49 protein-coding genes and 2 pseudogenes (2 of these 51 running past the window's edge) are annotated in these 56,743 nt (G+C 64.9%); 29 read left to right on the forward strand and 22 right to left on the reverse strand.

The features are described from left to right. Positions 1 to 71: the end of a DnaA regulatory inactivator Hda gene (gene hda, locus QE444_RS09795; RefSeq protein WP_064306685.1), read on the forward strand. The gene continues 634 nt to the left of window position 1, outside the view; only the last 71 of its 705 coding nucleotides appear in the window; the start codon falls outside the window, past its left edge; it ends in the stop codon at positions 69 to 71. A gap of 12 nt (positions 72 to 83) precedes the next feature. Here hda and wrbA read toward each other — a convergent pair whose 3' ends face one another. After that, complete coding sequence (wrbA, locus tag QE444_RS09800; protein ID WP_273809074.1) at positions 84 to 686, reverse strand: NAD(P)H:quinone oxidoreductase; 603 nt, start codon at positions 684 to 686, stop codon at positions 84 to 86. Next, positions 683 to 1,036: an arsenate reductase (glutaredoxin) gene (gene arsC, locus QE444_RS09805; protein WP_273861232.1), complete on the reverse strand. Its 354-nt coding sequence runs from the start codon at positions 1,034 to 1,036 to the stop codon at positions 683 to 685. The genes wrbA and arsC overlap by 4 nt, the downstream gene beginning before the upstream one ends. A 91-nt stretch (positions 1,037 to 1,127) precedes the next feature. On the opposite strand from arsC, the gene QE444_RS09810 reads away from it, so the two are divergent. Together QE444_RS09810 and QE444_RS09815 are read left to right on the forward strand one after the other, a co-directional pair. Next, positions 1,128 to 2,378, forward strand: coding sequence for a YihY family inner membrane protein (locus QE444_RS09810; RefSeq protein WP_309738185.1), 1,251 nt, complete (start codon positions 1,128 to 1,130; stop codon positions 2,376 to 2,378). After that, positions 2,378 to 2,663 (forward strand): annotated as a pseudogene (locus QE444_RS09815) (acylphosphatase). Before QE444_RS09810 ends, QE444_RS09815 begins: the two are co-directional and overlap by 1 nt. A 16-nt stretch (positions 2,664 to 2,679) precedes the next feature. Here QE444_RS09815 and QE444_RS09820 read toward each other — a convergent pair. Together QE444_RS09820 and QE444_RS09825 are read right to left on the reverse strand one after the other, a co-directional pair. Continuing rightward, the gene (locus QE444_RS09820; RefSeq protein WP_309738186.1) at positions 2,680 to 4,386 is read right to left on the reverse strand and encodes a proline--tRNA ligase; all 1,707 of its coding nucleotides are present in this window, start codon (positions 4,384 to 4,386) and stop codon (positions 2,680 to 2,682) included. Positions 4,387 to 4,540: 154 nt separating this feature from the next. Next, positions 4,541 to 5,854 carry an OprD family porin gene (locus tag QE444_RS09825; RefSeq protein ID WP_133859715.1) on the reverse strand — a complete coding sequence of 438 codons (1,314 nt, stop codon included), beginning with the start codon at positions 5,852 to 5,854 and terminating at the stop codon, positions 4,541 to 4,543. Between the two features lie 368 nt (positions 5,855 to 6,222). On the opposite strand from QE444_RS09825, the gene QE444_RS09830 reads away from it, so the two are divergent. The 3 genes from QE444_RS09830 to QE444_RS09840 all read left to right on the forward strand — a co-directional run bounded on the left by QE444_RS09830 (position 6,223) and on the right by QE444_RS09840 (position 11,885). After that, entirely contained in the window at positions 6,223 to 6,639 is a 417-nt protein-coding gene (locus tag QE444_RS09830; RefSeq protein ID WP_309738189.1) for an HIT family protein, read from the forward strand. Then, positions 6,636 to 6,845 (forward strand): SlyX family protein, encoded by a 210-nt coding sequence (locus tag QE444_RS09835; protein ID WP_064306679.1) that lies wholly within the window; start codon positions 6,636 to 6,638, stop codon positions 6,843 to 6,845. The genes QE444_RS09830 and QE444_RS09835 overlap by 4 nt, the downstream gene beginning before the upstream one ends. 192 nt (positions 6,846 to 7,037) lie before the next feature. Then, entirely contained in the window at positions 7,038 to 11,885 is a 4,848-nt protein-coding gene (locus tag QE444_RS09840) for an NAD-glutamate dehydrogenase (RefSeq protein WP_309738192.1), read from the forward strand. 106 nt (positions 11,886 to 11,991) lie between these two features. Here QE444_RS09840 and QE444_RS09845 read toward each other — a convergent pair whose 3' ends face one another. Then, the gene (locus QE444_RS09845; protein ID WP_309738194.1) at positions 11,992 to 13,017 is read right to left on the reverse strand and encodes an alpha/beta hydrolase; all 1,026 of its coding nucleotides are present in this window, start codon (positions 13,015 to 13,017) and stop codon (positions 11,992 to 11,994) included. Positions 13,018 to 13,232: 215 nt separating this feature from the next. Between QE444_RS09845 and QE444_RS09850 the strand changes: the two genes are divergently transcribed. From QE444_RS09850 to QE444_RS09865, 4 genes are all read left to right on the forward strand, one after another. Further along, positions 13,233 to 15,482 (forward strand): ATP-binding protein, encoded by a 2,250-nt coding sequence (locus tag QE444_RS09850; RefSeq protein WP_187978775.1) that lies wholly within the window; start codon positions 13,233 to 13,235, stop codon positions 15,480 to 15,482. An 8-nt stretch (positions 15,483 to 15,490) separates the two neighbouring features. After that, entirely contained in the window at positions 15,491 to 15,952 is a 462-nt protein-coding gene (locus QE444_RS09855) for a response regulator (protein WP_133859710.1), read from the forward strand. Positions 15,953 to 16,051: 99 nt separating this feature from the next. Continuing rightward, positions 16,052 to 18,463, forward strand: coding sequence for a response regulator (locus QE444_RS09860; protein WP_187978776.1), 2,412 nt, complete (start codon positions 16,052 to 16,054; stop codon positions 18,461 to 18,463). Between the two features lie 27 nt (positions 18,464 to 18,490). Then, the gene (locus tag QE444_RS09865) at positions 18,491 to 19,060 is read left to right on the forward strand and encodes a biliverdin-producing heme oxygenase (protein ID WP_263258947.1); all 570 of its coding nucleotides are present in this window, start codon (positions 18,491 to 18,493) and stop codon (positions 19,058 to 19,060) included. A 9-nt stretch (positions 19,061 to 19,069) separates the two neighbouring features. On the opposite strand, the gene QE444_RS09870 is transcribed toward QE444_RS09865, so the two are convergent. After that, positions 19,070 to 19,945, reverse strand: coding sequence for a hypothetical protein (locus QE444_RS09870; RefSeq protein WP_263258948.1), 876 nt, complete (start codon positions 19,943 to 19,945; stop codon positions 19,070 to 19,072). A gap of 185 nt (positions 19,946 to 20,130) precedes the next feature. Between QE444_RS09870 and QE444_RS09875 the strand changes: the two genes are divergently transcribed. Beyond that, complete coding sequence (locus QE444_RS09875; RefSeq protein WP_309738199.1) at positions 20,131 to 21,150, forward strand: quinone-dependent dihydroorotate dehydrogenase; 1,020 nt, start codon at positions 20,131 to 20,133, stop codon at positions 21,148 to 21,150. A 117-nt stretch (positions 21,151 to 21,267) separates the two neighbouring features. Here QE444_RS09875 and rmf read toward each other — a convergent pair whose 3' ends face one another. Beyond that, positions 21,268 to 21,483 carry a ribosome modulation factor gene (gene rmf / locus QE444_RS09880; protein ID WP_059232223.1) on the reverse strand — a complete coding sequence of 72 codons (216 nt, stop codon included), beginning with the start codon at positions 21,481 to 21,483 and terminating at the stop codon, positions 21,268 to 21,270. Between the two features lie 317 nt (positions 21,484 to 21,800). Here rmf and rlmKL point away from each other — a divergent pair, with 317 nt between their 5' ends. Further along, positions 21,801 to 23,972 (forward strand): bifunctional 23S rRNA (guanine(2069)-N(7))-methyltransferase RlmK/23S rRNA (guanine(2445)-N(2))-methyltransferase RlmL, encoded by a 2,172-nt coding sequence (rlmKL, locus tag QE444_RS09885; protein WP_263258951.1) that lies wholly within the window; start codon positions 21,801 to 21,803, stop codon positions 23,970 to 23,972. A gap of 167 nt (positions 23,973 to 24,139) precedes the next feature. Beyond that, positions 24,140 to 25,174, forward strand: a complete 1,035-nt coding sequence (locus tag QE444_RS09890) for an acyltransferase (protein ID WP_280306832.1) — start codon at positions 24,140 to 24,142, stop codon at positions 25,172 to 25,174. On the opposite strand, the gene QE444_RS09895 is transcribed toward QE444_RS09890, so the two are convergent. Beyond that, a complete protein-coding gene (locus QE444_RS09895; protein WP_133859704.1) occupies positions 25,168 to 26,226 on the reverse strand; it encodes an oxidoreductase in 1,059 nt (352 codons plus the stop codon). The two genes, QE444_RS09890 and QE444_RS09895, sit on opposite strands and share 7 nt — an antisense overlap. A gap of 81 nt (positions 26,227 to 26,307) precedes the next feature. Next, a complete protein-coding gene (locus QE444_RS09900) occupies positions 26,308 to 26,745 on the reverse strand; it encodes an HPF/RaiA family ribosome-associated protein (protein WP_133859703.1) in 438 nt (145 codons plus the stop codon). Positions 26,746 to 26,968: 223 nt separating this feature from the next. Here QE444_RS09900 and QE444_RS09905 point away from each other — a divergent pair, with 223 nt between their 5' ends. Beyond that, positions 26,969 to 28,033, forward strand: coding sequence for a diguanylate cyclase (locus QE444_RS09905; RefSeq protein ID WP_187978782.1), 1,065 nt, complete (start codon positions 26,969 to 26,971; stop codon positions 28,031 to 28,033). Then, a complete protein-coding gene (gene ybaK, locus QE444_RS09910; protein WP_187978783.1) occupies positions 28,030 to 28,500 on the forward strand; it encodes a Cys-tRNA(Pro) deacylase in 471 nt (156 codons plus the stop codon). The genes QE444_RS09905 and ybaK overlap by 4 nt, the downstream gene beginning before the upstream one ends. 159 nt (positions 28,501 to 28,659) lie before the next feature. Here the strand turns inward: ybaK and xylB are convergent, their stop codons facing one another. From xylB to QE444_RS09955, 9 genes are all read right to left on the reverse strand, one after another. After that, positions 28,660 to 30,156 carry a xylulokinase gene (xylB, locus tag QE444_RS09915; RefSeq protein ID WP_309738205.1) on the reverse strand — a complete coding sequence of 499 codons (1,497 nt, stop codon included), beginning with the start codon at positions 30,154 to 30,156 and terminating at the stop codon, positions 28,660 to 28,662. Positions 30,157 to 30,228: 72 nt separating this feature from the next. Further along, positions 30,229 to 31,704 (reverse strand): mannitol dehydrogenase family protein, encoded by a 1,476-nt coding sequence (locus tag QE444_RS09920; protein WP_285387428.1) that lies wholly within the window; start codon positions 31,702 to 31,704, stop codon positions 30,229 to 30,231. A gap of 67 nt (positions 31,705 to 31,771) precedes the next feature. Then, entirely contained in the window at positions 31,772 to 32,869 is a 1,098-nt protein-coding gene (locus tag QE444_RS09925; protein WP_187978786.1) for an ABC transporter ATP-binding protein, read from the reverse strand. Between the two features lie 19 nt (positions 32,870 to 32,888). After that, entirely contained in the window at positions 32,889 to 33,722 is an 834-nt protein-coding gene (locus QE444_RS09930; RefSeq protein ID WP_133859697.1) for a carbohydrate ABC transporter permease, read from the reverse strand. 10 nt (positions 33,723 to 33,732) lie between these two features. Beyond that, a complete protein-coding gene (locus QE444_RS09935; protein WP_133859696.1) occupies positions 33,733 to 34,665 on the reverse strand; it encodes a carbohydrate ABC transporter permease in 933 nt (310 codons plus the stop codon). A gap of 122 nt (positions 34,666 to 34,787) precedes the next feature. Next, positions 34,788 to 36,113 (reverse strand): sugar ABC transporter substrate-binding protein, encoded by a 1,326-nt coding sequence (locus tag QE444_RS09940; RefSeq protein ID WP_187978787.1) that lies wholly within the window; start codon positions 36,111 to 36,113, stop codon positions 34,788 to 34,790. Positions 36,114 to 36,328: 215 nt separating this feature from the next. Beyond that, positions 36,329 to 36,643, reverse strand: a complete 315-nt coding sequence (locus QE444_RS09945; protein WP_309738209.1) for a hypothetical protein — start codon at positions 36,641 to 36,643, stop codon at positions 36,329 to 36,331. Between the two features lie 143 nt (positions 36,644 to 36,786). Further along, complete coding sequence (locus QE444_RS09950) at positions 36,787 to 37,032, reverse strand: hypothetical protein (RefSeq protein ID WP_309738211.1); 246 nt, start codon at positions 37,030 to 37,032, stop codon at positions 36,787 to 36,789. Positions 37,033 to 37,184: 152 nt separating this feature from the next. Further along, positions 37,185 to 37,625: a hypothetical protein gene (locus QE444_RS09955; RefSeq protein ID WP_133859693.1), complete on the reverse strand. Its 441-nt coding sequence runs from the start codon at positions 37,623 to 37,625 to the stop codon at positions 37,185 to 37,187. A gap of 301 nt (positions 37,626 to 37,926) precedes the next feature. Between QE444_RS09955 and QE444_RS09960 the strand changes: the two genes are divergently transcribed. Beyond that, positions 37,927 to 38,736: an inositol monophosphatase gene (locus QE444_RS09960; protein WP_309738213.1), complete on the forward strand. Its 810-nt coding sequence runs from the start codon at positions 37,927 to 37,929 to the stop codon at positions 38,734 to 38,736. Positions 38,737 to 38,784: 48 nt separating this feature from the next. Beyond that, entirely contained in the window at positions 38,785 to 39,165 is a 381-nt protein-coding gene (locus tag QE444_RS09965; protein ID WP_309738216.1) for a DUF1090 domain-containing protein, read from the forward strand. A gap of 6 nt (positions 39,166 to 39,171) precedes the next feature. Here QE444_RS09965 and QE444_RS09970 read toward each other — a convergent pair whose 3' ends face one another. Then, a complete protein-coding gene (locus QE444_RS09970) occupies positions 39,172 to 39,738 on the reverse strand; it encodes a histidine phosphatase family protein (protein WP_309738218.1) in 567 nt (188 codons plus the stop codon). 267 nt (positions 39,739 to 40,005) lie between these two features. Between QE444_RS09970 and QE444_RS09975 the strand changes: the two genes are divergently transcribed. The 6 genes from QE444_RS09975 (at position 40,006) to QE444_RS10000 (ending at position 47,632) form a co-directional block, all read left to right on the forward strand. Continuing rightward, positions 40,006 to 40,455, forward strand: coding sequence for a FecR family protein (locus QE444_RS09975; RefSeq protein ID WP_280306837.1), 450 nt, complete (start codon positions 40,006 to 40,008; stop codon positions 40,453 to 40,455). Positions 40,456 to 40,460: 5 nt separating this feature from the next. Further along, positions 40,461 to 41,084, forward strand: a complete 624-nt coding sequence (locus QE444_RS09980) for an OmpA family protein (RefSeq protein WP_309738219.1) — start codon at positions 40,461 to 40,463, stop codon at positions 41,082 to 41,084. Between the two features lie 10 nt (positions 41,085 to 41,094). Then, entirely contained in the window at positions 41,095 to 43,092 is a 1,998-nt protein-coding gene (locus QE444_RS09985; protein WP_309738221.1) for a CHASE2 domain-containing protein, read from the forward strand. Between the two features lie 395 nt (positions 43,093 to 43,487). Then, positions 43,488 to 45,890 (forward strand): TonB-dependent siderophore receptor, encoded by a 2,403-nt coding sequence (locus tag QE444_RS09990; RefSeq protein WP_309738223.1) that lies wholly within the window; start codon positions 43,488 to 43,490, stop codon positions 45,888 to 45,890. A gap of 84 nt (positions 45,891 to 45,974) precedes the next feature. After that, on the forward strand, positions 45,975 to 46,475 hold the full coding sequence (locus tag QE444_RS09995; RefSeq protein WP_309738225.1) for a GNAT family N-acetyltransferase: 501 nt from the start codon (positions 45,975 to 45,977) through the stop codon (positions 46,473 to 46,475). A 101-nt stretch (positions 46,476 to 46,576) separates the two neighbouring features. Continuing rightward, positions 46,577 to 47,632, forward strand: coding sequence for a hypothetical protein (locus tag QE444_RS10000; protein WP_309738227.1), 1,056 nt, complete (start codon positions 46,577 to 46,579; stop codon positions 47,630 to 47,632). A 1-nt stretch (position 47,633) separates the two neighbouring features. Here the strand turns inward: QE444_RS10000 and QE444_RS10005 are convergent, their stop codons facing one another. Together QE444_RS10005 and QE444_RS10010 are read right to left on the reverse strand one after the other, a co-directional pair. After that, positions 47,634 to 48,263: a LysE family translocator gene (locus QE444_RS10005; protein ID WP_133859683.1), complete on the reverse strand. Its 630-nt coding sequence runs from the start codon at positions 48,261 to 48,263 to the stop codon at positions 47,634 to 47,636. Between the two features lie 48 nt (positions 48,264 to 48,311). Continuing rightward, a complete protein-coding gene (locus QE444_RS10010; protein ID WP_133859682.1) occupies positions 48,312 to 49,130 on the reverse strand; it encodes a pyruvate, water dikinase regulatory protein in 819 nt (272 codons plus the stop codon). A gap of 126 nt (positions 49,131 to 49,256) precedes the next feature. Between QE444_RS10010 and ppsA the strand changes: the two are divergent. From ppsA to QE444_RS10040, 6 genes and pseudogenes are all read left to right on the forward strand, one after another. Continuing rightward, positions 49,257 to 51,627: pseudogene (ppsA, locus tag QE444_RS10015) on the forward strand (phosphoenolpyruvate synthase). A 151-nt stretch (positions 51,628 to 51,778) separates the two neighbouring features. Next, positions 51,779 to 52,780, forward strand: a complete 1,002-nt coding sequence (locus tag QE444_RS10020) for a zinc transporter ZntB (RefSeq protein WP_133859680.1) — start codon at positions 51,779 to 51,781, stop codon at positions 52,778 to 52,780. A gap of 48 nt (positions 52,781 to 52,828) precedes the next feature. After that, positions 52,829 to 53,092, forward strand: coding sequence for a CrfX protein (locus tag QE444_RS10025; protein ID WP_133859679.1), 264 nt, complete (start codon positions 52,829 to 52,831; stop codon positions 53,090 to 53,092). Then, positions 53,093 to 53,917, forward strand: a complete 825-nt coding sequence (locus QE444_RS10030) for a mechanosensitive ion channel family protein (protein WP_158895487.1) — start codon at positions 53,093 to 53,095, stop codon at positions 53,915 to 53,917. 55 nt (positions 53,918 to 53,972) lie between these two features. Then, positions 53,973 to 54,557, forward strand: coding sequence for an RNA polymerase sigma factor SigX (gene sigX, locus QE444_RS10035; protein ID WP_309738233.1), 585 nt, complete (start codon positions 53,973 to 53,975; stop codon positions 54,555 to 54,557). Positions 54,558 to 54,657: 100 nt separating this feature from the next. Next, positions 54,658 to 55,713, forward strand: coding sequence for an OmpA family protein (locus QE444_RS10040; RefSeq protein ID WP_187978798.1), 1,056 nt, complete (start codon positions 54,658 to 54,660; stop codon positions 55,711 to 55,713). 135 nt (positions 55,714 to 55,848) lie between these two features. Here QE444_RS10040 and gltA read toward each other — a convergent pair whose 3' ends face one another. Continuing rightward, positions 55,849 to 56,743: the 3' portion of a citrate synthase gene (gltA, locus tag QE444_RS10045; protein ID WP_017638893.1), read on the reverse strand. Its footprint extends 386 nt past the window's final position; the window shows 895 of its 1,281 coding nt (coding positions 387–1,281); its start codon lies beyond the right edge, outside the window — the gene reads right to left on this strand; the stop codon is at positions 55,849 to 55,851.

Genomic DNA, 56,743 nt, shown 5'->3' on the forward strand with positions numbered 1-56,743 from the left:
TGGATCAGGCGTCACTGCAGGCGCGACGCAAGCTCACCATTCCCTTCGTCAAGGAAATCATGGGCTGGTAGCCGCGCCGGCTCCTACTTCTTCTGCAAGCGACCCGCCAGGGTCGCCAGGCGCTTGCCCAGGGCCCGGCACAGCGCCGTCTCCTGTTCGTCCAGTGCGCGCTTGCCATCCGCCCCGGCGAAATGACTCGGCCCATAGGGCGTACCGCCGCCCTTGGTCTCCAGCAGGGCGCTCTCGCTGTAGGGCAGGCCGGTGATAAGCATGCCGTGGTGCAGCAGCGGCAGGGCCATGGACAGCAGCGTGCTCTCCTGGCCGCCATGCAGGCTGGCGGTGGAGGTGAAGACGCCGGCGGGCTTGTCCACCAGGGCACCGGTCAGCCAGAGGCTGTTGGTGCCGTCGAGAAAATACTTCATGGCGGCGGCCATGTTGCCGTAGCGCGTCGGGCTGCCCAGGGCGAGTGCCGCGCAGTCGCGCAGATCATCGAGGGTGGCATAGACCGCACCCTGCTCGGGCACTGCCGGGGCAACAGCAGCGCACTCGGCGGACACCGCCGGCACGGTACGCAGGCGCGCGGCCATGCCGGCCATCTCGACCCCGCGTGCAACCTGGCGAGCCATCTCGGCGGTGGCGCCATGGCGGCTGTAGTAGAGCACCAGGACGTAGGCTTCGGGGGTCATTGCAGGATCTCCAGGACACGCTCGGGGGGACGACCGACGACGGCGCGTTCGCCGCACACGGCGATGGGTCTTTCGATCAGCTTGGGATGGGCGGCCATGGCCGCGATCAGGGCGTCTTCGTCCAGCGCCGGATCGGCCAGGTTCAATTCGCGATAGGCCTCCTCGCCGGTACGCAGTAACTGGCGCGCCTCCAGGCCCAGCTTGCCGAGCAGCTCGCGCAAGGCGCTGGCATCCGGCGGCGCCTCCAGGTAGGGCACCGCCGACACGGCTAGCTCGCGGCTTTGCAGCAGCTCAAGCGCTGCCCGCGATTTCGAGCAGCGAGGGTTGTGATAGAGGACGATTTCACTCATGGGCTGATCCATAGAAGGTAAGATGCCCATTGTAGCGGGTTGGCGAGGACTGCCGCGCCAGCCCTTGACCGTGCCTTTCGAGGAACCGCCAATGCCGGCCCGCTTGCGTGAACTGCTGTCCTTCGTTCGCTACCTCGCCGACCGCTTCATCGAGGATCGCGCGCCCAACAACGCCGCGGCCCTGACCTACACCACGCTGTTCGCCGTGGTTCCGGTGATGACCGTGACCTTCGCCATGCTCTCGGCGATACCCGCCTTCCAGGGCACCGAAGTGCAGATCCAGGCCTTCATCTTCCGCAATTTCGTGCCCTCCACCGGGGCGACCCTGGAGGAATACCTGCGCAACTTCATCGAGCAGGCCCGTCACCTGACCTGGCTGGGCGTGGCCCTCTTGGCGGTGACGTCCTTCTTCATGCTGGTGACGGTGGAAAAGACCTTCAACGACATCTGGCGGGTGCGCATTCCACGGCGTGGGGTCTCCAGCTTCCTGCTCTACTGGGCGGTGCTCAGCCTGGGGCCCCTGCTACTGGGCGCCGGTTTTGCCATGAGCACCTACCTGGCCTCGGTGGCTCTGGTGTTCGGCTCCTACGGCATGTCCGGCGCCCAGGCGCTGCTCAAGGTCACGCCGCTGCTGTTCAGCATCGCCGCCTTCACCCTGATGTACGCGGCCGTGCCCAATACCCGGGTCCCGCTGCGCCACGCGCTGATCGGCGGGGCCCTGACCGGGGTGCTGTTCGAGGCGGCCAAGAGTCTGTTCGGTCTCTATGTCTTCTACTTTCCCGGCTACCAGCTGATCTATGGCGCCTTCGCCACGGTACCGCTGTTCCTCGTCTGGATCTATGTCTGCTGGCTGATCGTGCTGCTGGGCGCGGAGGTGGTCTGCAGCCTGTCCACCACCCATCACTGGCGCCGCGCGCCCCTGCCGGCCTTCTTCATCCTGCTCGCCGTGCTGCGGGCCTTTCTGGAGCGCCAGCAGAGCGGCTCCAGCCTGCATCTGGGGCGGCTGCACCAGGCCGGCTGGAAGCTGCCGGAGCATGAGTGGCACGCGGTGCTGGCCTTCCTGCAACAGGAACGCCTGGTGTGCCAGAACGACAGCGGCCACTGGGTGCTCTGCCGCGACCTGCATGGCTATGCGCTACTGGACCTGCTGGATCGCGCGCCTTGGGCGCCTCCCGCACCGGATTGCTGGCCGCCCGCCGAACGTTTTCCAGGTGACTGGTATCCGCAGCTGCGGGAAGCTTTCGCGCGGCTGCAGGCACAGCGTCATGAACTGCTGGCCGGGAGCGTGGCCCACTGGCTCAAGGTCGCGCCGGCGCTGGAAAAAAGGAGCGCCCCGCGATGATGGATAGAGCGGCGCGTCACGGCCTGATCAGTGGCCGCGTACAGGGCGTCTACTACCGCGAAAGCACGCGGCAGGAAGCGCAGCGCCTGGGCATCACCGGCTGGGTGCGAAATCTGGCGGATGGCCGGGTGGAGTGCCACCTGGAGGGTTCGGTCGAGGCACTTGCCCAGCTGGAACGCTGGCTCTGGCAGGGGGCCGGCAGCGGCCCGGGTGACCGGGGTGGTGCTGGAGGAGGTGGCCTGTGAAGGCTTCACCGACTTCCAGGTCAGGCGCACGGACGCCTGACCTGAAGCGGTAGTCCTCAGCGGGCCTTGAGGAAGTCGACGATCTCAGCCAGGGCGATGTTCTGGCTGTCGCTGTCGGTACGGCCCTTGTATTCGACCAGACCTTCATTGAGGCCGCGCTCACCGACCACCAGGCGGTGGGGGATGCCGATCAGCTCCATGTCGGCGAACTTCACGCCAGGGCTGGTCTTCTTGTCACGGTCGTCCAGCAGCACATCGAAGCCGGCGGCCTTCAGTTCGGCATAGAGGCGATCGGTCGCGTCCTTCACCGCGGCGTTCTCGTACTTCATCGGCACCAGGGCGACGTTGAACGGTGCCAGGGCAGCCGGCCAGCGGATGCCACGCTCGTCGTGGTTCTGCTCGATGGCGGCGGCGACCACGCGGGACACGCCGATGCCGTAGCAACCCATGGTGAGCAGGGTAGGCTTGCCTTCCTCGCCCAGGACCGACAGCTTCATGGCCTCGCTGTACTTGGTGCCCAGCTGGAAGATATGGCCCACTTCGATGCCGCGCTTGATCACCAGGGTACCCTGGCCATCCGGGCTCGGATCGCCCGCCACCACATTGCGCAGGTCGGCGACCTGGGGCAGCGGCAGATCGCGCTCCCAGTTGACGCCGAAGTAGTGCTTGTCTTCCTGGTTGGCGCCGATGCCGAAGTCGCTCATCAGGGCGACCGAGCGATCAACGATGCAGGGAATCGACAGATTCATCGGGCCCAGGGAGCCAGGGCTGGCACCGATGGCCGCGCGGATCTCGGGCTCGGTGGCGAACACCAGGGGGCTGGCGACTTCCGGCAGGTTGGCCGCCTTGATCTCGTTCAGTTCGTGATCGCCACGCACCACCAGGGCGACCAGCTTGCCTTCCTCGGCCCCGCGTACCACCAGGGTCTTCACGGTCTTCTCGATGGCCAGACCGAATTTCTCCACCAGATCGGCGATGGTCTTGGTGTCGGGGGTATCGACCAGACGCAACTCTTCGCTGGCGGCACCGCGCGCGGTTTCCCGCGGCAGGGCCTCGGCCTTCTCGATGTTGGCGGCGTAGTCGGAGCTGTCGCTGAAGGCGATGTCGTCTTCACCGGAGCCGGCCAGCACATGGAATTCGTGGGAACCGCTGCCACCGATGGAGCCGTTGTCGGCCTGCACCGGCCGGAAATTCAGACCCAGGCGGCTGAAGACGTTGCAGTACGCCTGGTACATGTCGTCGTAGGTTTGCTGCAGCGACGCCTGGTTCAGGTGGAAGGAGTAGGCATCCTTCATCACGAATTCGCGGCCGCGCATCAGGCCGAAGCGCGGGCGGATCTCGTCACGGAACTTGGTCTGGATCTGGTACAGGTTGATCGGCAGCTGCTTGTAGCTGTTCAACTCGTTGCGCATCAGATCGGTGATGACTTCCTCGTGGGTCGGGCCCACGCAGAAATCGCGCTGATGGCGATCCTTCAGGCGCAGCAGCTCGGGGCCGTACTGCTCCCAGCGACCGGATTCCTGCCACAGCTCGGCGGGCTGGATCGCCGGCATCAGCACCTCCAGGGCACCGGTGGCGTTCATTTCCTCGCGCACCACGGCTTCCACCTTGCGCAGCACGCGCAGGCCCAGCGGCAGCCAGGTATAGAGGCCGGAGGCCAGCTTGCGGATCATGCCGGCACGCAGCAGCAGCTGGTGGCTGATCACCACGGCATCGGAAGGGGTTTCTTTGAGGGTGGACAGCAGGAACTGGCTGGTACGCATGGCTAGGCGGTCTGTCGGCATCGAGACGGGACCGGCATTGTACGGCGGGGTGGGGCAGGGCGTACAGGGACGCGGGTGGCACCGACTAAGGGTCGGAAAAGAACAGCCCGGCGAATGCCGGGCTGCTGGATCGTGCGAGTGACGCTGGCCTCTATCAGAGGATGTTCAGCGGGTACTCGGTGATCAGGCGGAACTCGTTGACGGTGCCGCCGGTGCTGGCGTCGCCACGGTGCCAGGCTTGACGGACGCGGAAGGACAGGTCCTTGGCCGGGCCGCTCTGCAGGACGTACTTGGCTTCGACGTTGGTCTCGCGCTCTTTGTCGCCGTCCTGGTACAGGCCAGCGTAGGCGGTGCCGCCCTTGGGCGCGTCGATGTCGTGACCGTAGATGTAACGGGCCATGAAGCTCAGGCCGGGTACGCCCAGGGTAGCCATGTTCAGGTCGTAGCGCGCCTGCCAGGACTTCTCGCCGGAGGCGTTGAAGTCGGAGTACTGGATGGAGTTGGCCAGGAAGATGCTGTCGCCACCGTTGCCGGTGTTGGCACCCTTGCCACCGACGCCGACGTAGTCGAACGGCGAGTCGCTGCTCACGCCCTGGTAAGCCAGGGTGAAGGTGTGGGCATCGATGCTGTAGGCGGCGGCCAGCGAGTAGGCATTGTTGGTGAAATCACCCAACTTGGCGCTGCCAGCGTCCTTGGTGTAGTAGTAGTTGAAGTCGAACGTCAGTGCCTGGTTGGCCGCCAGCGGCTGCACGAAGTTGACGTTGGCGTAGTACTGGTTCCACAGATCTTCCATGCGGCCGTAGTACAGCGACGCATTCAGCTGATCGTTGATCTTGTACTTGCCGCCCAGGTAGTCGGCGGAGCCGGCAGTGATGCCAGACGCGTAGGTCGCGCCCAAGTTGCCGTCATGGTAGGTGTTGGTGCGGTCACGCGCAGCGGTGATGTGGCCAGCTTCCAGGAACAGGTTCTCGATTTCTTCGCTGGTCAGCATGAAGCCGGTAGCGGTCTGCGGGAACAGGCGGCTGCCACCCACGGCGAAGACCGGGGAGGTGGGCTGCACGTTGCCGTACTTCAGGACGGTGTTGGAGACGCGCAGTTTCACTGCGGCGCCAGCGGTGGAGTACTCGTCCTTGTTGCGACCGTCGCTGTCGATCTGCAGGTTGCCGGAACCGACGTGGCCGCGACCGCCGTCCAGTTTCAGGCCCAGGTAGCCGAAGGCATCCACACCGACACCCACGGTGCCCTGGGTGAAGCCCGATGCGTAGTTCATCAGGAAGCCATGGCTCCAATCTTTACGATCGTTGGCGCCGTTCTTGAGATCCCGGTTGAAGTAGTAGTTGCGGTTCAACAGGGTCAGCTTGCTGTCTTCGACAAAGCCCTTGGATTCGGACTGCTGGTCGGCGAAAGCCAGTTGAGTGGTCCCTGCGGCTACGGCCAGGGCGAGAATGCTCCACTTCATCGCTTGCATCAGAAATGCTCCTTTGGGTTGAAAGTCAGCCATCGTGTCAGCCGTGGCTGTTTGTTCTAATGGCGGCACATATAGCACCTCTCTCAGAGGGGCGATAGGCTTCATCAAAATTTTGCGTGTGATGAGCGGATTAACCGTGACTCTTAAGAAAGCTCTTTAAGAGTTCCCGTCCGATCGTCGTACCCGGATCGTGATAGCAAAAAGCGTGCACAAATCCCCAAACGCCGAGCCCGCCTGTCTATCGTCAGGCCTCTCCCCGGGTGACGGGCAGTTTCGGGCGGGTTGATTGCACCTTTGTGACACCAAAGGTTTCACGTTCCCCAAGCCGTGCACACTTTTAGTGCTGACTGGTGTTAGCAGGAGATGAGATGTTCCAAATAGATCCACGACTGGCCGGCGATTCCCTGGAAGTGACGTCCTTGACGCTGTGCCAGGTATTGCTGCTGAACGATCGCCGCTATGACTGGCTAGTGCTGGTGCCCCGTCACGAAGGTGTTACCGAGGTCCTCGACCTGTCACCGCGGGACCAGGCACAACTGTGGCGAGAGGTGACACTTGTTGCCCAGGTGTTGCGTAACGCTCACCCTGACCGCAAATTGAACATCGGCGCCCTGGGTAACGTTGTCCGGCAATTGCACCTGCATGTCCTGCTGCGGCAGGAAGGTGATCCGGCCTGGCCCGGCCCGGTGTGGGGGCACTCGCCACGCGAGCCCTATACCGCGGAAGCCGGTCGTGCCGCTACGGAACGCTGGCGAGCGCTGCTCGAACAGGAGGCACAGGCATGACCCTCGAAGAACGTATCGCCGATCTGGAGATGCGCCAGGCGTTCCAGGACGACACCATCCAGACGCTGAACGACATCATCGTCGAGCAGCAGCGGACGCTGGATCGCTGCGCGGCGCAGATCCGGATGCTGGCCGAACGCCAGGCGGAGTTGCAGAGCGCAGGCGGTGGCGGCATGCCGGACGAAGCCCCGCCGCCACACTATTGAGATTCGTTCCGCAGCTGAATCTTGTTGTCGCCCTGACGTACGTGCGCAGGCGGCTTTGCCGGCTACTCTAGCGGCACTGCATCCTTGCACTTTTTTGGTGCAGTCCGGCCTCGTCCCTTGTGGAACTCGCTCCGGGAGAGGCCTGTCCTCTGCGGAGCGAAGCCCACAGCACCTTCAGGACGGAGTACGGTTATGGCGTTTTTCACCGCTGCCAGCCAAGCGGATTTCCAACAACAACTCAAGAATGCCCTCGCGGCCCATGTCGAAGGGGACACCCTCGAACAACTGGATCGCTTCACCGCCCAGTTCTTCGGCATCGTCCCGCTGGAAGAACTCACCCAGCGTAGGCTGTCCGATCTGGTCGGCTGCGTGCTGTCGGCCTGGCGCCTGCTGGACGTCTTCGATCCGGCCGAGCCGCGGGTGCAGGTCTTCAATCCGGATTACGAGCGGCACGGTTGGCAATCGAGCCACACCGTGGTCGAGGTGCTGCACGCCGATTCCCCCTTCCTGGTGGATTCGGTGCGGATGGAACTCAACCGCCAGGGCTATAGCGTCCATACCTTGCAGAACAGTGTCCTCAGCGTGCGCCGGGATGCCCAGGGTCGCCTGCTCGAGTTGCTGCCCAAGGGCCAGCAGGGCGAAGGGGTCACCCGCGAAGCCCTGATGTTCCTTGAGATCGACCGCTGTGCGGCCGCCACCGAGTTGCGCACCCTGGAGGCGGCGCTGCAGGAGATCCTCGGCGAGGTCCGGCTGACCGTTGGTGACTTCGCGGCCATGAAGGCCAAGGTCGCCGATCTGCTGACCTGGCTGGATCGGCGTCCGGCCGGTGTGGAGGAGGGGGAACTGGCCGAGGTGAAGGCCTTCCTCGACTGGCTGCGCAACGACAGATTCACCTTCCTCGGCTACGAGGAATTCACCGTCGATGGCGATGGCGAGACGGCGATTCAGCGCTATGTGCCTGATTCCCTGCTGGGGCTGTCGCGCCGCCTGCGTGGCCGGCCCGAGACCGCCGAGATCACGCTGTCCGGTGATCCGCTGCGCTATCTGCGCGAGCCGGTGCTGCTGTCCTTCGCCAAGGCGGCCGACCCGAGCCGGGTGCATCGCCCGGCCTATCCCGATTTCGTTTCCCTGCGCGAGGTGGATGCCAGCGGCCGGGTGGTGCGCGAGCACCGCTTCATGGGCCTCTATACCTCCAGCGTCTACAACGACAGCGTGCGGGAGATTCCCTATATCCGCCGCAAGGTCGACGAGGTGCGTCGTCGCGCCGATTTCGACAGCAGCGCCCACCTCGGCAAGGAACTGGCCCAGGTCCTCGAAGGCCTGCCGCGGGACGATCTGTTCCAGACCCCGGTGGACGATCTGTTCAGCACGGCCATGGCCATCGTGCAGATCCAGGAACGCAGCAAGGTCCGCGTCTTCCTGCGCCGCGATCCCTATGGTCAGTTCTTTTACTGCCTGGCCTATGTGCCGCGCGACATCTACTCCACCGAAGTGCGCCAGCGCATGCAGCAGATCCTCATGGATCGCCTGCATGGCACTGACTGTGAATTCTGGACCTTCTTCTCCGAATCCGTGCTGGCGCGGGTGCAGTTCATCCTGAGGGTCGATCCGCTGCAGCCGCAGGACGTCGATCCGGCGCGCCTGGAGCAGGAGATGGTGCAGGCCTGTCGCAGCTGGAAGGACGACTTCGCCAGCCTGATGGTGGACAGCTTCGGCGAAGCCCAGGGCACTTCCATCCTGGCCGACTATCCGCTGGGCTTCCCGGCCGGCTATCGCGAGCGCTTCGCGCCGCACCTGGCCGTGGTGGACATGCGTCACCTGCTGGACCTGAAGGACGATCGCCGTCTGGCCATGGGCTTCTACCAGCCGCTGACCCAGACCGGCGACAACGTCCTGCACTGCAAGCTCTACCACGCCGATACGCCCCTGGCGCTGTCGGACGTCTTGCCGATCCTGGAAAATCTCGGTCTGCGCGTGCTCGGCGAATTCCCTTACGAGCTGCGCCATCGCAATGGCCGCCGCTACTGGATCCACGATTTCGCCTTCACCACCGTGGCCGGCCTGGAGCTGGACCTGCAGCAACTCAACGACACCTTCCAGGACGCCTTCGTCCAGGTGGTGGACGGCCAGGCGGAAAACGACAGCTTCAACCGCCTGGTACTGACCGCCGGGCTGCCCTGGCGGGACGTCGCGGTGCTGCGTGCCTATGCGCGCTATCTCAAGCAGATCCGCATCGGCTTCGACATCGGCTACATCGCCGCCACCCTCAATGCCCACGTCGACATCGCCCGGGAGCTGGTGCGGCTGTTCCGCATGAAGTTCTACCTGGCACGGCGCATGACCAGCGAGGACCTGGACGACAAGCAGCAGCGTCTGGAGCAGGCCATCCTCAGCGCCCTCGACGATGTGGCGGTGCTCAACGAAGACCGCATCCTGCGGCGCTATCTGGACCTGATCAAGGCGACCCTGAGAACCAACGTGTTCCAGACCGACGCCGCCGGCAAGCCCAAGGCCTACTTCAGCTTCAAGCTCGATCCCAAGGCCATTCCCGAGCTGCCGCGCCCGGTGCCGCGCTACGAGATCTTCGTCTACAGCCCGCGCGTGGAAGGGGTGCACCTGAGATTCGGCAACGTCGCCCGCGGCGGCCTGCGCTGGTCGGATCGCGAGGAAGACTACCGTACCGAGGTGCTGGGCCTGGTCAAGGCGCAGCAGGTCAAGAACTCGGTGATCGTCCCCGTGGGTGCCAAGGGCGGCTTCGTGCCGCGGCGTCTGCCGACCGGTGGCTCCCGTGACGATATCCAGGCCGAAGCCATCGCCTGCTACCGCATCTTCATCAGTGGCCTGCTGGACATCACCGACAACCTCAAGGATGGCGAGGTGGTCCCGCCGGCTGCGGTGGTGCGCTACGACGGCGACGATCCCTACCTGGTGGTGGCGGCCGACAAGGGCACCGCGACCTTCTCCGACATCGCCAACGGTATCGCCCAGGACTACGGTTTCTGGCTCGACGACGCCTTCGCCTCCGGTGGCTCGGCGGGCTATGACCACAAGAAGATGGGCATCACCTCACGGGGCGCCTGGGTCAGCGTGCAGCGCCACTTCCGTGAGCGCGGCATCGATGTGCAGACCGATCCGGTCACCGTGGTGGGCATCGGCGACATGGCCGGCGACGTCTTCGGCAACGGTCTGCTGCGTTCGCGGAGCCTGGAGCTGGTAGCGGCCTTCAACCACCTGCACATCTTCATCGATCCCAATCCGGATGCCGAACGTAGCTATGTCGAGCGCGAGCGGCTATTCAACCTGCCACGTTCGAGCTGGACCGACTATGACACCAGCCTGATCTCCCAAGGCGGCGGCATCTTCCCGCGCAGTGCCAAGCGCATCGCCATCAGCCCCGAGATGAAGGCGCGCTTCGATCTGCAGGCGGATCACCTGACGCCCAACGAGCTGATCAATGCTCTGCTCAAGGCGCCGGTCGATCTGATCTGGAATGGCGGCATCGGCACCTACGTGAAGGCCAGCTTCGAAACCCATGCCGATATCGGCGACAAGGCCAACGACGGTCTGCGCGTGGACGGCTGCGAGCTGCGCGCCAAGGTGATCGGCGAGGGTGGCAACCTGGGCATGAGCCAGCTGGCACGGGTGGAATTCGGCCTGCACGGCGGCGCCTGCAACACCGACTTCATCGACAACGCCGGTGGCGTGGACTGCTCCGACCACGAGGTCAACATCAAGATCCTGCTGGGCGACGTGGTCTCCGCCGGCGACATGACCGTCAAGCAGCGCAACACGCTGATGGGCGAGATGACCGACGAGGTCGGCGAGCTGGTGGTCGCCAACAACTACATGCAGACCGGTGCCCTGTCCCTGGCGGAATATCGGGCGCGGACCCACCTGGCCGAATACCAGCGGCTGATCGTGGATCTCGAAGGGCGCGGCAAGCTGGATCGTACGCTGGAATTCCTGCCCAGCGACGAGGTGCTCGCCGAACGCGCCGCCAAGGGGCAGGGGTTGACCCGTTCCGAGCTGTCGGTGCTGATCTCCTACAGCAAGATCGACCTCAAGGAACAGTTGCTGGCGTCCACGATGCCGGACGACGAATACCTCGCCCGGGACATGCAGGGCGCCTTCCCGCAGCGCCTGACCGAGCAATTCCCCGAGGCGATGGCGCGCCATCGCCTCAAGCGCGAGATCGTCGCCAACCAGATCGCCAACGACCTGATCAACCACATGGGCATCACCTTCGTGCAGCGCCTGTGCGAGTCCACCGGCATGAGCGCGGCCGATGTCGCCCGCGCCTATGTGGTGATGCGCGATGTGCTGCACCTGCCGCACTGGTGGCGTCAGGTGGAGGCCCTGGATCATCAGGTGCCGGCGGAATTGCAGTTGCGTCTGATGAGCGAGCTGATGCGCCTGGGGCGGCGGGCGACCCGCTGGTTCCTGCGCAGCCATCGCAGTGGCCTGGACGCGGGCGCCGTGGCGGCCTTCTTCGGGCCACGCATCGCCGCGCTGGGCGTACGGCTGGACGAGCTGCTGCAGGGCGAACCGCGCCAGGACTGGGAAGAGCGCTTCCGCGCCTACACCGAGGCGGGCGTGCCTGAACTGCTGGCACGGGTCGTCGCCGGGACCAACCACATCTATACCCTGTTGCCGGTGATCCAGGCCGCGGAGGTCACCGCCCAGGATCCGCTGGAGGTGGCGGCCACCTGGTTCGCGGCGGGTGATGTGCTGGATCTGGCCTGGTATCAGCAGCAGCTCAACCAGTTGCCGGTCGCCAATGCCTGGCAGGCCCTGGCCCGCGAAGCCTTCCGCGACGAGGTGGATGTGCAGCAGCGCACCATCACCGTGGCCATGCTCAATCTGAGCGAGGCGCCGAGCGATCCGGAAGCCCGGCTGTCGCTGTGGCTGGAGCGTCACCGGGCGGCGGTGGAACGCTGGCGCGGTCTGCTGGTGGATCTGCGCAATGCCAGCGGTCAGGACTATGCGATGTACAGCGTCGCCAGTCGTGAACTGGCGGATCTCGCCAGCAGCAGTGTCTGAGGTGACGGGCATTCGCGAGTGGTCATCGCGGATGCCCTGACCCGATCAGGCGATAGCAAAGGCGGCGTGCCCCTGGGGACGCCGCCTTTTTTGTGCCTGGATCAGCTCAGGGTTTCGGCTGGGTCGAGGGTGCCTTGAGGGCGCTCAGCCCTTGCAGGAGCGCCTGGTGAAAGCGTTCCGGCGCCTGCATCTGCGGCGCATGGCCCAGGTCCGGGAATTCCACCAGGGTCGCCTGGGGAATGCGCTGCGCCGCCGCCTTGCCCAGTTCGGGATAGTGGCCCAGCTGCGCCTTGAGGGCGGCCGGCGCCGCATCCTTGCCGATGGCGGTGGTATCGCGCTGGCCGATCAGCAGCAGGGTGGGCATGCGCAGTCGGTCGAATTCGTAGACCACCGGCTGGCTGTAGATCATGTCGTAGATCAGGGCGGAGTTCCACGCCGCCCGCTCCTTGCCCGGTCCCTCGTTGAGACCCGCGAGCATGTCCACCCAGCGATCGTAGGCGGGAGACCATTGGCCGGCGTAATAGGTGCTGCGCTCGTAGTCGCGGATGGCGGCGGCCGAGGTCTTGAGCTCCCGGGCATACCACTGGTCGACGCTGCGATAGGGCACGCCCAGTGCCTTCCAGTCTTCCAGGCCGATGGGATTGACCAATACCAGCTGCTCGGTGGCCTCGGGATAGAGGAGGGCGTAGCGGGTCGCCAGCATGCCGCCGGTCGAATGACCGATCAGGGTCGCCCGAGCGATGCCCAGGCGGTCGAGGAGGGCGCGGGTGTTGGCGGCCAGTTGCTGGAAGCTGTATTGATAGTGCGCCGGTTTGCTCGACTTGCAGAAGCCGATCTGGTCCGGCGCCACGATCCGATAGCCGGCAGCGCTCAGCACCTGAATGCTTTGCGCCCAGGTACCGGCGCAGAAGTTCTTGCCGTGCAGCAGGACCAGGGTCCGCCCGTTCGGTTTTCCGCTCGGCGCGACGTCGAGATAGGCCATTTCCAGAGGCTGTCGCTGGGAGTCGAAGCTGAAGGTCCTGACCGGGTAGTCGTAGGCGAAGCCTTCGAGACGTTCGCCATAGACGGGCGCCGCCTGGCTGAGCGGACTCAGCAGCAGGGCGGCCAGGGGGAGGGCGAGGCGCAGGGACATGGGCAGGATCCTGGGGCTAAACCAGTTCCGACCGGACGCCGGTGGAGAAGATCCCGGATCGCGCCTCGAACGCTGTCGGCCTTGCTGCGGGTGTCCGGGCTGCGGGCCGTTTCGCTTCGCCTCCCGCCCCGGGTCTGATAGTCTGAATGACCTTTGTTTCCAATTCGGCGCACCGCTTTCCCTGCGCTTCTTCCCGATCACACGAGGTTCCCGGTTTGGCGCTCGAGTCACCTTCCAAGACGCAGCCCGACGCTCTGGCCGATTGTGCCAATGAGCCGATCCACATTCCCGGCAGTATCCAGGAACATGGCTTCCTGTTCGCCGTGGAAGAGCCGGATCTGCGCATTGTCCAGGCCAGCGCCAACGTGCGCGAGTACCTTGGCGTCGCCGTGGAGGATGTACTGGGTCGCACGCTTGGCGAATTGCTGCCGGGGTGCGATCTGCCGGCCATGCTCGGGGCCCTGACCCAGGAAGAGCAGAATCCCATCTATCAGGGCGACGTCACCCTGGGGCCGCAGCGGCAGACCTTCGCGCTGTTCATGCATCGCTTCGGTGGGGTGCTGATCGTCGAATTCGAGGCGCCGGTGGACAGCCGGCTCGGCCTCAATACCCTCTATCCCATGGTGCGGGTGTTCATCGAACAACTGCACCAGGCCGAAACCGTGGATGCCATCGCCACGCTCGCAGTGCGCGAAGCCAAGCGCATCTCCGGCTTCGACCACACCATGATCTATCGCTTCGACGAAGAAGGTCACGGACAGGTGCTGGCCGAGGAGTGCGATCCCGGCGTACCCAGCTATCTGGGGCTGAGATTTCCCGCCTCGGACATCCCGGCCCAGGCCCGCCGCCTGTACCTGGCCAACCGCATCCGGGTGATCGGCAACGCCTACTACCAGCCGTCGCCGCTGCAGCCGCAGACCAATCCGCTGACCGGCCAGCCGCTCGACCTCAGCTTCGCGCAACTGCGCAGCGTGTCGCCGGTGCACCTGCAGTACATGAGAAACATGGGCACCCTGGCCTCCATGTCGGTTTCCATCGTGGTCGGCGGCCGTCTCTGGGGTCTGGTGCTCTGTCACGATCGCCAGCCGCAGCGGGTATCCTTCCAGACGCGGACCGCCTGCGAACTGTTCGGTCGGGTGCTGTCGCTGCAGATCGATGCCGCCGAGACCCACGCGGAATCCGATCGTCGACTGGCGCTGCGTCAAGCCATGGTGCAGATGCTCTCGACCATGGCCGACCGCGACAGCGTCTGCCAGGGACTGCTGGAGCTGCCCCAGGTCTATCTGGATTTCGCCCGGGCACAGGGCGCCGCCATCATTTCCTCCGACGGCACCGAGCTGATCGGCCAGGCGCCGCCGCGCGACGTGGTGGATAGCCTGGTCGAGTGGTTGTCGGTCAACGTCAAGGATCACTACGTCACCGACAACCTGGCCAAGGACATCGCCGCGCTGCCACAGCTGGCCCAGTATGCGGCCGGGGTGCTTGCCGTACCCATTTCCGAATTGCATTCCCACTATCTGATCTGGTTTCGCAGCGAGCTGGTGCAGGTGGTCAACTGGGCCGGGCGGCCAGCCAAGCAGGAAGGCAGCGATGGACGCCTGTCGCCCCGACAGAGTTTCGTGCTCTGGCAGGAGACGGTCCGCGGCCTGTCGCTACCCTGGTCGCCGCTCGAGCTGGAAAGCGCCATCGAATTGCGCAATGCGGTGCGCGGGATCGTCCTGCGCAAGGCCGAGGAGATGGCCGAGCTGGCCGAGGAGCTGCAACGCAGCAACAAGGAACTGGCGGCCTTCTCCTACAGCGTGTCCCACGACCTGCGTGCGCCGCTGCGCCACATCGCCGGCTACGCCGAGCTGCTGGGCGACATCGAAGGCGGCAAGCTGTCGGACCGGGGGCGGCGCTTCCTGGAAAACATCGGGTCGTCGGCGCGCTTCGCCGGCAGCCTGGTCGATAACCTGCTGAGCTTTTCGCAGATGGGGCGGGCGGCGATCCGCTATTCCGACGTCAATCTGACCGCCCTGGTGGAAGCCATTCGCGAAGAGATGGCCCCGGACTATGCCGAGCGGCAGGTGGAGTGGCACATCGGCCCCCTGCCTGTCGTCATCGCCGATGCCGCCTTCGTCCATCTCGCCTTGCGCAACCTGCTGGCCAATGCCATCAAATACAGTCGCTACGAAGAACCGGCGGTCATCGAGATCGGCACCTTGCCGAGCGATTCCGAGGACATCATCTTTGTTCGGGACAACGGTGTCGGTTTCAACATGGACTATGTAGGCAAGCTGTTCGGCGTCTTCCAGCGCCTGCACCATGCCGATGAATTCGAAGGGGTCGGCATCGGTCTGGCCAGTGTCAGACGCATCATCGAGCGTCATGACGGTCGGGTCTGGGCCGAGGGTGCCATCGGCGAGGGCGCTACCTTCTTTTTCGCCCTTCCCAAACAACGTCCGTCCCCGGTACACAAAAGGTAGTTCTGTTCATGCTCAAACCCATTGTGCTGGTCGAAGACAATCCGCACGATCTGGAGCTCACCCTGGTGGCTCTGGAGCGCAGCCAGCTGGCCAACGATGTCGTGGTCCTGCGTGACGGTGCCGAAGCGGTCAATTATCTGCTCAGGCGCGAACCCCATGCCGATCGCGAGCCGGGCAATCCCGCCGTGATGCTGCTGGATCTCAAGCTGCCCAAGGTCGATGGCCTGGAAGTGCTCGAACTGATTCGTCGGACGCCTGAGCTGTGCAGCATTCCCGTGGTCATGCTGACTTCATCACGGGAAGAGCCGGATCTGGAAAAGGCCTACGAGCTGGGCGTGAACGCCTACGTGGTCAAGCCGGTCGAGTTTCGTGATTTCGTCGCCGCGATCAGCGACCTCGGCGTATTCTGGGCCGTGCTCAATGAGCCGCCGCCCGGATCGCGTCGTGTCACCAGGCGCATTGGCCGCTAGCGAGTGAAGATCAGTGCATCCGCATCCAGTCATCCGCGACCGGCCGATATGCGCGATCCGGCTTCCCTGAGTGAACAGATTCAAGGCCGACGTCCGTTTATGCCGCTCTCGAAACAGATCAAGATCCTGCTGGTAGAGGACAGCAAGCTCGATGCCGAGCTGATCCTGATCGAGCTGGAAAGGCACGGCTTCGAGCTGCAATCCAAGATCGTCTATGAACGTACCGGTCTGACTCTGGCGCTGAGCCAGCAGACCTACGACATCATTCTCTCCGACATCATCCTGCCGGGCTTCTCCGGTGCCGAGGCCCTGCGCGTGGCGCGGGCGCTGACGCCGGAAACCCCCTTCATCTTCGTCTCGGGCATCTTCGGTGAAGTGCACGCGGTGGAGATGATGCGCCTGGGCGCCAACGACTATGTGCTCAAGCAGAGCATGGAGCTCTTGGCCAAGGCGGTCGAGCGGGCACTGCTGGTGGTGCACGAGCGCCGCGAGCGGCGCCGCGCCGAAGAGGCCCTGCACAGCCTGGAAGTCCGGTCCCGCCTGGCCATGGACGCCTCCCGGCTGGGCATGTGGGAGTATCTGCCGGCCAGCCGTACGCTGGTCTGGGACGAGCGCTGCAAGGCCATGTTCGGCCTGCCGGCCGATGCGGTGGTCGATCTTGAGGTGTTCGCCCGCCTGTGCGGCAGCGATGGCCTCGAACGCTTTCTCGATACGGTCCGCCAGGCGGGCGCCGACGAGCGCGACGACGACTACCGCAGCGAATACCGCATCCGCCTCGACGATGGCGCCCAACGCTGGGTCGAGACCCGCGGCCAGCCCTTCTTCGATGCCGGCGTCTGCACCCGCTTCCTTGGCGTGATGCTCGACATCACCCAGCAGCGCGACGCCGCGGAGAAACTCGAACGACTCAACGTCAGTCTCGGCGAGCGCGTCGAGGAGCGTACCCGCGAGCGCGATCGGACCTGGGATCTCACCCGCGATCTGCTGCTGGTGTGCAAACCCGACGGTACCCTGGTAGCGCTCAACCCGGCCTGGGAAGAAAATCTGGGCTGGTCGCGGGTGGAGCTGCTCGATTCCTCGCTGCTGGCGCTGGTGCATCCCGACGAGCGCTTCATCACCGACAACGAACTCAAGCAGCTGGCCACCGGTGCGACCAGTCAGCGCTTCGTCAATCGTATCCGCCACCGCGACGGCAGCTATCGCTGGATTTCCTGGACGGCGGTGCCGGATGCCGGCATGACCTATTGCTCCGGACGGGACATCTCCTCGGAGGTCCTGGCGATGGAAGAACTGGCCGCGGCGAATCGCCAGTTGCGCGAGCAGATCGACGAGCGCGAGCGGGTGGAAGACACCCTGCAGCAGATGCAGCGCCTGGAGGCCGTGGGTCAGCTCACCGCCGGCGTGGCCCATGACTTCAACAACCTGCTCACCGTGGTGCTCAGCAGTGCCAGCTTCCTCGAGCGGGATCTAGCGCGCCTCGAAGCGAGTGACAAGACCCAGGGGCGGGTGCAGAACATCCGCGAAGCGGGCGAGCGGGGCGCCAAGCTCACCGCCCAGCTGCTGGCCTTCTCCCGCCGTCAGCGTCTGGCGCCCAAGCCGGTCAAGCTCAACGAAACCGTCGAAGGCATGCTCGAACTGCTGCGCAGCACCATGGGTGGCAGCGTCTGGATCGAGACCCACCTGCGCGCCGATTGCTGGCATGCCTTGGTCGACCCGACCCAGATCGAACTCATCATCCTCAATCTGGCGATCAATGCCCGGGATGCCATGGCGGTCGGCGGCACCCTGCGGCTGAGCACCTCCAACCAGACCATCAGCGAGCCACCCCAGCGTCCGGAAGAACCTGAGCCGGGTGAGTACGTGCTGCTGGCGGTGCAGGATTCCGGTACCGGCATGAGCGAAGAGGTGCTGGCCAAGGCCTTCGAACCCTTCTTCACCACCAAGGAGGTGGGCAAGGGCTCCGGTCTGGGCCTGGCCCAGGTGTTCGGCTTCGCCAAGCAGTCCGGTGGTGGCGTGCGCATCGAGACGCAGATGGGCAGCGGCACCACGGTGCTGGTCTATCTGCCGCGTACCGAGGCGGAAGATGCCGTGGATCCGGTCGGGTTACCGACCCCGGGTCGGGACGAACAGGCCGCCGAGCGACGCATCCTGCTGGTCGACGATGATCATGCGGTGCGCAACGTGACCGCCGCGCTGCTGGCGGATCTCGGCTATCAGGTGGTGGAGGCCAGCAACGGCTTCGCCGCCCTGAGCGCCCTGGAGCGTGATCCGCAGATCGATCTGCTGCTGGCCGATTTCGCCATGCCCGGCATGAACGGTGCCGAACTGGCTCGCCAGGTGCGCAAGCGGTTGCCGCAGTTGCCGGTGGTCTTCATCACCGGCTACGCCGAACTGGGCGAACTCGATCCCGAACAGTCATTCATCGTCCCCAAGCCCTTTCGCGAGGCGGATCTGGCCGCACGGCTGCAGGCCGCCCTGCGCGGCGAGAAGCCCCAGCCTTCGCCGCTCTGAACACCGCGGTCACTACGAGGTATTTGCGTGTCCACCATTCGTGAAATGTTGCGTGCCGAGGGCGGTGCCCTGCACCAGCAGGTCGATGCCACCTTTGGCCGCTATGCATTGCAGACGCGACCCCATTACACCGCCTTTCTCCAGGCCCATGCCCAGGCCCTGATCGGCCTCGAAGAGTTGCTTGAGCGCTCCGGCATCCAGCGGCTGTTGCCCGACTGGGCAGAGCGTCGCCGCCGCGGGGTGCTGGCGGAGGATCTGCAGCGTCTGGCCGCCGACAGGCCCGAACCCGTCGTCCTCGAGCGCCTGCTCGACGAAGGGGAATGCTGGGGGGTGGCCTATGTGCTGGAGGGTTCCCGATTGGGTTCGCGACTGCTGGATCGTCATGCCGGCGAGAGTCCGGATGAAGCGGTGCGCGACGCCCGGGCCTATCTGGGGCATGTGCCGCCTGCGGGTGCCTGGCCGGGATTCCTGCAGCGACTGGACGAGGCGGGCAGCGACGCGCAGTTGCATCCGGCGATGCTGGCCGGTCAGCGCCTGGCCTTCGAGGTGTTCCTGGCGGCGGGGCAGCGTCACGCGCCTGCGGTCGCTGCCGGCTGAGACGCTTGCCTAGAACGCCTGCAGATAGCCGATCACCTCGGCGGCACCCAGGCGTTCGAGAATCTCGGCGAGGACGCGGGTGGTCGCCACTTCATTGGGTAGCAACAACCACTCCAGATCCTCGCCAGGTGCGGGCAGCGGCAGGCGGGCATAGTCGAGCTTCAACCCCAGCAGCACCTGGACGAAGTCCGGGTGATTCCAGACCGCATTGGGCAGGGCATAGACCGCGAAGGCCTCCTGCAGGCGGTCGATGGCCGCCTGATCCAGGCTCAGGTACTGGATCTGCGCCGGCACTTCCACGGCGATACCGCGGATGCGGGCGTAGGCGATGATGCTGGCAAGGGCGAGGGTGGTGGCCGCCTCGTTTTCCAGGAACAGCCGCGTACCTCGCCAATTGGCCTGGCGCAGGCGCAAGGGCTGCTCCGCAGAGAGATTCGGCAGGGTGCGATAGAGCGCCGCCTGGAAATCCCGATAGCCGATGATCCGCACCTGCTCGCGCGCTGCGGGCAGGGCAGCCAGTTCTTCCAGTTGCACCGCGGAGTCAGAGGCGCTGTCGCCCAGCCGCTGGCAGAGGCCTTCGATGGCGCGCAGGTCCAGGGCGGCGACCTGCTGGGTATCGGCGATCACCAGCTGGCTGAGCAGGGCATGGGCGCGACTCTTGATTTCCTGGGTCGGACCGGACAGGGCGGCGCGTGGCAGGCCAAGGAGCAGGTGCAGTGGGTGGCCTTCATCCCACCAAAGACTGGCGCTGGGCGCGGGCAGGGGGAGAAAGGCATCGGCGAGGCGTTCCAGGCAACGCTGGATGCGGCGACTGGCCAGCGAGGGATGCAGATGCAAGGCCAGTGAAGACCAGGGGCTGCCCAGGAGGTTGGCACTGTTGCTCATGAGGTCTCCGGGGCGGATAGGAACTGCACGACCGATTCTAGCGTGGGACAGACAGCGTTATCGTCAAATGATTCCTGAAAGGTAGGATCTTTTGTGCGAGTGACCGTTCGAGTCCGGGGCGAGCGACGTATGGCGGGTAGCAAGCCTGTATAATGCGCGCTTTCCGAATTGCCTGTGAGTCCGCCATGTACGACGCGCTCCGTCCTCTGCTTTTCAAAATGTCTCCCGAAGGATCGCATGATCTGGCGTTGGACCTGATCGGCGCCGCGGGTCGGCTGGGCCTGACGGGCCTCGGTCGGCGGCCGGGCCGGCTGCCGGTGCAGGTCATGGGTCTGGAGTTTCCCAATCCGGTGGGTCTGGCCGCCGGACTCGACAAGAACGGCGCCGCCATCGACGGCTTTGCCGGTCTGGGCTTCGGCTTCATCGAGATCGGTACCGTGACGCCACGGCCGCAGCCGGGCAATCCCAAGCCGCGGCTGTTCCGCCTGGAGCAAGCCGACGCCATCATCAACCGCATGGGTTTCAATAATGCGGGCGTGGATGCCCTGATCGAACGGGTCAAGGCTGCCCGCTTCCAGGGCGTACTGGGGATCAACATTGGCAAGAACGCCAGTACCCCGGTGGAACGGGCGGTGGACGACTACTTGATCGGTCTGGAGCGGGTCTATGCCCATGCCAGCTACATCACGGTGAACGTGAGCTCGCCCAACACGCCCGGCCTGCGCAGCCTGCAATTCGGCGATGCGCTCAAGAGACTGCTGGAAGCCCTGCGCCAGCGTCAGGAAGACCTGGCGGTCCGGCACGGTCGGCGAGTGCCCATCGCCATCAAGATCGCTCCGGACCTGACCGATGAAGAGATCGTGCTGACCGCCCAGGCGATTCGCGATGCCGGGATGGACGCCATCATCGCCACCAACACCACCCTGGGCCGGAAAGGGGTGGAGAACCTGCCCAATGCCGCCGAGGCCGGTGGCCTGTCGGGTGCTCCGGTGCGGGAGAAGAGTACCCACGTGGTACGGGTGCTGGCCGCTGAGCTGGGTGGTCGGCTGCCGATCATCGCGGCGGGTGGGATCCTGTCCGGGGAAGATGCGGCGGAAAAGATCGCGGCGGGCGCCAGTCTGGTGCAGCTCTACAGCGGCTTCATCTATCGCGGACCGGCGTTGATCCGGGAAGCCGTGGATGCGATCGCCGCGGCGCGCCCCTGAGGGGAGGGGGCTCGCTTGGAGCCCCCGTGGGACCGGGTCCCTGATCCCGGAAGAGGATCTGACTGGAAAGAAACCAGAACGCTGTGGAAGCCCAGGGCTTCCGCTAGTGAAATCGAATTAGCCTGCGGCTTGAAGTTGATTCATGCGTTGAAGACCGGCGGTGCCTACGTAGCCGTCCCATTGGTCGCTACGGCCCTCACGCCAGCCATTGAGCCAGGCCTGCCGGACGGCGTCCTGGGTGAAGGGGCAGAGGTCCCGCGATTTGCCCACAATGCCGTGCTGATAACCACGCTGGAAAGCTCGTTCCATTGGATCACGCTTGAGTCTTCTCATAGGGTAGTGCCCTCGTAGGTTGACTTGCAGATTGTCCATGGCCCGTTGCAGGCCTGGATGCCAGAGCCGGCGTCCTGACATCCGCCCCGCACCTTCGCGCTGCGGGTGGTCAATTACTAACCAAAGGGGCTCTGGCTGGGAACGACCTTTTAGCTATAAGCCGTAATCAAATCGAAATGAAATGGCGATAAACCGCCGCTGGAATGCCGTCACTGCGGCTTGTTGAGACGCAGTCAAACCTTCTCGCGAGGAGCTGTCCTTGGCGGTCAATCCGACCAAAGGCAGAAAGCTCCTTGCGCTAACCTATGGATTCAACGATGTCCGCGATGCAACAACTCATCCTCACCTGTCCCAAGGGGCTCGAGACCCTGCTGCTGGAAGAGGCTCAGGGCCTCGGTCTGCAGGAAGCCCGCAGCCAGACCGCGGCGGTGCGCGGCGAGGCGAGTCTCGCGGACGCCTACCGCCTGTGCCTCTGGTCGCGCCTGGCCAACCGGGTGCTGCTGGTGCTGGCCCGTTTCCCGGTGGAAGATCCCCAGGGCCTGTACCTGGGCGTGCACGGTGTGGAATGGGAAGAACACCTGGCCCCCGACGGTACCCTGGCGGTGGGCTTCAGTGGCCAGGGCGCCGGCATCGACAACACCCATTTCGGTGCCCTCAAGGTCAAGGACGCCATCGTCGATCGCCTGCGCGAGCGCACCGGGCAGCGGCCCACGGTCGACAAGATCGCCCCGGACCTGCGTGTTCACCTGCACCTGGAGCGTGGCCAGGCCATCCTCTCGCTGGATCTTTCCGGTCAGAGTCTGCACCAGCGTGGTTATCGCCTGCAGCAGGGCGCCGCGCCGCTCAAGGAAAACCTCGCGGCCGCGGTGCTGATCCGCGCCGGCTGGCCGGCCCTGGCCGCGGCCGGTGGCGCGCTGGCCGACCCCATGTGCGGGGTAGGTACTTTTCTGGTCGAGGCCGGCCTGATGGCGGCGGACATCGCGCCCAACCTGCGCCGTGAGCGCTGGGGCTTCTCCGCCTGGCTGGGCCACGTGCCCGCGCTCTGGCAGCAGCTGCACCAGGAAGCTGAAGCCCGCGCCGCTGCGGGTCTGGCCAAGGCGCCGACCTGGATCCGCGGCTACGAAGCCGATCCGCGACTGATCCAGCCGGCGCGCAACAACATCGAGCGGGCCGGGCTGTCCGAGTGGATCAAGGTCTACCAGGGTGAGGTCGCCAGCTTCGAGCCGCGGCCGGACAAGGGCCAGACCGGCCTGGTGATCTGTAACCCGCCCTATGGCGAGCGCCTGGGCGATGAAGCCAGCCTGCTGTACCTCTACCAGAATCTCGGCGAGCGGCTGCGCCAGGCCTGCCTGGGCTGGCGCGCAGGGGTATTCACCGGCGCGCCCGAGCTGGGCAAGCGCATGGGCATCCGCAGCCACAAGCAATACGCCTTCTGGAACGGCGCCTTGCCCTGCAAGCTGCTGATGTTCGAGGTCGAGACCCGTCAGTTCGTCACTGGCAGCCGCAACGGCGAGCGTTCGACCACCGACCAGGCGGCCGAGCCGGCCAAGCTCAGCGAAGGCGGACAGATGTTCGCCAATCGCCTGCAAAAGAATCTCAAGCAGCTCGGCAAGTGGGCGCGTAATCAGGGCGTGCAGTGCTATCGCCTCTATGACGCCGACATGCCCGAGTATGCGGTGGCGGTGGATCTCTATGGCGATCGGGTGCACGTGCAGGAATACGCGCCGCCACGCTCCATCGATCCGGACAAGGCTCAGGCCCGTCTGCTTGATGCCCTGGCAGCCATTCCCCAGGCGCTGGACATCGATCCGTCAATGGTGGTGGTCAAGCGGCGCGAGCGACAGAGTGGTACCAAGCAGTACGAACGCCAGGCCGCCCAGGGTGAGTTCCTGCAGGTGGAAGAAGCGGGTGCCAAGCTGCTGGTCAATCTCACCGATTACCTGGATACCGGTCTGTTCCTCGATCACCGTCCGCTGCGCCTGCGGCTGCGCCAGGAAGCCCAAGGCAAGAGATTCCTCAACTTGTTCTGCTACACCGGTGCCGCCACGGTGCAGGCCGCAGTAGGCGGGGCGCGCAGCACCACCAGCGTTGACCTGTCGCGAACCTACCTGGACTGGGCCCGGCGCAACCTGGCCCTCAACGGCTTCTCCGAGCGGCATCGCCTGGAGCAGGGTGATGTGCTGCACTGGCTGGAAAACGATCGTGGCGAATATGATCTGATCTTCGTCGATCCGCCGACCTTCTCCAACTCCAAGCGTCTCGAAGGGGTGTTCGACGTCCAGCGCGATCACGTCGCCCTGATCGACTCCGCCATGGCCCACCTGAGTCGCAATGGCGTGCTGTACTTCTCCAACAACTTCCGCAAGTTCGAGTTGGACGCAGGCCTCGCCGAGCGTTATCGCGTCGAAGAGATCAGCGCCAGCACCCTGGATCCGGACTTCGCGCGCAATCCCAAGATCCATCGCGCCTGGCGGCTCAGCCTGCAATGAGGTTCGCCGCCTGAACTGCCGCTGAACGGGTCGGGCATCGAGCCGTTCAGCCTGTGATCCGGCGCAACCCAGCCTTTACCCGGGAACACCCGACCCCGCCATGCCGTCCACAATGACGGCGCGGCGCTGGGTCGTGCCTGGCGGGACGAGGAGGGAAAGGTTCTACAATGCTGGTTTCACTGCAGGCTCTCAGGGCCCTGGCCGCCTGGCTGGTGGTCTTTCATCACTTCATGCAGGTGTTCTTCGACTTCCACGCCGACAGCCTCGGCGGCCATCTGCTCTCCACCCGGGGACAGGTCGGGGTCGATATCTTCTTCGTGCTCAGCGGCTTCGTGATCTACCTGTCCACCGCCGGCCGATCGCTCAGGCGCAGCACCTTCCTCTGGCACCGCATCGCCCGTATCGTCCCGGCCTATTGGCTGTACACCGCGGTGACGGCGCTGATCCTCTATCTGGCCAGCGACGTGATGCCCATCTATGGCGTCGCCGCCCGTGAATTGCTGCTCTCGCTGTTCTTCATTCCCAGCGAGAACCCCGCGGGCTTCGGCCATTATCCGATCCTGCCGGTGGGCTGGACGCTCAACTTCGAGATGCTGTTCTACCTGCTGTTCGCCCTGTCCTTCGGCGTGGCCGAGCGCTGGCGCATCGGCGTGGTCAGCCTGCTGGTGATCCTGGTCAGCCTGGTGCTGGCCCGTGAGTCCTTTGTCAGCAGCTTCTATCGCAATCCGATCATCTTCGAATTCCTGCTGGGCGTGAGCCTGGCCGCGCTCTATCGCCGCGGCGCCCTGCGCGGACCCCGGCCGCTGGCGCTGGCGGCGGCCCTGGCGGCCCTGACCTGCCTGGTGGCCTTTCCGGCCGACCATCCCTGGCGCCTGCTGACCTGGGGCGTGCCCAGTGCGGTCCTGGTGGGCGCCTGCGTGATCCTCGAGCCCTGGTTCGCCGGCTCGCGACTGTGCAAGGCGCTGGGGGACTGGTCCTATTCGGTCTATCTGGTGCACGTCATCGTGCTCTGGCTGGGCGACTACTGGCTGCACCAGCAGTGGGGTTTCAGCCCCTACCAGACCCTGGCGGTCTGTCTGCCGGTGATCCTGCTGCTGGCCTGGGGGAGTTACGAATGGATCGAGCGACGCCTCTCCCGCACCCTGCGCCAGCTGGGCGAACGCCTGGCGGGACGGCGTCCGCAGTGGGTGACCGGTCAGTAGGACGCGCGTTCGGCGGCGGTGAGTTCGGGCAGCAGGGCCCGACCTTCCGCCGAGGAGCGCTGGGCGGCTTCCAGCAGGGCCATCAGCGCGCAGGCCTGGGCCGGAGGGACGGGATTGGCGGCGCGCCCGGCGAGGGCCTCGACCAGGGCGAGGTAGTAGCGACGGTGATCGCCCGCCGGCGTCGGCAACGCCTGGCGTTCGCCATCGCCGGTGATGAGCCAGCCGGAATCCGGATCCTGGCCCCAGTCTGGACCACCGGGGCGCACGCCGGCCTTGAGCGCGTCTTCCTGGCAATCCGCTCCCTGCTTGATCCAGCTGCCCGCAGTACCCTGGGCGAGAAAGCGCGGCACACCGCCTGCGGCCAGCATCCCGGCTCTCAGGGTCACTTGACGGGTGCCGTAGTCCAGTTGCACCTGGAACCAGTCGTCGGTGAGGGCGCCGGCGCGCTGCCGCACCAGCTGCGCCTGCAGGCGCTCGGGCAGGCCGAACAGGCAGAGCGCCTGATCCAGCAGGTGGGGGCCGAGGTCGAACCAGAGGCCACTGCCGGGGAGTGCCGCTTCTCGCCAGCGCGTGCGTACCTCGGGACGAAAGCGCTCGATGCGCGATTCCAGGCTGGTCAGCTCACCCAGGGCGCCACTGGCGAGTACCGCCTGCAGCCCTAGAAAATCACTGTCCCAGCGGCGATTCTGGAACACCGACAGCAACCGGCCGGCCTGTTCGGCTTCCGCGGCCAGTTGCCTGGCTTCGGCGAGGGTAACGGTAAAGGGCTTGTCGACCACCACGTGCTTGCCGGCGGCCAGGGCGGCGCTGGCGAGGGGCGCATGGGTCTGGTTGGGTGAGGCGATCACCACCAGGTCGATGGCCGGATCCTGCACCGCGGCCAGGTAGTCCGCAGTGACGCGCACCTTGGGCAGGTCGGCCTGTACGCGCGCGGCATCCCGTGAGGCCACCAGCTCCAGGCTGAGACCGGGAATCGACCCCAGCAGGGGACCATGGAAGGTCTGACCGACGAAGCCGTAACCGATCAGGGCGACGCGAAAGGGGGAGGGCATGAGGCATCCTTGTGCCGGGGTGAAAAAGAGCGAGGCCGCTCAGGGAGCGGCCTCGGTTGAACGCGGAAACCAGAGGTTGCCCTATTTCAACTCGTGATCGTGAGCCAGTTGCTCTCTTTCGAGGAATTCGTCCTGCCGCAGGGAGTCCTTGAACTCCTCGGAGTCCTCCAGGGCCAGGGGGTCATTGAGTTCGCCGCTGGAAAGACGCTTTTTCTCCAGTTTGCCGGACAGGTGGGTAATGGCTCGCAGCAGCTTGTCCGCTGCACCTTCCACTGCCAGGTCGAGGGAATCGGCCTTGTGAGTTACCGAGAGCGGCTGGTGCCCCTTGATACGGGCCTCCATTTGGCACCGCTTGTCCTGAGCACCCGATTTGCCGGCGTTTTCGTCGTTGAGGTGTACCTCGACACGGGTCAGGAGTTCGTCGAAGCGATCCAGGCGGTCTTCCACCACGGACGCCACCCAATTCTGCAAACCGGCACTGCTTTCGATGTTGTGATCACTGTTGACTTGGACTTGCATGCGGCTTCCTCTTTTTGACGGGCCTGACCATTGGATGAGGCCGGTCAGGCCGAGGTTCAAGGCTGTTCGTCCGTTGTGCGTGTCACCCGATGTTTCCTTCTGGCAGTGTTGAGGCGCGTCGCAACTTTCGAAAAACGACGCTCAAGTCGCGGGTCGCTGGCGTTTTGCCCTTATCCACTGATAATGCGCGACCTCTCATCGTCCGTCGCAGTGGGGATCGTCAATGCCAGATGTGCTCACCCGTGGCCGCAGTTTTGCCCGGCGGCTCTGGCTACCCCGTGCGATAGGTCTGTTGCTCAGCCTCAGTTGCATCGTCTCGGTGCAGCTTACCCAGCCGGTGTCCATCGGCCTGTGGCTGTTGCTGCTGGCCAATGCGCTGTGCTGGTCGCCGCTCGCCTACTGGCGCGCCGTCCGCGCGCGCGATCCCTATCGCGCCGAGCTGGGCAATCTGCTGCTGGATTGCGGCTCGGCCGGCTTCTGGGCGGCGAGCATGGGCTTCAATCTCCTGCCCAGCGTGACCCTGCTCGCCATGACCGGTATGAACATGCTCGGCGCCGGGGGCCTGGCGTTCTGGCGCCGGGGTCTGCTCGCGCAGCTGGCGGGCATCCTGGTCGGCCTGGTGGTGCTGCGCCATCCGGTCGCCCTCGAGACCTCCACCGCGCAGATCTATGCCTGCCTGCCGATGATCGTCGCCTATCCCTGGGCCCTGGGCCTGGTGAGCTTTCGCCTGGCGCGGCAGCTGTCGCGGCGCCAGCAGGAGCTGGAGCTGATCAGCAAGCAGGATGGCATGACCGGCCTGCATAACCGCACCCACTGGGATCAGCTGCTGCAGCGCGAATTCGCCCGCTGCAAGCGCAGTGGCGCCACGGCCAGCCTGGTGATGATCGACCTGGACAACTTCAAGCTGGTCAACGATCGCTTCGGTCATCAGGCCGGGGACGAGATGCTGCGGCAATTTTCCGGCCTGCTGGCCCGGACCATCCGCACCAGCGACCTGGCCGGTCGTTTTGGTGGCGATGAATTCGGTATCCTCTTGCCCGACACCTCGCCCGAACGGGCCCTGGACCTGATTCGACGGCTGCAGGAGCGGTTGCACGAGATGCAGGCGGGCGGCCCCGGCGATCGTCAGAACGTCCGCGTCGGCATGAGCTGCGGCGTCGCCGGATTCGACCGGGCCTACGATGACGTTGCCCACTGGCTGCAGGCCGCCGACTTCGCCCTCTACCGGGCCAAGGCGCAGGGCCGCGGGCGGGCCGAGGTGGCCGATCCCCAAGGAGTGCTGGCATGACCCCGGCGATAGAGTTGCTCAAGAAAGCCCAGGTGCCCCACGAGGTGCTGAGCTACCACCATGATCCCAAGGCCGCCTCCTACGGCCTGGAAGCCGTCGAAAAGCTTGGCCTGGCGCCGGAAACGGTGTTCAAGACCCTGTTGGCGGCGAGCGAGAAGCAGGAGTTGCTGGTGGCCATCGTGCCGGTCGCCGGAACCCTGGATCTCAAGGCCCTGGCCCAGGCGGCCGGCGTCAAGAAGCTGGAGATGGCCAAGCCCGACCAGGCCCAGCGCAGCACCGGTTACCTGGTCGGCGGTATCAGTCCGCTGGGGCAGAAGAAGCGACTGCGTACCTTCATCGACAAGTCCGCGGCGGAGTTGCCGGGCATCCATGTCAGCGCCGGACGCCGGGGGCTGGAAGTGGCCCTGGCACCTACGGACCTCGCCCGCTTGCTGGATGCGCCCTTCGTGCCGATCGGCAAGGCCTGAGCGCCTGTCTTTCGGGTAGGGTGGAAAACCGCGTAGTGTTTTCCACGCGCGCTCGGGCTGGTGGTGGACAAGGCTGCGCCGTTGTCCACCCTGCGACGGGTTGGTTGCCGACCTCCAGTAGGGTGAAAACCGCCTGGCGTTTTCCACCCCCTCCGCCCGCTAGGCTATTCCGTAGCTCTCACGCAGCTGCTGCCGGTAGCGCTGGTAGGCCGCTTCGTACTCGGCGACCCGTGCGGGATCCGGTTCGGCACGGCTGGCCGGGTCCAGATGCACGCAGCGCTCGGTGAGGCTGTCGAGCGATTCCGGATGCCCCTGTTCGCGACTCCAGCACCAGGCGGCCTGCAGCGCGCCACCCAGGGCCGCGGCTTCGCCGTGGATCGGGCAGACCACCGGGGTGTTCATCAGATCGGCGATCAGCTGGCGCCAGACCGGACTCCTGGCGCCGCCGCCGATCAGTCTCAGGGTATCGCCGGGCATGCCCAGGTCACGCAGCAGGTCGAAGCCGTATCTCAGGGCGAAGCTCACTCCCTCGACCACCGCCCGGCACAGGTTGGCGCGGGTGAGGTTGGTGGCGGTGAGGCCATGCAGGCTGGCGGTGGCGGTCGGCAGCGCCGGCACCCGTTCGCCATTGAGGAAGGGCAGCATCAGCACCCCCTCCGCGCCGATGGGCGACTCCGCCACCAGACGGGTGAATTCGGCGAGATCCAGGCCGAGCAACTCGCGGATCTGGCCACTGGCATTGGTCAGGTTCATGGTGCAGATCAGCGGCAGCCAGCCGCCGTTGGACGAGCAGAAGCCTGCCACGGCAGGATGCTCGCTGATGCGAGGTTCGTCGGAGTACCCATAGAGGGTGCCCGAGGTGCCCAGGCTCAGGGTGATCTGGCCGGCGCGGCTGTTGCCGGTGCCCAGGGCGCCCATCATGTTGTCGCCGCCACCGCTGGAGACCAGCGCCTTGGCGTTGATGCCCAGTTGGCTGGCGACCTCCGGTCGCAGCCGCCCGACTGGCTGGTCGGCTTCGATCAACTCCGGCAGGGCGCTCTCCAGGCGACCACTGGGGTCGATATGGCGCAGCAACTCCAGGTCGTACTGGCGCGTGCGCACATTGAAATAGCCGGTGCCCGAGGCGTCGCCGTATTCGGCCACGGCGCGGCCGGTCAGCCAGAAGTTCAGGTAATCGTGGGGCAGCAGCACCTGGTCGATCTGGTCGAACACCTCCGGGTGCTGTTCCTTGGTCCAGAGCAGTTTGGATACGGTGTAGCCCGGCGCGATGGCCAGGCCCAGGCGCTCGATGGAGCCCTCCACCCCGCCCAGGTGGTCCAGCAGCCGCTGGTTTTCCGGGGTGGATTCGGTGTCGCACCAGAGCTTGGCCGGACGCAGGACCTTGCCGCTGTCGTCGAGCAGTACCAGACCATGCTGCTGGCCGGAGACGCCGACGCCGAGGATGTCCTGCCCATCGCTGCCGGCCTGCGCCAGGGCGGCGCGGGTGGCCGCCACCAGCGCCCGGATCCAGTCCGCCGGATTCTGCTCGCGGCGGCCGTTGGCGGCCTCGGTCAAGGGGTGCGGCGCACTGCCTTCGCCCAGTACCACCCCGCGCTCGACATCCAGGATCACCGCCTTGGTGCCCTGGGTGCCGCAGTCGATCCCGAGAAACTTCATGCCTGGCCGCTCCTTGTTGTTGTTAGGGCTTGTATGAAAAGTCGACGCTGAGCAGGCAGCTTTCTGCCAGGGCTAGTCGCCGAGCAGGGTCTGCAAGGTGGCGCTGACCCCGTGGGTACGCAAGTTGTACAGCTGCCGCTCGAAGGCGGCAACGAAGGCCGCGGATTTCGGGATGTGCTTACCGAAGATTTCCTCGGCGCCCAGCAGGCGCTCGGTAAGATTCTTCTGATCCTGCACCAGTTCCTCGCAGTAATTGGCGCGCGGATCGGGGATGCGATAGGTCGCCCCGGTCTCGTCCACGCCACGCAGATAGACCGCCCAGGCGGCCACCACCAGGGCGGCGCGATCCATGGCCTGGTCGTCTTCGATCAGGCGGTTGATGGTCGGCACGGTGAACTTGGGAAACTTCGACGAGCCATCGGAGCAGACCCGCTCCAGCTGGTCGGCGATGGCGCGATTGGAGAAGCGCTCGATCAGGGTGTCCTTGTACTGGTCGAGATCGATGCCGGGCACCGGTGCCAGCTGCGGGGTCACGTCCTCGTCCATGTAGGCGCGGATGTAGCGCACGAACAGCGGATCGGCCATGGTCTCGTGGACAAAACGGTAGCCCTTGAGGAAGCCCAGGTAGGTCAGCGCCAGATGGCTGCCGTTGAGCAACTTGATCTTCATCTCCTCGTAGGGGGTAACGTCATCGGTGAACTGGACGCCGACGTCTTCCCAGGCCGGACGACCGGCGACGAACCTGTCTTCCAGCACCCACTGCAGGAAGGGCTCGCAGACCACCGGCCAGGCGTCCTCGACGCCGTGTTCGGCCAGCAGTGCCTCGCGATGGGCGGTGCTGGTCATGGGGGTGATGCGATCGACCATGGCGTTGGGGAAGCTGACGTGCTCGGCGATCCAGCCGTGCAGCTCTTCGTCCACCAGGGCGGCATAGGCCAGCAGGGCCTTGCGGGTGACCTGGCCATTGTGCGGAAGGTTGTCGCAGGACATCACGGTGAAGGGACCGGTGCCCTCGGCGCGGCGCTTGGCCAGGGCCGCCAGCAGGAAGCCGAAGACGCTGCGCGGATCGCCCGGATGCTGCAGGTCGTGCTGGATCTGGGGCAGCTTGAAGTTGAATTCGCCGGTGCTGTCATCCATGCAGTAGCCGCCCTCGGTGATGGTGAGGGAGACGATGCGGGTGCTGGGATGGGCCAGCTTGTCGATCAGCGTCTGGGTGCCGTCCTCGGCCAGCAGCATGCCGCTGATGGCGCCGACGACGCGCACCTCGGTGTCCGGCTCGTCGGCCAGCACCACCTGGGTGTAGAGATAGTCCTGGCCGGCCAGGGCATCACGCATGGCGCGGTCTTCGGCGCGCAGGCCGACGCCGCAGATGCTCCAGTCCAGGTCGCGGCCCTGATTGAGCAGGGCCTCGGTGTAGATGGCCTGGTGCGCGCGGTGGAAGCCGCCGACGCCGATGTGGACGATCCCCTGACGCAACTGGCAGGAGGCGTAGCCGGGCTTGGCGATGTAGTCGGGAAGCTGTTCGAGGTGCTGGCGATTGAGTTTCACGATGGCGATCCTGCAAGGCGGTGCCCCGGGCGCGTGCGGGACACCGGGGCAGAAAAAGGGGGAAGGGTCAGGCGGCTTTGCGCAGCAGTGGCGCCACGGCGCGGCCCTGTTCGTCGAACAGGTGGCAGAAGTCGACGTCCAGCGCCAGGCGCTGGCGTTCGCCGTAGGCGACGGCGCAGTCACCCGGCACGCGCACGGTCAGCGGCTCTTCGGCCTCGGTGACCATGTGGCAATAGGTGTCGCTGCCCAGGCGTTCGGCCACGTCGCTGATGACCGGCAGCTGGCCGTCGGCGGCCAGGCGCAGGTGTTCCGGGCGAATGCCCAGGGTCACCGGGCTGCCGATCGCGAGGTCGTCACCACGGCGTGGCAGGTGCAGGCGCGGACCGGCCGCCAGCTCCACCTCCACGCCCTGGGCGTCGGTGGCCACCACCTTGCCCTTGAAGAACGCCATCTTCGGCGTGCCCAGGAAGCCGGCGACGAAGAGGTTGGCCGGATGGTGATAGAGCTCCAGGGGCGAACCGACCTGTTCGACGCGGCCGCCGTTGAGCACCACCACCTTGGTCGCCAGGGTCATGGCTTCCACCTGGTCGTGGGTCACGTAGATCATGGTGGCCTGCAATTCCTGGTGCAGACGCGCCAGTTCCAGGCGCATCTGCACGCGCAGGGCGGCGTCCAGGTTGGACAGGGGTTCGTCGAACAGAAAGATCTTCGGCTGGCGGACGATGGCGCGGCCGATGGCCACCCGCTGGCGCTGGCCACCGGAGAGCTGACGCGGCTTGCGCTCCAGCAGCGGCGTCAGCTCGAGGATGCGGGCGGCATCGGCGACCTTGCGCTCCACTTCCTGCTTGTCGATCTTGGCCAGATCGAGGGCGAAGGACAGATTCTTGCGCACGCTCATATGCGGATAGAGGGCATAGGTCTGGAACACCATGGCCAGGTCGCGCTTGGCCGGCGACACTTCGGTGATGTCGCGACCGTCCAGCTCCAGGGTGCCGCTGCTGACCTCTTCCAGGCCGGCGATAAGGCGCAGCAGGGTTGACTTGCCGCACCCGGACGGGCCGACGAAGACCACGAATTCGCGGTCGTTGATGTCGAGGTCGACGCCCTTGATGATTTCCAGCGAGTCGAAGCCCTTGCGCAGGCTGCGGATTTTCAGATTGGCCATGACAGGAGTCCTCTTGTTCTTATTTCACCGCGCCGAACGACAGGCCGCGGACGAGTTGTTTCTGGCTGATCCAGCCAAATATCAGGATGGGCGCGCAGGCCAGCGTCGAGACGGCCGACAGCTTGGCCCAGAACAGTCCCTGGGGACTGGAGTAGGAGGCGATCAGCGCGGTCAGCGGCGCGGCGTTGGACGAGGTCAGGTTCAGCGACCAGAAGGCCTCGTTCCAGCAGAGGATCAGCGACAGCAGCATGGTCGAGGCGATGCCGCCCTTGGCGATCGGCAGCAGCACCCGGACGATTTCCTGGTAGGTGGTCGCGCCATCCAGGCGCGCGGCCTCGAGGATGTCCTTGGGGATGTCCTTGAAGTAGGTGTAGACCATCCAGACCACGATCGGCAGGTTGATCAGGGTGTAGACGGCGATCAGCAGCAGCCGGCTGTCGAGCAGTTCGAACTGCTTGGCCAGCAGATAGATGGGCACCAGTACGCCCACCGCCGGCAGCATCTTGGTGGACAGCATCCACAGCAGCAGGCGCTGGGTGTTCTTGGTCTCGTGGAAGGCCATGGAATAGGCCGCCGGCAGCGCCAGCAGCAGACTCAGCAGGGTGGCGCCAAAGGAGATCACCACCGAGTTCAGCGCGAAGTGGAAGTAGTCGCTGCGTGCCTGGATGGTCAGGTAGTTCTCCAGCGTGGGCGTGAAGAAGAACTGCGGCGGCGTGGCGAAGGCGTCGATCTCGGTCTTGAAGCTGGTCAGCACCATCCAGAAGATCGGGAAGAACAGCACCAGGGCTACCAGCCAGGCGAGCAGGCCCAGCAGCAGGCTCTGCAGGCGCCGGGATTGCTTGAGCGTCAGCATGTCAGGGTCCTCACTGTTGGGTCAGGTTCTTGCCGAGCATCCGCACCAGGATGATGGCGGCGATGTTGGCGATGAGCACGGCGATCAGGCCGCCGGCGGAGGCCAGGCCGACGTCGAACTGCAGCAGGGCCTGGTTGTAGATCAGGTAGGCGAGGTTGGTGGAGGCGAAGCCCGGACCGCCACTGGTGGTGGTGTAGATCTCGGCGAACACCGACAGCAGGAAGATCGTCTCGATCATCACCACCACGGCGATGGGCCGCGCCAGGTGCGGCAGGGTCAGGTGCCAGAAGATGGCGAGCGGGCCGGCGCCATCCAGGCGGGCCGCTTCCTTCTGCTCCTGATCCAGCGACTGCATGGCGGTCATCAGGATGAGAATGGCGAAGGGCAGCCACTGCCAGGACACGATCAGGATGATCGACAGCAGCGGATGGGTGGCCAGCCAGTCCACCGGGGTGGCGCCGAAGAGTTTCCAGACCGCGGCGAGAATGCCGGAGACCGGATGGAAGATCAGGTTCTTCCAGATCAGGGCGCTGACCGTGGGCATGATGAAGAACGGCGAGATCAGCAGGACGCGGACGATACCGCGGCCAAGGAACTCGCTGGCCTCCAGCAGCGCCGAGATCAGCACGCCGAAGACCACGCTGATCAGCAACACGCTGCCCACCAGCAGCAGGGTGTTGCTCATGCCGGGCCAGAAGCCGGCATCGGTGACGAAGTATTCGAAGTTCTCCAGGCCGACGAAGGCGTGCTCGCCCGGATAGAGCAGGTTGTAGCGGATCAGCGAAAACCAGATGGTCATGCCCAGGGGCACCAGCATCCACACCAGCAGCAGAGCCACCGAAGGACTGATCAGGAACCAGCCGGGACTAGCACGACGGCGTTGACGACGGGCGGGAGCGGCAGGGGTTTCGACGGCGGGCGTCTTGAGGGTGGAGGTCTGCATGGCGATGCTCCGCAAGGCAGTGGGCCGTGACGAGGCACTGGCGTCTCGCGACGCCAGCGACGGATCAGGCAGGAAAAGCCGCTAGGCCTGGGTCCGCGGGGTGCGGACCCAGGGCTCCAGCGCTACTTGGGATAGCCGGCGCGCTTCATTTCCCGGGCGGTGGACTGCTGCGCCGCCTGCAGGGCCTGCTCGACCGACATCTGCCCGGTGAGGGCCGCGGCGAACAGCTTGCCTACCGAGGTGCCGATGGCCTGGAACTCGGGGATGGTCACGTACTGGATGCCCACATAGGGCACCGGCTTGGCCGAGGGATGGGCCGGGTCGGCGTGCTGCAGCATGTCCAGTGAGACCTTGGCGAAGGGCGCCGCGTCCATGTAGGCCTGGCTGTAGGTGGACTTGCGGGTACCCGGCGGCACGTTGGCGATGCCGTCCTTGTCCGCGACCAGCTTGGCGTAGTCCTTGGAGGTGGCCCAGGTCACGAAGGTCTTGGCGGCATCCTTGTGCTTGGAGGAAGTCGGGATACCCAGGGACCAGGCGTACAGCCAGGAGGAGCCCTTGTCGGTGACCTCGCGCGGCGAGCCGGCGAAGCCGACGCTGTCGGCGACCTTGCTCTGGCTCTTGTCCATGGTGAAGGAGCCGGCGACGCTGGCATCGACCCAGATGGCGCACTTGCCGCTGTTGAACAGCGCCAGGTTCTCGTTGAAGCCGTTGCTGGAGGCGCCGGGCGGACCGTACTTCTTCATATTGGTGACGTAGTAGTTGGCCGCCGCGGTCCATTCCGGGCCGGTGAATTCCGGTTGCCACTTCTCGTCGAACCAGCGCGCGCCGAAGGCGTTGGCCATGGTGGTGACCAGGGCCATGTTCTCGCCCCAGCCGGCCTTGCCTCTCAGGCAGAGACCGTACTGGTCCTTGTCCGGCTGGTGCAGCTTGCCGGCGAACTCGGCGATCTGGGTCCAGGTGGGCTGGGTGGGCATGGTCAGCCCAGCCTGCTGGAACAGGTCCTTGCGGTAGTAGGTGATGGAGCTTTCGGCGTAGAAGGGCAGCGCATAGAGGGTGCCCTTGACCGACAGGCCTTCGCGAACCGACGGGAAGAGGTCGTCCAGGTCGTAGTTGGCGGGCAGGTCCTTCATGGGCTCCAGCCAGTTCTGGGCGCCCCAGAGGCCGGTCTCGTACATGCCGATGGTCAAGACGTCGAACTGACCGCCCTGGGTGGCGATGTCGGTGGTCAGGCGCTGGCGCAGCACGTTTTCCTCGAGCACCACCCAGTTGAGCTTGATGTCGGGGTGCTGTTCTTCGAAGGTCTTGGACAGCCGCTGCATGCGGATCATGTCACTGTTGTTGACGGTGGCGATGGTGACCGTTTCGGCGGCCTGGAGGGCCAGCGAGAAGGTCAGGCCTGCAGAGAGGGTGACAGCGGACAATAAAAGCGCTTTTGGTGTTGTTTTCATCTTGCACTCCGCGTCCTGTGCAACTGCAGCAGACGCTTTTCTTGTTGTTGTAACCCACTACGCGGCCGGCTGTGACGGCCTTTGCAGCGGAAGCCACGGACCGATTACAGCCCGTTGCCGCCCGGGAAACAAATGCTGAAAGACACCAAAATCGGTATTTTTTTGCACATCCGCGCAAGGCTGAGCGGGACGTGCGATCCGGCCGGCGGCTCTGCCTAGAGACTTTCCGCCTTGACCTTGGTGATGCCGTCATCGCGATAAAGCTGCAAGGTTCCGGGGGTGGATTCGATCACCCGCTCGTTTTCGATGAGGAAGGAATAGACCGGCGTCGCACTGCCCGGGGCGCGCAGGTTGCGATATTCGTAGACCACCAGGCGATCGAGCTGCGCGACCCGCTGCGGCGAGCCGAAACTCTGCCGGAGTTGTTCCTGGGTACGGCCGCCGAATTGCGACGGATCGGCCGGGGGCTGGGTGGGAGCCGAGCTGCAGGCCGACAGGGCGGCGAACAGGAGAAGGGACAGGCGTTTCATGACGGCTCCGCGTGCAGGTTGAAAGGGCAGAAGAGTTGAGCTGCCCGTAGAACCAGACGGACCTGCAAAATAGCGATTCATTCCCCAGGCAGGATCAAAAAGCATACGAATGGGAAACCATCCGTCGACATCAATCCAACGGACTAGAATACCCAGCGTTGCTCTTGAGCAAGGGTCCGATGTTCATTCAGCCAGCGGGCGCCATTGCCTGGCTGCCGACTGTCGCGCAACTGGGCGTCAGTTCTGGCGGGGATGGCATCGGTACTCGAGAGGGGCACCTGAAGGGTGAGGTCCGCCAGGTTGAGCGGCGGTACGGCGGGGAGGGTGGCAGCTTCGGCATGAAAGGCGGCGAAGGTTGCGATGACGCTGGCCAGAATACGAATTCCCATTCCTTGGGTCTCCTGGTAGATCCGAAGCGCGAATCTACCATGCCACTGCCTATTTGGTTCCCGGTTAGTCTGACGTTAATGCGTATTTGTGATCCCGTTCGTCATCCTCGATACCGGTCGGTCACGCTACCGACAAGCGGATGCCGGGTCGCTCAGGCGACCGGTAGCGGCTCGCGGTGCTTGGCCGCCAGATAAGCGAAGAGCGGCGGGCAATCCGACACCAGGCTGACCAGGGTCTGGCCACCTGCAGGCTCTTGCCGCAACAGTACCTTCTCGCCTCGCACGTTGAGATAGAGGGTGTATTCCGGCGTACTGGACTGAGCCATGAATCCTTCGCCCATCAGGGCACTGCCCAGGGCCATCCGCTGCGGCAGATCGCAGCTGCCCTGCCACTGGAAGGCACGAATGCCAAGGTTCTCCAGGGTTTCGGCAACGGCGCAATCGATGCTCAACGGCGGATGATCGAAGAGCGGAAATTCCTGCGACAGCAACTCGAGATGGCGTTCCAGACCTTCGAAATGCTGTCTGGGAATCAGTCGCCGCAACTGCTGCAGCTGACCATTGCCGTGGAATAGCGAAGTTTGTGCGGTCATGGCGTCCTCCCGGTACAACGAGCACTCAACTGTTCTGACGGCGGCGGGCGGATTTGGTGCGGTCCGTCGCTGCTTTTCGCCGTCCTGAGTGCCAATACCCGACAGCCTGCGCCGCCGAGATGACACGGCCATGACCAGGGGCTTCTAGTCGGACCTTTGCCGACATCGGCAGAATTTGGCCAGTGCACGGCCGCGGTCTGACCGGGGCCAGCGTCAAGGGCGCTGACGGGCAGGATCGCGACTATTCTTTTCCACCGGTGGAACTGGCACCCTGACGCCTTTTCCCGTTCCAGGAGCGCTCATGACCGCTATCGCCCCCGCCATCGCCGAACGCTACCGCGCTGTCCAGGACATCGCCCGGGAAGCGGCGCAGCTCGGCCTCGACTTCTATCGCCGGCGCGGTGCGCTGCAGGTGGACCACAAGGGCAGCGACCTGCAGGACGTGGTGAGCATCGCCGACAAGACGCTGGAGGAGCTCATCCGCCAACGCCTGAGCGAGCGCTTTCCGGAGGATGGCCTGCTGGGCGAGGAGGGCGGCGCCACCGACCTGTCCGCGCCCTACCTCTGGGTCATAGACCCCATCGACGGCACCGCGCCCTTTCTCAACGGCCTGCACAACTGGTGCGTGTCCATCGGCCTGATGCACGAGGGCGAGCCCTTGCTCGGCGCCATCATGGATCCGAATCACGACGAACTCTTCCACGGCCTGCGCGGGCACGGCGCCTTCGTCAACGGCCAGCCGCTGCGCGTCCATGGGGCCACCGGGATCCGCCAGGGCCTGACCGGGCTGGGTACCACTCATAGACGCGGCAAGGAACACTTCCTGCCGTTCGTGACCGGTCTGCTCGCCGAGGGGGGGCAATTCTTCCGCAATGGCTCGGGTGCCCTGATGACGGCCTATGTCGCCGCCGGCCGGCTGATCGGCTATTACGAAACCCTGATCCATGGCTGGGACTGCCTGGCGGGCCTGGTCCTGATCCAGGAGGCAGGGGGGCGCCACAACGCCTTCCTGCGCAACGACGGCCTGGTCAATGGCAATCCCCTGCTGGTGGCAGCGCCCGGCGTCTACGATCAGCTCGCCGCGCTGGTCGGGCCGTCGCTGGACGCTTGAGCGAAACGACCCGGAAGCGCTCGCCTTTCAATGTCCGGAGGAATGCCGATGAAAGACCGAACCAGGACAGTGCTGTTCGCGACCACCCTGTTGCTGCCCGGCCTGGCTGTGGCGGCCGACGGCGGCTGCGCGGCGAAGCGCCTGACGCTGGAGCGGCAGATCGCCCAGGCGCAGGCGCAAGGCGATGCAGGGCGGCTGGCGGGGTTGCGGCGGGCACTCGGCGCGGTGCAGGCGCATTGCACCGACGCCGGCCTGCGCCAGCAGCGGCTGGACGTCATCCAGGCCCGGAGCCGCGAGGTGGCCGAGCGAGAACGGGATCTGCGTAGCGCCCAGGCCAAGGGCGACGCCGACAATATCCAGGTGCGCACTCGAAAGCTGGCCGAGGCGCGCCGTGAACTGGAAGAGGCCCGCGCCAGGGCGGACCGCTGAGCGATCTCAGCGCCTTTCCTTGCGATAGATGCTCGGCTTCCAGTAGTCCTTGAGCAGCAGGTGCAGGGGGCCGCGCCAGCCGCGCTTGCGCAACTGCCAGGCGATCAGCACGTTCATGATGCCATGCCCCAGCAGCAGTACCGAACCGTGGCGTTCGGCCAGTTCGATGAGGTGATCGGCCGCCTGGCCGGCGCGTACCGAGGAACTGCCGATGGACTCGGTATGGGCGGCGAAACCCAGGAACCAGGCGGATCTGAACAGCAGGCGCCAGGCCTTGACCGGCAGTCGCGGCGTATCCAATTCCAGATAGGGCAGGTGGGCTTCGGCATAGCGGTCATCCACCGGGCTGCCGGGGCGCCCCATCAGGTACTCGAGCGAGCGCACGCAGCGACTCAGGGGACTGCTCACCACGTAACCCGCCTCTTGCGCCAGCCGCCGCGTCTCCGCGGGCTCCTGGCCTGCGGGCACCGGCGCCTTCTGATAGCGCGCGACCCAGTCCTTCATCTCCCTTGGAGTGCAGCGGGCCTTGCTGGATAGATCGGGCTTGCCGTGACGGACCAGAATGATCTGCATGAAAGGTGACCTTGGAAAGATTGCTCACTAGACCGCTGCCGGTGCCGTTCGTCTCGCGGGGTCGTGATGGCATGACTAGTGGCCAGGTGCCATTCGTACTACTTTGCGTGCCGCTTGGCTTGTTTATCTGGTAGAAGGTGACTGGGTTCACGAGTCTGGAGCCCTGACCGCTGCGCAGCAGGCCGCTTCAAGGTTCCATCCGAGGTCCTGCCGGCAATCCGTCGCCCCCACGGCGGCCACGCCCTTCCATCCAGGGACCAGGAAAGCATGAAGACAACACTGTTCGCATTGGCGCTGCTCGGGCTGCAATTGCTGGGGTCTGCGCCGGTCACGGCCGCGGAAGAGGCACATGTGGCGCTGATCAAGAGCGTCTCGGGCAGCGTCAAGGTAGTGCGCCAGAATGCCACCCTGGACGCTCAGGCCGGTACCACCCTGGAGGTGGCCGATCGCCTGCAGGCCGGTCCGGATGCCACCGCCGCCATCGTCTTTCTCGACGGCACCCTGCTCACCCTGGGCAGCGACGCCGATGTGCAATTGCGTGACTATCTCTTCGAGCCCAAGCGCAGTCGCTATGGCTTCTCGCTGTACCTGACCAAGGGCTCCGCCATCTACTCGTCCGGCAAGATCGGCAAGGTCGCCCCCGACACGGTCAAGATCGAAACGCCGACCGCTACCATCGGCGTGCGCGGCACCCGTTTCCTGGTCCAGGCCCAATGAACGCGATGGTCGCTGTCGCGTCCCCTGGGCGTCTGCTGCTGAGCGTGCTGTTGTCCGCGCTGCTGCTGGGCGGCTGTGCCAGTCCGCCGCCGCCGCAGACGCGGGTCATCCTCATGCCCGATGAAGACGGCCATGTCGGCGCCGTTTCGGTAACCAGCTCGGCCGGTCGCCAGGCCATCGACCAGGGCTTCGGCGAGGTCACGGTGGGCGCACCGGGGCAGGCGCCGACCGCTGTGCAGGCGGTGGCCCAACCCCTTTTCGAGCAGCAGCATCGACAGGTGCTGGCGGCTCAGCCGTCGCCGCCGAAGACCTACATCCTCAACTTCCTCTCCGACAGCATGGAGCTCACGCCGCAGTCCAAGGCGCTCCTCCCTGAGGTGCTGGAAACGGCACGGCAGCGCATCCCCACGGAGATTTCGGTTTTCGGCCATGCGGATGGCTCGGGAGCGCCTTCCTACAACCTCGACCTCTCGGGGCAGCGTGCCCGCAAGGTGGCCGGTCTGCTGCAGCGGCTCGATCCCAAGTTGCGTATCAATGTCGAGTTTTTCGGCGATACCGTGCCCCTGGTGCCGACCCGTCCCGGCAAATCCGAGCCGCGCAACCGGCGTGTCGAAGTCCTGATTCTCTAGGTTCGCGGGCATGAACTCCGTTGCGACCCTGCTGCGCCGGCGCGCGCCCTGGATGTTCCTGGTCAGCCTGGGGCTGTCGCTGGCCTTCGGCCTCGCTGCCCTGGCGCAGTTGCCGCCGCTGCAGTACCTCGATCGCCTGGCCTACGACCAGCTCAGTCGCCTTGCGGCCAGCACCGAGGATGCCACGGATGTCCAGGTGGTCAGCATCGACGAGGCGAGTCTGGCGGCGCTCGGGCAGTGGCCCTGGCCCCGCTACCGGGTCGCTCAGCTGCTCTCCCGCATCGCCGAGGCCGAGCCGGCGGCGATCGCCGTGGATGTCCTGTTCAGCGAGCCGGACCGGACCTCGCTCAAGGCCTTGCAGCAGAGTTTCCGCGACGACTTCGGTGTGGACCTGAACTTTTCCGGAGTGCCTGCGGAATTGCAGGACAATGACGGTTATCTCGGCTACGTCATGGGGCAGACGGGGGCCGTCGGCGCCCGTTTCTTCTTTCTCGATCTGCAGCAACCCGTCTCCGGCGGACTGCGGCCAGGGGTCGGCTTCACCGGCGACCTCGACGCCCTTCAGCTGCCCGCAGCCAGCGGCGCGCTGGACAACGTGGCCCCCATCGCCAGCCAGACGCGCTTCAGCGGCTTCATCAACAGCCAGCGTGACAGCGATGGCATCCTGCGGCGCGTCCCCCTGCTGCTCAGCCACCAGGGCATCCTCCATCCGAGTCTGGCGCTGGCCGCCACCCTGCGCGCCCTGGGGCTGAACGAGGCGGTGGTGGATAGCGGCCTTGCCGGGCCGATGCTGCGACTCGGCGATCACCGGCTGCCACTCGATCGCGAAGGCCAGGCGCTGCTGCGGCTGCACAGCGGGGCCGAGCACTATCCGGAGGTCTCGGCAGTGGCGGTGCTCAGCGGCGCGGTGGCGCCGGCCACCCTCAAGGGCAAGGTCGTCTTCGTCGGCGTCTCGGCCGCAGGCTTCAACGACCTGCACACGACGGCGCTGGGCCAGATCTTTTCCGGTGTCAGGCTGCAGGCCGCCCTGACCCAGGACCTGCTGGACGATGCCCTGGTACGGATTCCCCAGTTCGCCGGCGTGCTGCAACTGGTGCTATGCCTGACCGGCGGCCTGCTGCTCGCCGTTGGCTTTCTCTTCAATCGCAGTCAGCGTCGCTTCGCCCTGCTGGCGGCCGCCTTGATCGTCCTGCCGCAAGTGCTGGGCGCCTGGCTGTTCGTTCGCCATGACGTCTTCCTGCCGCTGGCCGCGCCTCTGCTGCTGGTGGCGATGCTCTCGGCGCTGGCGCTGATCACCCGGATCATCCTGGCGCGTCAGCACGAAGAGCGCTGGCGCCGGCAGCTGGAACGCTCGCGGCAGGTCACCATCGAGTCCATGGCGGCGGTCGCCGAAACCCGCGATCCCGAAACCGGTGCCCATATCAAGCGCACCCAGTACTACGTTCGCGCCATCGCCGAGCAGTTGCGGCTGTCCGGCCACGCGCCGGAGCAACTCACGCCCGATTACATCAAGCTGCTGTTCCTGTCCGCGCCCCTGCACGATATCGGCAAGGTCGGCGTGCCGGATGCCATCCTGCTCAAGCCCGGCCGGCTGACCCCGGAGGAGATGCAGGTGATGCAGCGGCATGCCGAATTCGGTCGGCAGATCATCCTCAGCACGGCCAGCCATCTGGAGGATGACAACTTTCTCGCCCTGGCCGCCGAGATCGCCAGCACCCACCACGAGAAGTGGGATGGCAGCGGCTATCCCAACGGATTGTCCGGTACCGGCATCCCGCTGGCGGGGCGGATCATGGCGGTGGCCGATATCTACGACGCCCTGATCAGCCGGCGCTGCTACAAGGAGCCGTTCAGCCATGCGGATTCGCTGCAGATGATGCGCGAGATGCGCGGCAGCACCTTCGATCCCCTGGTGCTCGACGCCTTCCTGGCCATCGAGCCGCAGATCTGCGCCATCGCCCAGCGCTTTCACGATGAGGGAGTGGGTGGCTCCAGGCGGCTGGTTTGAACCGGCCCACCGCCGTCTGTAGTTTCCCCAGCCCTCTATTTCCAATTCCGCCTTCACCACAGCGATAGGCCACCGCTCGCGCAACAGCTTTGCCCACTGCCGCGCAAGGTAGGCAGGTCAGTCCCTGTTTCCTTGAAACATTTCCTCGAAAATAGTCAGGACAGGGCGATGGAAGGCTGACACCGGCAGAGGCGCGTCCTTGAGCGTTTCCGGAGCGGAATCGGCTGATTTGCGTTCGCTTATGATATTAATTTGCATTTACAGATGCATCCAGGTTGCATAGCCTGCGTTCCGCCGCGCAAGACGGCAATGGATACCGGTCCCTGGAAAGCCTCCAGCGAGTCCTTACGTGGGGTACGGACGGGTCGGTGTTTCCCTAGAGGACGACCAACGACATGCAGCTCTTCTCCCTTCGTCTCATCGCGCTTTCCGTCTCCCTGGGCGTGGCGACCCTCGCCCAGGCCGCTCCCGTGGCGCTGTCGCAACCGGCGCAGCCGCTGGCCGATGCCTTGCAGAGCTTCGCGCGCGCGAGCGGTTTCCAGGTGAATTACGATCCTGCTGCCCTGGTGGGCAAGCGAGCACCGGCACTGGCGGGGCGGATGGAGCCGGATGTCGCCCTGCAGCGCCTGCTGGCGGGCAGTGGCCTTGCGGCCTCGGTCAGCGGCTCGGTCGCGACCGTCGCCCCGGTGGCCACCCAGGCGGCGACCGGCAGCGTGGCGCTAGAGGCCACCACCATCAGCGCGGACGATGGCTCCCTGACCGGCCGGACGACCACCGAAGGAACACGCTCCTACACCACCGGCGCCATGAGCACCTCCACCGGCCTGCCCCTGTCGATCCGGGAGACGCCCCAGTCGGTGAGTGTCATCACCCGGCAGCGCATGGAAGACCAGGGCATGACCGATCTCAATGATGTGGTCAGATACGCCCCTGGAGTGACGCTGAACAAGTTCGGCGGCGACCGTCAGGAATTCCTCTCCCGTGGCTTCCGCATCGACAACATCATGTACGACGGCCTGCCCACCACGGCCGGGACCTTTACCCTCGACACCCTGTCCTCGGCCGATCTGTCCATCTACGACCGCGTCGAGGTGGTTCGCGGCGCCACCGGCCTGATGACCGGCGCCGGCGATCCTTCGGCCACCCTGAATCTGGTGCGCAAGCGCCCGACCGCCTTCCCCCAGGTCAGCGTCACCACCAGCGCCGGCAGCTGGGACCGCTACCGTACCGAGGTCGACGCCTCCAACAAGCTCAACGAAGCCGGCACCCTGCGCGGTCGCGCCGTGGCCGCCTACGAGGACGGCCACAGTTTCCAGGACGTGCGCGAGCGCAAGCGCCAGACCTTCTATGGCGTCCTCGAAGCGGATCTCAGCGACGCCACCACCTGGACCATCGGCGCGTCCAAGCAGCGCGAGGACAAGACCTCCGATTGGGGCAGCCTGCCCAGCGGTCCCAATGGGGAAAACCTGCACCTGTCGCGCTCTACCTTCCTTAGCGGCGACTGGGCTTACTGGGATCAGGACAACTACACCCTGTTCTCCGACATCACCCACACCTTCGACAACGGCTGGAAGGCCAAGCTGGCGGCGCAGCAGGTCTGGGCGAATTCGGATACCTATTCCAACTACGTCACCACCCTGCCGAGCAACAACTACGCCTACAACACGGTGGCCGATCTCGGTACCGCTTCCGGCGCCTACCGTACCGATTCCGACCAGCTCAACATCGACGCCTCGGTCAGCGGTCCCTTCCAGTTGCTGGGCCGCGAGCACGAATTGATGGCCGGGGTGAGTCGCCGTCAGGAGAAGTTCTATCAGCGTGGCGGCTACTCGGGTGCTACACCGATCGATATCTACAACTTCCGCCCCAGCAGCATTCCCAAGCCGGCCAAGGACAGCCTGACGCCCTATGCCAGCAAGAACACCACGACCGAAGAAGCGATCTACGCGGCGGCGCGTTTCAACCCCATAGACCCGCTGCACGTCATCGTCGGCGGCCGGGTCAGCTGGTATGACTTCGACAACCTCTACAGCGATGACGACTACAAGGCCACGCGTGAATTTACGCCCTATGCCGGCATCATCTACGACCTGAACGACACCTATTCGGTCTACGCCAGCTACACCGATATCTTCAAACCGCAGAGCCAGCAGAACACCGGTAACTCCGTGCTCGCGCCCATGACGGGCAAGAGCTACGAGATTGGCCTGAAGGGCGCCTATTTCGACGGTGCCCTGAATGCCTCCGTAGCGCTCTTCGAGACCATTCAGGAGGGCCGCGCCTATGAGCTGTCCCCCCAGCCGATCGAGTGCACCCGGCAGAGCCGTACCTGCTACGACACTGCCGGCGAAGTGCGCAGCCGTGGCATCGATGCGGAGATCTCCGGGCAACTGGCGCCCAACTGGCAGGCATCGGCGGCCTATACCCTGGTGCTGAGCGAGTACACCAAGGATCTGGTCTACGAAGACCGCCGCTTCGCTCCGGAGCAGCCCAAGCATCTGTTCAAGGCTGCCACCAGCTATCAACTGACCGGGGATCTGAGCAAATGGCGCATCGGCGCCGATGTGCTGGCGCAGAGCGAGACCTTCAAGCGGGTGGGTAATGGCGAGGCCAAGCAGGACGGCTATTCCGTGGTCGGCCTGATGGCGGGCTACCGCTTCAACGACCACTGGGATGGCCGGGTCAACTTCAACAACATCTTCGACGAGAAGTATTGGCAGGGCATTCCCAGCGGCACGGGTTTCGGCACCTACGGCGATCCTCGCAACGTCATGCTTAGCCTGAAGTGGACGCTGTAACCGGCGCGTGACTCGTACGCTTCGCCCTTGTCCGATCCCCCGGACCTGGGCGAAGCTGCGGACTTCCGCGAAGGAGTGCCACCCATGTCCAGCTCGCTCGTCCATCTGGAACGCTATGCCGATCGTCACGCCGAGGGCCTGGCCGCCCTTTATGGCGATCCGGTAGTGGCGCGACAGGTGCTGCAATTGCCTTATCAGACCGCCGAGCAATGGCGGCAGCGGCAGAGCGCCGAGCGCGAAGGCCGGGTGACGCTGGTCGCCCTGCAGCAGGGGCGGGTGGTGGGCAGCGCCAGTCTCGAACAGCAGCCGCGCATTCGCCGCCAGCATTGTGGTGCCATCGGTATGGGCGTGGCCCGGGATTGCCAGGGGCAGGGCATAGGCACCCAGCTGCTGACGGCGCTGCTCGACCTCGCTGACAACTGGATGAATCTGCAACGGGTGGAGCTGACGGTTTTCAGCGACAACGAGCCGGCCCTGGCGCTCTATCGCAAGCTCGGTTTCGAAGAAGAAGGTCTGCTGCGGCGCTATGCCCTGCGCGATGGGGTGTTCACCGACGTCTACAGCATGGCGCGCTTCAAGCCCTGATCGGGTGTATGAAAGAAACTTGAGTTCATCACAAGAAACCTGAGTTTGTTTCATGCGTCGCGCGAGAAGACAATCTCCAGCCTGTCAGGTGGAGGTGTGCAATGGTCAAGGTTCATTCCCAGGGTTCCGCGCGCAGCGAGCAACAGGGTGACGCGTCCCTGGCGTCTCTCGACAATTGCGACCGCGCCGCCCTGATCGCCCAGGGACGCGAGCAGCGTCGGCAGGCGTGGCGTGCCCAGCAGGCTGCGGGTTGTGAGTGGCTCACGGTAGGCGACTTTGGCTGGGGCGATCGGGTGCTGGCGCACTCCTGTCTGGTAGGCGCTGCCGCCCATGTCGAGCCGGCGGACGATCACGGGTTCGCCGGCACCTGTCAGGTTCCCGTATTCACCTCGGACCAGTCCTTTGCCATCGGCTGGGAACAGCTTTTCGATGAGGTCGCCGAGGCCCAGGCGCTCGGTCTGGCCGTCAAGCCGATAATCCTCGGGCCGCTGAGCTATCTGTGGCTTGGTCGCGCACTCGATCCCGCCTTCGACCGCCTCGAGCTGCTGGAGTCGCTGCTGCCGGTCTACGGCGAGATCTTCGCGCGGTTGGCCGCCCAGGGCGTGGAATGGATCCAGCTCGACGAGCCGCTGCTGGCGCTGGAGCTGCCGCTGGCCTGGCGTACCGCCTTCGAAAGGGCCTACAACCTGCTGCAGCGCGAGCCGCTGAAGAAGCTGCTGGGCGTGCGTCACGGTGAGCTGATCGACAACCTGGGCCTGGCTACCGCTCTGCCGGTGGAGGGGCTGCATGTCGACTGGCCGCGTTCGGTCCAGGCCCAGCAGGGTCTGCTCGATCGGCTGCCGGCCTACAAGACGCTGTCGCTGGGCCTGGTCGAAGACACCGAGGCCGGGCAGATCGGCCAGCAGCGGCGGATGCAATTCGCCTACCAGATCGGCGAACGCCTGAAGGAGCGCCTCTGGCTGTCGCCCGTGGTCTTTACCGGGGGTGCGGACACGGCCCAGGCCGCTGCTCTGACAGCCGAATTCAACGCTCTGGTGCGGACCGCTCGCCAGGCAGCCGTGGACAAGCCGGTAGCGCCCAGGCAGCAGCCCTGGTCGGCGATCGAAGCGGCCCTGGCCAGGCTGGGCGCCGCCCAGTCCGGGCTGGTGTCGTCCTGAATCAGCGGTGGGCGGTCAGCAACAGACCGCCTGCGCCGGCAAAGAAGGCCCCGGTAGCCTGGTTGAGGCGGCGGACCCCGCGGGGTCCGCGGATGAAGCGGCGGATCTGCCGGCCGAACAGACCATAGATGAAAGCCGCGACCATTTCCGCGAACAGATGGGTGCCACCCAGGTAGACGAATTGCTGGGTCGTCGGCTGGCTGGGGTCGATGAACTGCGGAAAGACCGCGGCGAACAGCAGGATCGCCTTGGGATTGCTGATGCCGATGAGGAATTCCTGCAGCATCAGCCGGTGCAGCGCCCGCGGTTGGGCCGCCCCGGTCTCGGTCAGGTCCAGGCCGTCGAAGGCCCGGCTGCGCCAGCTCTTCACGCCGAGGTAGAGCAGGTAGAGCGCGCCGATCCACTTGATGACGGTGAAGGCCGTCTCCGAAGCCAGCAGCATGGCGCCCAGGCCCACCGCCGAGATCACCAGGAAGATCACGAAGGCCACATCGCGACCTAGGGCTGCCAAGCCCGCGGTCACCGCGCCATGGCGGATGCCATTGCCGAGCGAGCAGAAGTTGTTGGGGCCGGGGGTCAGGGCGATGAGCAGGGCGACCGGAAAGAACAGCAGGGCATCGACGAGGTTCATGGCGGTCGCCTGGCGCGCCACGCAGGCGCTGAAGAGGAGGGTGGTCGGCTATTTAAACCGTCTTTCCACGCCTTTCTCCACCAGAATCTTCGCCGAAATCTCCTCCACGGAAAAATGCGTGGTGTTGATGAAGGAGATGTTCTCGCGACGGAACAGACTCTCCACCTCGCGCAGTTCGAATTCGCACTGGGCGAAGCTCGCATAGCGACTGTTGGGCCGGCGCTCGTGGCGGATCGCCGCCAGGCGCTCGGCGTCGATGGTCAGCCCGAACAGCTTGTCCTTGTAGGTCTTGAGCGAGGCGGGCAACTGCAGGCGCTCCATGTCCTCTTCGGTCAGCGGATAGTTCGCCGCGCGGATGCCATATTGCAGCGCCATGTAGAGGCAGGTCGGTGTCTTGCCGCAGCGCGAGACCCCCACCAGGATCAGATCGGCCTGCGCATAGTGGGTCGTGCGGGCGCCGTCGTCGTTTTCGAGTGCGAAATTGACGGCCTCGATCCGCTCCATGTAGTGACTATTGTGCATGATCGAATGTGACTTCCCTACCGAATACGAAGATTCGGCGGAAAGTTCCCGTTCGAGCGGGGATAAAAACGTGGAGAAGATGTCGATCATGAACCCGTTCGACTGGTCCAGAATGGCCCGGATGTCACGGTTGACGATGGTATCGAAGATGATGGGTCGCGCACCGTCCTGGACGGCGGCGGCATTGATCTGCTGTACCATCGCCCTGGCCTTGTCCAGCGTATCCACGTAGGGGCGCGTGATCTTTCTGAAGGTGATGTCCCCGAACTGGGCCAGGAGGCTCTGACCGAGGGTTTCGGCCGTGATGCCGGTACCGTCGGAAATGAAAAAGGCGGTTCGTTGCATGGAGGGACGTCCTGGTGGCGTACGGGGCAGGGATCGCTGCACTGTAACCTACCGCCGTCCACTGTCCATGGGGCGGGCGCCGAGGCGTACTGCTTTCCCACAAAGACACAAGATGGAGAGAAGACCTTGGACGAGTATGTAATTTCACTGGAGCAGCTTGGCGTACACGACGTCGAGCGCGTGGGCGGCAAGAACGCATCTCTCGGCGAGATGATCGCCAACCTGGCCAACGCGGGCGTCTCCGTGCCGGGCGGGTTCGCCACCACGGCCCAGGCCTATCGCGATTTCCTTGAGCAGAGCGGGCTGAACGAGCGTATCCACGCCGCCCTCGATGCCCTGGATGTCGACGACGTCGTCGCCCTGGCCAAGACTGGCGCCCAGATCCGCCAGTGGGTCATGGATGCACCCTTCCCCGAGCGCCTGGACGCCGAGATTCGCCGGGCCTTCGCCGAGATCTCGGCAGGCAACCCCAATCTCGCCGTGGCCGTGCGCTCTTCGGCGACCGCCGAAGACCTGCCGGATGCCTCCTTTGCCGGCCAGCAGGAAACCTTCCTCAACATCCGCGGCGTCGACAACGTCATTCGCGCGGCCAAGGAAGTCTTCGCCTCCCTCTTCAATGACCGCGCCATCGCCTACCGCGTCCACCAGGGCTTCGATCACAAGCTGGTCGCCCTGTCCGCCGGCGTGCAGCGCATGGTGCGTTCGGAAACCGGCGCCGCCGGCGTGCTCTTCACCCTGGATACCGAATCCGGCTTCCGCGATGCGGTCTTCGTCACCGCCGCCTATGGCCTGGGCGAGACCGTGGTGCAAGGCGCGGTGAACCCGGACGAATTCTATGTCCACAAGCCCACCCTGGAAGCCGGTCGCCCGGCCATCCTCAGACGCAACCTGGGCAGCAAGGCGATCAAGATGGTCTATGGCGAAGAAGCCAAGGCCGGCCGCTCGGTCCGTACCGTCGATGTCGAGCCCGCGGATCGCGCGCGTTTCTCGATCACCGACGCCGAGGTCACCGAACTGTCCAAGCAGGCGCTGATCATCGAGCGCCACTATGGACGGCCGATGGACATCGAGTGGGCCAAGGACGGCGACGACGGCAAGCTCTACATCGTCCAGGCCCGTCCTGAAACCGTGAAGAGCCGGGCCAGCGCCACCGTCATGGAGCGCTACCTGCTCAAGGACAAGGGCCAGGTGCTGGTGGAAGGCCGTGCCATCGGCCAGCGCATCGGCGCCGGCAAGGTCAAGATCATCCGCGACGTCAGCGAGATGGATCGCGTCCAGCCCGGCGATGTCCTGGTTTCGGACATGACCGACCCCGACTGGGAGCCGGTGATGAAGCGCGCCAGCGCCATCGTCACCAACCGGGGCGGTCGTACCTGCCACGCCGCCATCATCGCCCGCGAGCTGGGTATCCCGGCGGTGGTCGGCTGCGGCAATGCCACCAGCCTGCTCAAGGAAGGCCAGACCGTCACCGTCTCCTGCGCCGAGGGCGATACCGGCCTGATCTACGAAGGCGAGCTGGACTTCGACATCCGCAAGAGCTCGGTGGATGCTATGCCCGAGTTGCCGTTCAAGATCATGATGAACGTCGGCAACCCCGACCGTGCCTTCGATTTCGCCCAGCTGCCCAACGCCGGCGTGGGTCTGGCGCGCCTCGAATTCATCATCAATCGAATGATCGGCGTGCATCCCAAGGCGCTGCTGAACTACGACAGCCTGCCCTTCGAGGTGAAGGAAAGCGTCGACAAGCGTATCGCCGGCTATTCGGATCCGGTCGGCTTCTATGTCGAGAAGCTGGTGGAAGGGGTCGCCACCCTGGCTGCCGCCTTCTGGCCGAAAAAGGTCATCGTGCGCCTGTCGGACTTCAAGTCCAACGAGTACGCCAACCTGATCGGCGGCAAGCTCTACGAACCCGAGGAAGAGAACCCCATGCTGGGCTTCCGCGGTGCCTCCCGCTACATCAGCGAGAACTTCCGCGACTGCTTCGAGCTGGAATGTCGCGCCATGAAGAAGGTGCGCGAAGAGATGGGCCTGACCAACGTCGAGCTCATGGTGCCCTTCGTGCGCACCCTGGACGAGGCGGCACGGGTGGTCGAGTTGCTCGGCGAGAACGGCCTCAAGCGCGGCGAGAACGACCTGCGCGTGATCATGATGTGCGAGCTGCCCTCCAACGCCCTGCTGGCGGACGAGTTCCTCGAGCACTTCGACGGCTTCTCCATCGGCTCCAACGACCTGACCCAGCTCACCCTGGGCCTGGATCGCGACCTCCGGCATCATCGCCCACCTGTTCGACGAGCGTAATCCGGCGGTCAAGAAGCTGCTGGCCAATGCCATCGCCGCCTGCAACCGGGCTGGTAAGTACATCGGCATCTGCGGTCAGGGGCCCTCGGATCACCCGGACCTGGCCAAGTGGCTGATGGAGCAGGGCATCGAGAGCGTCTCGCTCAACCCTGATTCCGTGCTCGACACCTGGTTCTTCCTGGCTGAAGGCAACGCCTGATCCCAGGACTCACCCCGCCTGGCAGGCGGGGTGAGCCTTTCCAGGATTAATTCCCTCATTCCCCACGAAGGTGGCGCCTGCGCCCTGTCCAGGGCCGCCTTTGCCGGAGCGCTTGACCGGAAGCGGTCGCAATCCCTGCAAGAGACGTCAGATGCAGCAGTACGACAGTGATGTGGAACAGGGTCTCATCTATGGCTATCTCCTCGATGGCCGTGGCGGCGGAAGACGCCTGAGTCGTCGGGAGCTGGCCGAGGCCGAGCCGGGCCCCGGCGAGGTGCTCTGGCTGCACTGGGATCGCAGCGTTCCCGAAGCCCAGGCCTGGCTCCGGCAATCCAGCGGCCTGAGCGAATTCGCCTGCGACCTGCTGCTGGAAGAGGCGACCCGCCCGCGGCTGGTCAATCAGCCCGACGACAGCCTGCTGCTGTTCCTGCGCGGGGTGAACCTCAATCCTGGCGCCGTGCCCGAAGACATGGTGTCGCTGCGGGTATTCGTCGACAAACGCCGGGTGATCTCGCTGCGCATGAGACCCATGAAGGCTGCCGCCGAAGTCCAGGAAGACCTGGAAGCGGGCATCGGCGCCCAGAGCGCCGAGGAACTGGTGCTCTATCTCGCCAGCTACATGACCAGCCGGGTCGATGACCTGGTGCGCGGCCTGTCCGACCAGCTCGATGGCCTCGAAGAGCAGGTCGACCAGGATGAGAACAGCCTGCCCGACCATGCCCAGGTGCTCACCCTCAGGCGTCGCGCGACCGGGTTGCGCCGTTACCTGGCCCCGCAGCGCGACATCTATGGCGATCTGGCCCGTGGCAAGCCCGCCTGGTTCGTCGAGGCGGCCAGTCAGGGGTACTGGAGCGAATTGCACAACAGCCTGGTGCGCAACCTGGAAGAACTCGAGGTAATGCGCGAGCGGGTGGCGCTGCTGCAGGACGCCGAACAGCGGGCGACCACGGAAAAGACCAATCGCACCCTCTATCTGCTGGCCATCATCACCGGTTTCTTCCTGCCCATCAGCTTCATCACCGGTCTGCTGGGAATGAACATGGGCGGCCTGCCGGGTTCGTCGTCTCCCTTCGGCTTCGTGGCCGCCTGCCTGCTGATCGCGGCGGTGTCGATCTTCCAGGTCTGGCTGTTTCGCCGACTGCGCTGGCTGTGACCCGCCTCCACCTCGTTGCGTCAAGAGGAAACGACCAGCGAGGTGCTTATGCACGATCCTTTCGAAGCGTCCCTCAAGGCGCTCCTTAATACCCCGGCCAACGCTCAGGACGAGGAGGGCGATGACCAGGCGCGCTTGCACCGGGTGCTCAAGACCGCCAACCGCCAGGTGGGCGCGGGTGCGCTGTTCGATCTGATCGGGCGGCACTGGGTATCGGTGCTGCTGCTGGCGCTGGGCAACGGTGCCCCTCATCTGAAGCCGCGCTCACGTCGCACCCGGCGTAGCGAATCTTCCCCGGAGATCCTGAAGTAGATGGAATTCGATATCTGGACCCAGAGTCTGTTGTCCGCCATGACCACCCTGTGGAGCAAGGTGGCCGGTTTCATTCCCAACGTCTTTGGCGCCCTGGTGGTGATCCTCGCCGGCTTCGCCGTCGCCAAGATTCTCGATACCGTGCTGTCGAAGGTACTCGCCAAACTCGGCCTGGATCGCATCCTTGCCGGTGCCGGTGTGACCAAACAGCTGGCCAAGATCGGCATCCGCATCCCGGTCACCACCCTGATCGGCCGGATTGTCTATTGGTTTGTCCTGCTGGTGTTCCTAGTGTCGGCCGCCGAATCCCTGGGCCTGCAGCGCGTGTCCTCCACCCTGGACGTCATGGCGCTCTATGTACCCAAGATCTTTGGTGCCGCCCTGGTGCTCATCGTTGGCGTGCTGCTGGCGCAACTGGTCAGTGGCCTGGTCCACGGCGCCGCCGAGGGTGTCGGCCTGGATTACGCCGCGGGGCTGGGGCGCCTGGCCCAGGGCCTGGTCATCATCATTTCGATTTCGGTCGCGGTCGGTCAGCTGGAGATCAAGACCGAGCTGCTGAACCTAGTCATCGCCATCGTGCTGACCGCCTTTGCCCTGGCCGCCGCCCTGGCCCTGGGTCTGGGCAGCCGGGGGCTGGTGTCGCAGATTCTGGCCGGCATCTATGTGCGCGAACTCTACGAAGTCGGCCAGTGGGTGACCCTGGCGGACGTCGAAGGCGAGATCGAGGAAATCGGGACCGCCAAGACCCTCATCATGACCGAGGAGGGCGATATCGTTTCGGTTCCGAACCGTCTATTACTGGAGGCTCAGGTGCGCAGCCGCTGACAGGCGCCGCGGAGATGGCTATCATGCCCGCCACTTTTTGGTAGCCAACTCCGTCTTGAACAAGCCTGCCCCTCATGCCTACGACCCGACTACGCTCAGTGATGAAGAGCTGGTCCAGCGCGCGCATGGTGAACTCTTCCACGTGACGCGAGCCTACGAAGAACTGATGCGCCGTTATCAGCGCACCCTGTTCAACGTCTGCGCCCGCTACCTGGGGAACGACCGGGATGCAGACGATGTCTGCCAGGAGATCATGCTGAAGGTGCTTTACGGTTTGAAGAATTTCGAGGGGAAATCGAAATTCAAGACCTGGCTGTACAGCATCACCTACAACGAGTGCATCACTCAGTACCGCAAGGAACGTCGCAAGCGGCGGCTGGTAGAGGCATTAAGTCTGGATCCGATGGAGGAAGCCTCCGAGGAACGGGCGCCGAAGCTGCAAGAGAAGGGAGGGATGGATCGCTGGCTGGTCCATGTGGGTCAGGTCGATCGGGAAATTCTGGTGCTGCGCTTCGTCGCCGAGCTGGAGTTCCAGGAGATCGCCGACATCATGCACATGGGCCTCAGCGCCACCAAGATGCGGTACAAGCGGGCACTCGACAAACTGCGTGACAAGTTCGCAGCTGAAGTTGAGGGCTGACCGGATGTGTCGGTCGTAAGTTTTTGAACTTCACGAAAACTTGTTGTCGAAGCCTCCGGAGATTGCCGGAATTAGTACCACTAAAATGGGGATACAAAGGATGAAACTGAAGAGCACCTTGGGCGTCGTTATCGGCTCCCTGCTGGCAAGCGCCTCGCTGAGCGCCCTGGCACAAGGTCAAGGCGCCGTCGAGACCGAGCTGTTCGGCAGCCGTCTGTTCACCGACAGCCAGCGCAACATGACCAATGCTGACCTGTACGGCGGTTCCGTTGGCTACTTCCTGACCGATGACGTTGAGCTGGCGTTGTCCTACGGTGAGTACCACAACGCCCGTGGCGACCACGACCTGGGTCACAAGAACATCAAGGGCAGCCTGGCCGCTCTGGATGCCTACTACCACTTCGGTCAGCCCGGCGTCGGCCTGCGTCCGTACGTGTCCGGTGGCTTCGCTCACCAGTCCATCAGCAACCGCGACATCAACGAAGGTGGTCGTGATCGCTCCACCTACGCCAACCTGGGTGCCGGCCTGAAGTACTACTTCACCGAGAACCTGTATGCCCGTACCGGCGTGCAAGCTAACTACAACATCGACTACGGCGACACCGAGTGGAGCGCTGCTGTAGGTGTTGGTCTGAACTTCGGTGGTTCCACCAAGAAAGAAGTCGCTCCGGCTCCGGCTCCGGCCCCCGTTGCTGACGTCTGCACCGATTCCGACAACGACGGCGTCTGCGACAACGTCGACAAGTGCCCGAACACCCCGGCCAACGTCACCGTTGACGCTACCGGCTGCCCGGCTGCTGCCGAAACCGTTCGCGTCGAGCTGGACGTGAAATTCGATTTCGACAAGGCCGTGGTCAAGCCCAACAGCTATGCCGACATCAAGAACCTGGCTGATTTCATGCAGCAGTACCCGCAGACCTCGACCACCGTTGAAGGCCACACCGACTCCGTCGGCACCGACGCCTACAACCAGAAGCTGTCCGAGCGTCGTGCCAACGCCGTGCGTAACGTCCTGGTTAACCAGTACGGCGTGCAGGGCGGCCGCGTGAATGCTGTTGGTTACGGCGAATCCCGCCCGGTTGCTGACAACGCCACCGAAGCCGGCCGCGCTGTCAACCGTCGCGTAGAAGCCGAAGTCGAAGCTCAGGCCAAGTAAGCTGCCTGATCCAGACTCGAAAAAGCCCGCCTAGTGCGGGCTTTTTCATGCCTGACGTTTCTCGTGCCCGACTTCGATCAAGTGCTACAGGCATAAAAAAACCCCGCCAAAGCGGGGTTCTTACTGGCGGATCGATCAGCCGCGATCGTCCGAGATGTCGCGTTGGGCAACGCCGGTGTACAGCTGGCGCGGCCGGCCGATCTTGTAGGGACCGGACAGCATTTCCTGCCAGTGCGAGATCCAGCCGACGGTCCGCGCCATGGCGAAGATCACGGTGAACATGCTGGTCGGGATACCGATCGCCTTGAGGATGATGCCGGAGTAGAAGTCCACGTTCGGGTAGAGGTTGCGCTCGACGAAGTAGGGGTCCTTGCGAGCCAGTTCTTCGAGGCGCATGGCCAGTTCCAGCTGCGGATCGTTGATGCCGAGCTCGGCCAGGACCTCGTCGCAGGTCTGCTTCATTACCGTGGCGCGCGGATCGAAGTTCTTGTAGACGCGATGGCCGAAGCCCATCAGCTTGAACGGATCGTTCTTGTCCTTGGCCTTGGCCACGAACTTGTCGATGTTGGCCACATCGCCGATCTCGTCCAGCATCTTCAGTACCGCTTCGTTCGCGCCACCGTGCGCCGGGCCCCAGAGGGCGGCGATACCGGCAGCGATACAGGCGAAGGGGTTGGCGCCCGACGAACCGGCCAGGCGGACGGTGGAGGTGGAGGCGTTCTGCTCATGGTCGGCATGCAGGATGAAGATGCGATCCATGGCGCGGGCCAGCACCGGGCTGATCGGCTTTTCCTCGCACGGGGTGTTGAACATCATGTGCAGGAAGTTTTCCGCGTATCCCAGGTTGTTGCGGGGATACATCATCGGCTGACCCATGGAGTACTTGTGCACCATGGCTGCCAGGGTCGGCATCTTGGCGATCAGGCGCATCGCCGAAATCTCGCGGTGCTGCGGATCGGTGATGTCCAGGGAGTCGTGGTAGAAGGCCGAGAGGGCGCCGACCACACCGCACATGATCGCCATGGGGTGC

Origin of the sequence: Pseudomonas sp. SORGH_AS_0199, from assembly GCF_031453735.1 — a bacterium.
GTDB classification, from domain to species: domain Bacteria; phylum Pseudomonadota; class Gammaproteobacteria; order Pseudomonadales; family Pseudomonadaceae; genus Chryseomonas; species Chryseomonas aestiva.

Excerpts from the sequence above, each read along its gene's own strand:
- wrbA (WP_273809074.1), bottom strand. The coding sequence starts at position 686 with ATGACCCCCGAAGCCTACGTCCTGGTGCTCTACTACAGCCGCCATGGC.
- arsC (WP_273861232.1), bottom strand. The coding sequence starts at position 1,036 with ATGAGTGAAATCGTCCTCTATCACAACCCTCGCTGCTCGAAATCGCGG.
- QE444_RS09810 (WP_309738185.1), top strand. The coding sequence starts at position 1,128 with ATGCCGGCCCGCTTGCGTGAACTGCTGTCCTTCGTTCGCTACCTCGCC.
- QE444_RS09820 (WP_309738186.1), bottom strand. The coding sequence starts at position 4,386 with ATGCGTACCAGCCAGTTCCTGCTGTCCACCCTCAAAGAAACCCCTTCC.
- QE444_RS09825 (WP_133859715.1), bottom strand. The coding sequence starts at position 5,854 with ATGCAAGCGATGAAGTGGAGCATTCTCGCCCTGGCCGTAGCCGCAGGG.
- QE444_RS09830 (WP_309738189.1), top strand. The coding sequence starts at position 6,223 with ATGTTCCAAATAGATCCACGACTGGCCGGCGATTCCCTGGAAGTGACG.
- QE444_RS09835 (WP_064306679.1), top strand. The coding sequence starts at position 6,636 with ATGACCCTCGAAGAACGTATCGCCGATCTGGAGATGCGCCAGGCGTTC.
- QE444_RS09840 (WP_309738192.1), top strand. The coding sequence starts at position 7,038 with ATGGCGTTTTTCACCGCTGCCAGCCAAGCGGATTTCCAACAACAACTC.
- QE444_RS09845 (WP_309738194.1), bottom strand. The coding sequence starts at position 13,017 with ATGTCCCTGCGCCTCGCCCTCCCCCTGGCCGCCCTGCTGCTGAGTCCG.
- QE444_RS09855 (WP_133859710.1), top strand. The coding sequence starts at position 15,491 with ATGCTCAAACCCATTGTGCTGGTCGAAGACAATCCGCACGATCTGGAG.
- QE444_RS09860 (WP_187978776.1), top strand. The coding sequence starts at position 16,052 with ATGCCGCTCTCGAAACAGATCAAGATCCTGCTGGTAGAGGACAGCAAG.
- QE444_RS09870 (WP_263258948.1), bottom strand. The coding sequence starts at position 19,945 with ATGAGCAACAGTGCCAACCTCCTGGGCAGCCCCTGGTCTTCACTGGCC.
- QE444_RS09875 (WP_309738199.1), top strand. The coding sequence starts at position 20,131 with ATGTACGACGCGCTCCGTCCTCTGCTTTTCAAAATGTCTCCCGAAGGA.
- rmf (WP_059232223.1), bottom strand. The coding sequence starts at position 21,483 with ATGAGAAGACTCAAGCGTGATCCAATGGAACGAGCTTTCCAGCGTGGT.
- rlmKL (WP_263258951.1), top strand. The coding sequence starts at position 21,801 with ATGTCCGCGATGCAACAACTCATCCTCACCTGTCCCAAGGGGCTCGAG.
- QE444_RS09890 (WP_280306832.1), top strand. The coding sequence starts at position 24,140 with ATGCTGGTTTCACTGCAGGCTCTCAGGGCCCTGGCCGCCTGGCTGGTG.
- QE444_RS09895 (WP_133859704.1), bottom strand. The coding sequence starts at position 26,226 with ATGCCCTCCCCCTTTCGCGTCGCCCTGATCGGTTACGGCTTCGTCGGT.
- QE444_RS09900 (WP_133859703.1), bottom strand. The coding sequence starts at position 26,745 with ATGCAAGTCCAAGTCAACAGTGATCACAACATCGAAAGCAGTGCCGGT.
- QE444_RS09905 (WP_187978782.1), top strand. The coding sequence starts at position 26,969 with ATGCCAGATGTGCTCACCCGTGGCCGCAGTTTTGCCCGGCGGCTCTGG.
- ybaK (WP_187978783.1), top strand. The coding sequence starts at position 28,030 with ATGACCCCGGCGATAGAGTTGCTCAAGAAAGCCCAGGTGCCCCACGAG.
- xylB (WP_309738205.1), bottom strand. The coding sequence starts at position 30,156 with ATGAAGTTTCTCGGGATCGACTGCGGCACCCAGGGCACCAAGGCGGTG.
- QE444_RS09925 (WP_187978786.1), bottom strand. The coding sequence starts at position 32,869 with ATGGCCAATCTGAAAATCCGCAGCCTGCGCAAGGGCTTCGACTCGCTG.
- QE444_RS09930 (WP_133859697.1), bottom strand. The coding sequence starts at position 33,722 with ATGCTGACGCTCAAGCAATCCCGGCGCCTGCAGAGCCTGCTGCTGGGC.
- QE444_RS09935 (WP_133859696.1), bottom strand. The coding sequence starts at position 34,665 with ATGCAGACCTCCACCCTCAAGACGCCCGCCGTCGAAACCCCTGCCGCT.
- QE444_RS09940 (WP_187978787.1), bottom strand. The coding sequence starts at position 36,113 with ATGAAAACAACACCAAAAGCGCTTTTATTGTCCGCTGTCACCCTCTCT.
- QE444_RS09945 (WP_309738209.1), bottom strand. The coding sequence starts at position 36,643 with ATGAAACGCCTGTCCCTTCTCCTGTTCGCCGCCCTGTCGGCCTGCAGC.
- QE444_RS09950 (WP_309738211.1), bottom strand. The coding sequence starts at position 37,032 with ATGGGAATTCGTATTCTGGCCAGCGTCATCGCAACCTTCGCCGCCTTT.
- QE444_RS09955 (WP_133859693.1), bottom strand. The coding sequence starts at position 37,625 with ATGACCGCACAAACTTCGCTATTCCACGGCAATGGTCAGCTGCAGCAG.
- QE444_RS09960 (WP_309738213.1), top strand. The coding sequence starts at position 37,927 with ATGACCGCTATCGCCCCCGCCATCGCCGAACGCTACCGCGCTGTCCAG.
- QE444_RS09965 (WP_309738216.1), top strand. The coding sequence starts at position 38,785 with ATGAAAGACCGAACCAGGACAGTGCTGTTCGCGACCACCCTGTTGCTG.
- QE444_RS09970 (WP_309738218.1), bottom strand. The coding sequence starts at position 39,738 with ATGCAGATCATTCTGGTCCGTCACGGCAAGCCCGATCTATCCAGCAAG.
- QE444_RS09975 (WP_280306837.1), top strand. The coding sequence starts at position 40,006 with ATGAAGACAACACTGTTCGCATTGGCGCTGCTCGGGCTGCAATTGCTG.
- QE444_RS09980 (WP_309738219.1), top strand. The coding sequence starts at position 40,461 with ATGGTCGCTGTCGCGTCCCCTGGGCGTCTGCTGCTGAGCGTGCTGTTG.
- QE444_RS09985 (WP_309738221.1), top strand. The coding sequence starts at position 41,095 with ATGAACTCCGTTGCGACCCTGCTGCGCCGGCGCGCGCCCTGGATGTTC.
- QE444_RS09990 (WP_309738223.1), top strand. The coding sequence starts at position 43,488 with ATGCAGCTCTTCTCCCTTCGTCTCATCGCGCTTTCCGTCTCCCTGGGC.
- QE444_RS09995 (WP_309738225.1), top strand. The coding sequence starts at position 45,975 with ATGTCCAGCTCGCTCGTCCATCTGGAACGCTATGCCGATCGTCACGCC.
- QE444_RS10000 (WP_309738227.1), top strand. The coding sequence starts at position 46,577 with ATGGTCAAGGTTCATTCCCAGGGTTCCGCGCGCAGCGAGCAACAGGGT.
- QE444_RS10005 (WP_133859683.1), bottom strand. The coding sequence starts at position 48,263 with ATGAACCTCGTCGATGCCCTGCTGTTCTTTCCGGTCGCCCTGCTCATC.
- QE444_RS10010 (WP_133859682.1), bottom strand. The coding sequence starts at position 49,130 with ATGCAACGAACCGCCTTTTTCATTTCCGACGGTACCGGCATCACGGCC.
- QE444_RS10020 (WP_133859680.1), top strand. The coding sequence starts at position 51,779 with ATGCAGCAGTACGACAGTGATGTGGAACAGGGTCTCATCTATGGCTAT.
- QE444_RS10025 (WP_133859679.1), top strand. The coding sequence starts at position 52,829 with ATGCACGATCCTTTCGAAGCGTCCCTCAAGGCGCTCCTTAATACCCCG.
- QE444_RS10030 (WP_158895487.1), top strand. The coding sequence starts at position 53,093 with ATGGAATTCGATATCTGGACCCAGAGTCTGTTGTCCGCCATGACCACC.
- QE444_RS10040 (WP_187978798.1), top strand. The coding sequence starts at position 54,658 with ATGAAACTGAAGAGCACCTTGGGCGTCGTTATCGGCTCCCTGCTGGCA.